This is a genomic window from Komagataeibacter saccharivorans (assembly GCF_003207825.1).
GTDB lineage: Bacteria > Pseudomonadota > Alphaproteobacteria > Acetobacterales > Acetobacteraceae > Komagataeibacter > Komagataeibacter saccharivorans.
Window position 1 is genome coordinate 228,848 of the sequence record NZ_NKTY01000001.1, and the last position, 57,671, is coordinate 286,518.

Genomic DNA, 57,671 nt, shown 5'->3' on the forward strand with positions numbered 1-57,671 from the left:
TCCACCACCTTATTGTAGCGTTCGCCTGCAGTGATCAGACCATCCTGATACTGCTGTTCGAACTCCTTCACCTCGGCGGCGGTGCGGTCGACCAGGCCCTTCTTTTCGGCGGGAACGATCATGTCGTCCTTACCGAAGGAAATGCCCGAACGCGCGGCATGACGGAAACCAAGGCCCATCAGGCGGTCACAGAAGATCACGCATTCCTTCTGGCCGCAGTGACGGTAGACCGCATCGATGACGTCCGACACGATCTTCTTGGTCAACTGACGGTTGATCAGCGAGAACGGCAGCGCGGCGTTACGCGGCAGGATCTGGCCCACCAGCATACGACCCGGTGTCGTCACCACGGTCTCACGCGACAGCCTGCCTTCCGCATCGACATTCTCGATCCGCGCACGGATCTTGTCATGCAGCTTCACGGCGCCGGTGCTGAGTGCATATTCGACTTCACCAACGCTGGAGAAGGACGGCGCACCCGTGACCGTGACCTGACCCTTGTCGTCATAGCTGTTCTGGTCGGGCGTCGCACGGAACTCGGGCGTTTCCAGGCTGAGATAGTACAGCCCCAGCACGATATCCTGCGACGGCACGATGATGGGCTTGCCGTTGGCCGGGCTGAGGATGTTGTTTGTCGACATCATCAGCACGCGGGCCTCAAGCTGCGCCTCAAGGCTCAGCGGCACGTGCACGGCCATCTGGTCACCGTCGAAATCTGCGTTGAAGGCGGTGCAGACCAGCGGATGAAGCTGGATCGCCTTGCCTTCAATCAGGACCGGCTCGAACGCCTGAATGCCCAGACGGTGCAGCGTGGGCGCGCGGTTGAGCATGACGGGATGCTCACGGATCACCTCTTCAAGGATATCCCAGACTTCGGGACGTTCCTTTTCCACCATCCGCTTGGCAGCCTTGATGGTGGTGGCGTGACCGTATTTTTCCAGCTTGGAATAGATGAACGGCTTGAACAGTTCCAGCGCCATCTTCTTGGGCAGGCCGCACTGGTGCAGCTTCAGTTCGGGGCCGACCACGATGACCGAACGGCCAGAGTAATCGACGCGCTTGCCCAGCAGGTTCTGACGGAAACGACCCTGCTTGCCCTTGAGCATATCGGACAGGGACTTCAGCGGGCGCTTGTTCGCACCGGTGATCGCACGGCCACGACGACCGTTATCAAACAGCGCATCGACCGATTCCTGCAGCATGCGCTTTTCGTTACGGACAATAATGTCCGGCGCGCGCAGTTCGATCAGCCGCTTGAGACGGTTGTTACGGTTAATGACACGACGGTACAGGTCGTTCAGGTCGGATGTGGCGAAACGGCCACCATCGAGCGGCACCAGCGGGCGCAGTTCGGGCGGGATCACCGGCACCAGATCCAGAATCATCCATTCCGGGCGTGATTCGCTGTCGGCAAAGGCTTCGACCAGCTTCAGGCGCTTGACCAGCTTCTTGCGCTTGGCCTCGGACGTGGAATCCTTCAGTTCCTGCCGCAGTTCTTCCTTTTCCTGCTTGCAGTCGATGCGTTCGAGGATCTTCTTGATCGCCTCGGCACCGATCCCGACCTCAATCCCCTCGTCGCCATGCTCGTCCATGACATCAAGGTACTGGTCTTCCGTCAGCAGGCTGTACTGCTTGAGCGGCGACGTGCCGGGTTCCAGAACCACATAGCTTTCGAAATACAGGATCTTTTCCAGATCCTTCAGCGTCATGTCGACCATCAGGCCGATACGGCTGGGCAGCGACTTGAGGAACCAGATATGGGCTACCGGGCTGGCAAGTTCGATATGGCCCATCCGCTCGCGACGGACCTTGGCCAGCGTGACTTCAACGCCGCACTTTTCACAGATGATACCGCGGAATTTCATCCGCTTGTATTTGCCGCACAGGCATTCGTAATCCTTGATCGGACCGAATATCCGCGCGCAGAACAGGCCATCACGTTCCGGCTTGAATGTCCGGTAGTTGATGGTCTCGGGCTTCTTGATCTCGCCGTACGACCACGAACGGATCTGCTCGGCCGAGGCCAGCTGGATCTTGATCTGGTCGAAGGTCATGGCCTGGCCGCCCTGACCAAGGATCTTCATGAGTTCATTCATGCGCCGCAAACCCCCTGAGGGAATGAAGCGGAAGCAGGCGCGTTACCTGCCTCCACTCCTGAAATAAAAACGTATGGACTGACGTGGACCGTAAAGGCCGGATCAGGAGCCGCTCTGTTCAAGGTCAACATTCAGGCCAAGGGACTTCAGTTCCTTGATCAGGACGTTAAAGCTTTCCGGGATGCCGGCTTCGAAGTCGTCCTGCTCACGCACGATCGCCTCATACACCTTGGTGCGACCCGACACGTCATCCGATTTGACCGTCAGCATTTCCTGCAGTGTGTAGGCGGCGCCGTAAGCTTCCAGCGCCCACACTTCCATTTCACCGAAGCGCTGCCCACCGAACTGTGCCTTACCACCCAACGGCTGCTGGGTGACCAGCGAATACGGACCGATGGAGCGTGCATGGATCTTGTCATCAACAAGGTGATGCAGCTTCAGCATGTAGATGTAACCGACCGTGGTCTTGCGCTCGAACGGTTCACCCGTACGACCGTCGATCAACTGCGACTGGCCGGACTTGTCCACACCCGCCTTGGTCAGCATCGCTTCGATATCCGGAATGGACGCGCCATCGAATACCGGGGTTGCGATCGGCACACCCTTGCGCAGGTTACCGCACAGTTCCAGCAACTGGGCATCCGTCATGTCGCCGATCTGGTCATCATAGACCTTGTCGCCATAGACAGACTTCAGTTCTTCCAGCAGTTCCTGCCGCTTTTCACCCTTGCGCTGGTAATCATCGGCAAGCTGGCCGATCTGACGACCGATATTGGCGCAGGCCCAGCCCAGATGCGTTTCCAGAATCTGCCCGACATTCATACGCGAAGGCACGCCCAGCGGGTTCAGCACCAGATCAACCGAAGTGCCATCTTCAAGGAACGGCATGTCCTCGACCGGGACCACACGGGAGACAACACCCTTGTTGCCGTGACGACCGGCCATCTTGTCACCCGGCTGAAGCTTGCGCTTCACCGCAACGAAGACCTTGACCATCTTCATCACGCCCGGCGGCAGTTCATCACCGCGCTGGAGCTTTTCGACCTTGTTGTCAAAACGCGCCTGGATCTTGGCCACTGCCGCGTCAAATTCACGCCGCAGGGTTTCCAGCTCCGCCATGACCTCGTCGGACATGACGGTCACGTTGCGCCATGCGCCACGCGGATGCTCGGACAGGACTTCATCCGTGATGACCGTGCCCGAACGGATACCCTTGAAACCGGTGCCCGCCGTCTGGCCGATCAGGTGCTCGCGCAGACGATTGTAGAAGGAACGTTCCTGAATCGCGCGTTCGTCGTCACGGTCCTTGGCAAGGCGTTCGATCTCGGCGCGCTCGATGGCCATCGCGCGCTCGTCCTTGTCCACGCCACGACGCGAGAACACGCGCACATCGACAATGGTGCCCGACGTGCCCGGCGGCAGCTTGAGCGAGGTATCACGAACGTCGGACGCCTTTTCACCGAAGATGGCGCGCAGGAGTTTTTCTTCCGGCGTCATCGGGCTTTCGCCCTTCGGCGTGACCTTGCCGATCAGGATATCGCCCGGATTCACTTCCGCGCCCACATAGACGATACCGGCTTCGTCGAGGTTGCGCAGCGCTTCCTCACCGACATTCGGAATGTCGCGGGTGATTTCTTCCTGACCCAGCTTCGTGTCACGGGCCATGACTTCGAATTCCTCGATATGGATCGAGGTAAACACGTCATCACGCGCGATCCGTTCGGAAATCAGGATCGAATCTTCAAAGTTGTAACCGTTCCAAGGCATGAACGCGACAAGCACGTTACGGCCCAGCGCCAGTTCACCCAGTTCCGTGGACGGACCGTCGGCGATAATCTCGCCCGCACGCACCTGATCGCCAACCCGGACCAGCGGACGCTGGTTGATGCAGGTCGACTGGTTGGAGCGCATGTATTTGCGCAGGCGATAGATGTCGACGCCCTGCGTGGCACCAGCATCGTCAGTGGCGCGTACAACGATACGCGCACCGTCGATCTGATCCACCACACCATGACGGCGCGCCACGATCGCGGCACCCGAGTCATGGGCCACGGCTGCTTCCATGCCCGTGCCGACCAGCGGCGCGTCCGAACGCACCAGCGGCACGGCCTGACGCTGCATGTTCGAGCCCATCAGTGCGCGGTTGGCGTCATCGTTCTCAAGGAACGGAATGAGCGCGGCAGCGACCGAGACGAGCTGGCGGGGGGACACGTCACAGGCGGTGACATCGGTCGGCGGCACCTGGCGGAAGTCACCGCCACGACGCACCGAAACCAGATCGTCCGTCAGGTTGCCCTGCGCGTCCTGCTTCGCATCGGCCTGAGCCACGACAAGCTTTTCTTCTTCCATGGCGGAAAGATATTTCCAGCCATCCTGAAGAACGCCGTTTTCGACCATGCGGTACGGGGTTTCGATGAACCCGTACTTGTTAACCTTCGCGTATGTGGCCAGCGAGTTGATCAGACCGATGTTCGGGCCTTCCGGCGTCTCGATCGGGCAGATACGGCCGTAATGGGTCGGATGCACGTCACGGACTTCGAACCCTGCACGTTCACGTGTCAGACCGCCCGGGCCAAGTGCCGAAAGACGGCGCTTATGGGTCACTTCCGACAGCGGGTTGGTCTGGTCCATGAACTGGCTGAGCTGCGAGGAACCGAAGAATTCACGCACCGCAGCAGCAGCCGGCTTGGCGTTGATCAGGTCATGCGGCATGACCGTATCGATATCGACCGAACCCATACGTTCGCGGATGGCGCGCTCCATGCGCAGCAGGCCAACGCGGTACTGATTTTCCATCAGTTCGCCGACGGAGCGGACACGACGGTTACCGAGATTGTCGATATCGTCGATCGCGCCGCGACCATCTTTCAGTTCGCACATGATCTTGACGGTGCGCAGGATGTCTTCCTTACGCAGCACGCGCACCGTATCGGGCACGTCAACGCCAAGGCGCATGTTCATCTTCACGCGACCGACGGCGGACAGGTCATAACGGTCAGGATCGAAGAACAGGCCGGAGAACATGGCTTCCGCCGTTTCGGGCGTGGGCGGCTCACCGGGGCGCATGACGCGATAGATGTCGGTCAGCGCTTCCTCACGCGAGGCGTTCTTGTCCACGGCCAGCGTGTTACGGATCCACGGACCATTCGTGGCGTCGATCGCCAGCGTGGTCAGGGTGGTCAGGCCCTCGGCATCGAGTTCCTCAAGCTTCTGCTCGGTCAGTTCCTCGCCGGCTTCGGCATAGATCTCGCCCGTGTTCTCGTTGACCATGTCGGACGCGATGAAGCGACCGATCAGGCCAGCGGGACCAACCAGCACTTCCTTGGTGGTTTCCGCGATCTTGCGCACCATGCGGGCCGTCAGCTTCGCATCGGCGGGGGCAACTTCCTCACCCGTCTGGGCGTCGATCAGCGGCTCAAGCAGCTTCTGCCCACGGAAGGCTTCCGCGTCAAAACGACGGGCCCAGCCCTTCGGGGTCTTGTTGAACTCGACCTTGCCGTAGAAGTAGCCAAGGATTTCGTCAGGGTCCATGCCCTGGATTTCCATAGCTTCCACGTCACCGCCCTCGGCGGCCTTAGCGGCACGTGCGGCAGCGGACGTGGCCCCTTCCAGCGCGTACAGCAGCGTGGTGACCGGCAGCTTGCGCTTGCGGTCGATGCGGACGTAGATCAGGTCCTTGCTGTCGAATTCGAAGTCAAGCCACGATCCGCGATAGGGGATGACACGGGCCGCGAACAGGAACTTGCCCGACGAATGGGTCTTGCCCTTGTCGTGATCGAAGAACACGCCGGGGCTGCGGTGCATCTGGCTGACGATGACGCGCTCGGTCCCGTTGATGACGAAGGTGCCGTTGTCGGTCATGAGCGGCATGTCGCCCATATAGACCGGCTGCTCCTTGATATCGCGGATCGAACGCGACCCGGTATCCTCATCCACGTCCCATACGATCAGGCGCAGGATAACCTTCAGCGGTGCGGCGAAGGTCAGGCCACGCTGGATGCATTCCTCAACGTCGTATTTCGGCTCTTCCAGTTCGTAGCTGACAAATTCCAGCCGCCCGCGCCCAGCGAAATCATTGATCGGAAAGACGGAACGGAACACTTCCTGCAGGCCCGTCGATGTCCGGCTGTCGGGCGCCACGTTCATCTGGAGGAACGTCTCGTAGCTAGCCCGCTGCACGTCGATCAGATTGGGCATCGGAGCCACCTCGGGTATATGCCCGAAGCTCTTGCGGATGCGTTTGCGTCCCGTGAACGATTTTGTAATCGCGTTCATCGCCTATCCAGCCCCCATCCACACAGGTCCGCACGGTGGTGACACGAATGTCACGCGGACTGCGCGGCCCTTGAAAATCTTTGGCGGATCAGCCGGACCTGCGCCCGGACCAACCCTATCTACCACCAAAGGCGCCCGAAGCCTTGCGGCCAGGGCGCCTGTAACGGCCAAGGGGGCGGAAACCAGCCGGTTTCCACCCTCACCTGAATAACTCAGCCCGGTTGCGCCGCGAACGACGCGTCCAGATAGGCCAACTTATTTAATTTCGACGGAAGCGCCGTTGTCTTCAAGGGTCTTCTTGATCTTTTCGGCTTCATCCTTGCTGGCGCCTTCCTTGATGGTCTTGGGCGCGCCCTCGACCAGATCCTTGGCTTCCTTCAGGCCCAGACCCGTGATCGCACGGATTTCCTTGATCACGTTGATCTTCTTGTCGCCGGCCTTGGTCAGGACAACGTCAAATTCCGTCTTTTCTTCTGCCGGAGCAGCAGCAGCCGCACCCGGAGCAGCAGCAACGGCTACCGGAGCGGCAGCGGAAACGCCCCACTTCTCTTCCAGCAGCTTGGACAGCTCAGCCGCTTCCAGAACGGTCAGAGCGGACAGGTCTTCAACAATCTTGTTCAGATCGGCCATAATTCGGTCTTCCTAATTTATACACTGGTTGACACAGCACAATCCCGTTTTTTCGGAAAAATGCCGTTTTGTTGATAACCCGGCGGGCCGGGCCATTGGGTCTCAGGCTGCTTCGCCCGTCTTGGCATAGGCACCAAAAACCCGTGCAAGCTGTCCGGCCGGCGCCTGGAGCACGCCTGCGATGCGGGTTGCCGGCGTGGAGATAAGCCCCACCAGCTGCGCACGCAGAACATCCAGGGACGGCAGTTCCGCCAGGGCCTTGATACTCGCGACATCGAGCGTCTGGGCACCAAGCGATCCGCCGAGCAGAACAAGCTTGTCATTGGTTTTGGCGAACTCGACCAGCACCTTCGCCATTGATACGGGTTCATCCGCCCACGACAACGCGGTCGGCCCCTTCAGCAGCGGCTTGATGCCTTCGAACTGGGTCCCTGCCAGGGCGAGAGAGGTCAGCCGGTTCTTCGCGACCTTGTGTGTAGCTCCAGCCGCACGCACGCGACGCCGAAGTTCCGTCACATCAGCCACAGTCAGCCCGTCATTACGGGTGACGATGACCATGGACGTCTTCGCGAACACGGCTGCGAGGGAGGCAACAAACTCCCGCTTCTCCGTACGGTCCAAATCCCGTCTCCATCATCATCCGCCGGCAAAACCGGCAGATAGGGTTTACCCTTGGGATGTTGCGGCAGGCCGCTTGCATCCCGGTTCGCCTGTCCTTTTTTAACGGAACAACCAGTGCGGGCTTTCGCCCCGATCCGGCATCCCCGTCTCCCGGTTGCAGCCCCTGCGGGCAATCAAGGCTTTCGCCACATCCGGTCATGGACAGGTTCGGAAAATGGCGGCGGACCGCCATCTCCTGTCCCCTACCCCTTGCAGGGCAGGGTCATTCGGAAGCTGGTGTCAGCCCGCCGTGAAGGCGGAGACATCAACCGTAACACCCGGCCCCATGGTGGAGGACAGGGCGATCTTCTTGACATACGTGCCCTTCGCACCCGTCGGACGGGCCTTCTGGACGGCGTCCACGAACGCACGGATGTTTTCAGCCAGCTTGGAGCCGTCGAACGATGCCTTGCCAACACCGGCATGCACGATACCGGCCTTTTCCGCGCGGTATTCGACCTGACCGGACTTGGCTGCGGAAACCGCACCCTTAACGTCCATGGTCACGGTGCCCAGCTTGGGGTTGGGCATCAGGCCACGCGGGCCAAGGATCTTACCCAGACGGCCAACGAGGGCCATCATGTCGGGGGTCGCGATGCAGCGGTCGAAAGCGATTTCGCCAGCCTGCACCTTTTCGGCCAGATCTTCGGCACCAACCACGTCGGCACCGGCGGCCTTCGCTTCCTCGGCCTTCGGGCCGCGGGCGAACACGCCAACGCGCAGGGTCTTGCCCGTGCCGTTGGGCAGGGACAGCAGGCCACGGACCATCTGGTCGGCATGACGCGGGTCGATGCCCAGGTTCATGGAGATTTCGACCGTTTCGTCAAACTTCGCCTTGGCGTTGTTCTTGACCAGGGCGATCGCCTCATCAAGACCATACTGCTTGGCATTATCGACTGCGGCGCGGGCTGCGGTCAGACGCTTGTTCTTTGCCATTCTATCAGCCCTCCACCACGTCGATGCCCATGGAGCGGGCGGAACCCGCCAGCATGCGCACGGCGCCGTCGATATCGTTGGCGTTCATGTCTTTCTGCTTCGTCTCGGCAATCTCGCGCAACTGCGCGATCGTCACCTTACCAACGGTGGCAGCCTTGCCCACGGTGGAGCTGCCCTTGGAAATCTTGGCAGCCTTCATGAGGAAGTAGGTGTTCGGCGGCGTCTTGGTGATGAAGCTGAACGTACGGTCGGCATACGCGGTGATGACGACGGGAATCGGCATACCGGGTTCGAGACCCTGTGTCTTCGCGTTGAACTCCTTGCAGAACTGCATGATGTTCAGGCCGCGCTGACCCAGTGCCGGACCAACCGGCGGGGACGGATTCGCCTTGCCGGCGGGGATTTGCAGCTTGATGTAGCCAACGATTTTTTTGGCCATATCCGGGGCTCCTGACTGTTTCACCCGGACCGCGGTTCTGGTGGCCACCCCCTACCCTGAAGGTATGATGGGGGTGACCTCCCGCGTTCCGATAAGAGGCGCGCACCTACCGCTGTTTAGGTGTGCCTGTCAAGTCCCCGTCCTGAAATCCCTTGCCTGAGAGGTCGTAGGATTCAGGCCCGTTATCGACATTGACGCCCTTGACGGCCTTGGGCGTGCGCAGATGCGTATACTGTAGCGGAGAGAACGGGCGGATCTGCCGGTTATCGGGCAGTTCCGCGGTGGTCCACCCACCGCCAAGCGCGCGGATAAGCTCCACCTGCGCCTGCATGTAGCGGGTTTCCACCTGCACTTCGGCAATGCGGGCCTGGAGGGCCGCGACCTGCGCCACCACCACGTCCAGATAATTGGTCAGGCCGCCCGTATAAAGCTGCATGGTCATGTTCTGCGTGCGCATGGCGGCCTGCACCGCCTCAGCCTGCTGCGTGGCCTCCGTATCAAGGCCATGGGTCAGGCTCAGCCCGTCCTCCACGTCCTTGAAGGCTGCCAGCACAGTGGCGCGGTACTGGTCTTCCGCCTGCCGGTACTGCGACCAGTTGCGTTGCAGTTCCGCGCGCCGCAGTCCGCCCTGGAACAGGGGCAGGACAGCCTGCGCGGCATAGTTGTACATGCCGTTGGCGAATTTATCGAGCGTGAAGCCGTTATCCATGAAACCGGCAGTCGCACTGAAGGTTACATGCGGATAGAACGCCGCGCGCGAGACACCGATGGCGCGGTTGGCCGCCGCCATATGCCGCTCGGCGCTGGCGATGTCGGGCCTGCGCTCCAGCAGGGTGGCGGGAATGCCCACCGGGGCCGGCACCTTGGGGAAGCTGATCTGGGAACGGGGCGTGATATGGAAATCGGACGGCGCCACATTGGCCAGAATGGCAATCGCATGTTCCATCACCGCCCGGCGGGCCTGAAGGTCCGTATCCGCCGCCTGCGTGGACGAAAGCTGGGTCTGCGCGCGCGAGACATCGATTCCCGCGGCGATAGCCCCCGCCTGCCGCATTTTCGTGATCTGCACCGCGGTCTGGTAATAACGGATCGAGTCGAGATAGACCGCATGCTGCGCGTCCATGCCGCGCAACTGCATATAGTCATTGGCCAGTTCGGACTGGATGCTCAGACGCGCCACGGCGAAGTCAGCCGCCGCCGCCTGCGCCAGACGCTGCTGCACACGCCTGCGGTTGCGGATGCCGGACCAGAAATCCGGCTCCCATCGCGCGGAAGCGCTATACTGCTCCGACGACATGTAGATCGGCCCCTGCGAACCCGCACCACGCCACAGCCTGTGGCTGGACGCCTGGTTCTGTGAGGCTGAAGCCGCCCCGCTGATCTGGGGGTACAGATTGGACTGCGCTTCCGCCACGATGTCGCGTGCCTGCGTGAAGGCTTCCGCATCGGCCTGCAGGTCCGGGTTCAGGCGGCTTGCACGTTCTTCCAGTTCATCAAGGGTGGGGTCGTGAAAGACCTGCCACCAGTCCCCGCGCGATACGCCATCCTGCGGGTTGCCGTACTGCACAACCCCGTCGCCCTTCCAGTTATCGGGCAGCATGTAATGCTGCTGGCGATATTTGGGGGCAAGGTCCACACAGCCGCCCAGACCGCCCGCCAGGGCGGCGCAACCGGCAAGTGAGAGCATATGGCGCGAAAGGACGTGGCGGAACCGGCTGGGCGGCGCTCCCATCATTGCCGCACCCCGGTATCGCTTGCGTTACTGTCACCCGCTGGCATGGCCCGCACGTCATCTCCCTTGTCAACTCCGGGGGATGCCGTGGCCCCGGCGTCATTGTACCCCGTCGTCGCGCCGACCAGATAGACCTTCTGGCCTTCCAGCAAGCCTGCGGACGGGTTGTTCACAATCCGGTCCTTCGGGCCGATACCCGCCAGAACCTGCACCTTCGTACCCAGGTTGGTGCCAACCGTTACATTGCGCAGGCGTATGCGGTTATCGTCATCCACAATCGCCACCTGCATACCCTGCGCACGGAATACAAGCGCGCCTTCGGGGATTATCAGAATATCGGGGTCACCGGGTGCGACAAAATGTACATTGGCATAGGAATCGGGCCACAGTTCCCGCTTGTCGTTATCGACAACCAGTTCCGTGGTCACGGTGCGGGTGCCGGAGTTGAACGCACGGGCGGTTGCAAGGAACTTGGCCCGGAACACCTTGCCCGGATACTGCGGCACCGACACGTCGCCCGTCAGCTTGGGGCTGATGATGTCCGCATAGTCCTGCGGGATGGAAACGAAAATACGCATCCGGTGCACGTCGGCCACGCTGAACAGTTCGGTCGCCGTCCCGCGTGAGGAGACATCGCCCCCGCCCGCGTTCACGTAATCGCCCACGTCAGCCAGACGGGACGTAACCACCCCGTCGAACGGCGCCACAAGCTGCTTGAACCCGATCAGGGCGGCATAGCGCGAGACCTCATGCCGGGCGGCTTCCACCTCCGCCTGATTGACTTCGGCATTGGCGGCCTGCACGTCCACTTCCTGCTGCGACACGGCCTGCGTGCCCTGCAGCGCCCGCCAGCGCCGGGCCGTGATCTGCGCCAGCCTGTAGCGCGCCATGGCCACGTCAAAATTCGCCTTGGACGCCGCATACTGCGCATCCAGTCCCGGCGTGTCGATGGTGGCCAGAATCTCGCCCGCCTTCACCTTGGCGCCAATATCCTTGTACCACATCTGCACGTAGCCCGAGACCTGCGCATAGATCGGCGCCTGGTACCATGCGGAAATATTGCCCGGCAGGTCCAGCGTGCGGGTCTTGGGGCCTTTCTGCGGCAGGATGATCTGCACGCGGGGAATGGCCGCGTCCTGTGTCGCGGCCTTCAGGTGGGAGACATGGATGCGGCGTTCCACAATGCCGCCGATAACAACCGCGGCCAGCACGATCCCGCCCACAGTGGCGTACAGCCGCCCACGCCCGGACCTGTGCGGCGTGTGGTTTTCCCCTGTGGCGGTCATGCGTGCTCTCCTTCGCCGACGGCGGCCTTCTTGGACTTTCTGGAATGGATCAGGGCGAACACGCAGGGCACGAACAGCAGCGTGGCGCAGGTTGCGACAAGCAGCCCCCCCATCACCGCACGACCCAGCGGCGCGTTCTGCGAATTGCTCAGCGACATGGGCAGCATGCCGATAATCATGGCCGACGCCGTCATCAGGACGGGACGGATACGTTCATAACCGGCTTCGATCGCGGCACGGACGGCATCGCCATGCACATCCATCCGTTCCCGCGCAAAGGAGACGACAAGGATGGAGTTGGCCGTGGCCGTGCCCATGCACATGATCGCCCCCGTCAGCGCCGGAACCGACAGGGTCGTGTGCGTCAGGAACAGGCTCCATGCGATACCCGCCAGCGCACCGGGCAGGGCCGTAATGATGATGAACGGGTCCATCCACGACTGGAAGTTCACCACGATGATCAGGTACACCAGCAGGATCGACATCGCGAGACCGCCGATAAGCTGGACATACGCCCCGTTCATGGTGGAAGCCTGACCACGCACGCTCAGGCTGGAGCCTGCGGGCAGGTCCTTGCTGGCCTCTGCCACCACGCGGTTGACCTCACGGGAGACCGCACCAAGGTCCAGTCCCTCGTTCGAGGCATAGATGTTGAACACCGGCATGATGTTGTAGTGCGAAACTTCGCCCGGCGTGCCCGTCTGCACGATCTGGCTCAGGCCACCGAGTATCTGCGGCGCCTTGTCGGACGGGTTGCCATCCCCCTTGTCGATGGGGATGGTTTCAAGATCGTTCAGGGTCTGCAGGAACTGCAGCGGCGTCTGGATATCGACCAGATGCGAAACCCCCGTCTTGGGGTCCAGCCAGTAGGTCGGCGCCACCTGTCCGCTGCCCGACAGCACGGCCAGCGCGTTGTTCGCCACGTCCGCTTCGGTCAGGCCGGTGCCCAGCGCGTAGGTCCGGCGGGCATTGACGCGCAGGGTCGGCGTATTCAGCGGTTCCTGCACCGACACATCGGCAATGCCGGTGACGTGCCGCAGCTTTTCGGCCAGTTTTTCGGCAAAATCGAAATTGCCATACAGGTTGCGCCCCGATACCTGCACATCAAGCGGCGCGGGCAGCCCGAAGTTCAGGATCTTGGCGGTCAGATCGGCTGGCATGAAGGTGATTTCGGTGCCGGGGAATTTCTCAGCCAGCCCCTTGCGCAGGATGCCACGGAATTCCGCCACCGGCGCTTCGTCATTCTTCAGCGTAACCGTCAGATCGCAGTCCTGCGCGCCAACGGTGGGCGTGGGAATGAACGCCTGATTGAGCGGACTGAACGGCAGGCCGCAGTTATTGACGATGCCTTCGACCTGATTGGGCAGCAGGCGTTCGATCTCGTCATTCACCAGCATCGCGATCTTGCCCGCTTCGGCAATCTTGGTGCCCATGGGCGCGCGCATATGGATCGCCAGCGCGTTGGAGTTGATTTCGGGGAAGAAATCCTGTCCCGCGAAAACCAGCAGACCCAGCGAACAGAAGGCGGACAGGGCAAATATCGGGACGAAACGCCCGCGAATGGTCACCAGATGTTCAAGCAGCCCACGGTAGCTGTTACGGAAGGTGACGAAGCGGCGCTCGAACCCCTGCTGGAAGCGGCCAAAGACATTGCGCGGTTCCTGATGGCCACCCTCCGCCTTTGCTCTGGCATGGGCCGCGACCTGCGCCGCCAGCATGTATTTGGCCATGGTCGGCACCAGCGTACGCGACAGGATGAAGGATGCGATCATGGCGAAGATGATGGCTTCCGCCATGGGCATGAACAGCCAGCCCGCCACACCGGTAAGCTGGAACAGCGGCATCCACACGATACAGATACATAATGTCGAGACGAAGGTGGGAATGACGATCTGGTTGGCCGCATCGATAATGGCGGTTTCCAGATCCTTTTCCATTTCCAGATGCGCGTCGATGTTCTCGATCATGACGGTGGCGTCATCGACCAGGATGCCCACCGCCAGCGCCAGACCGCCCAGCGTCATGACGTTGATCGTCTGCCCCGCCGCCCCCAGCCCGATGACCGAGCAGAGCATGGCCAGCGGGATGGACGTTGCAATGATGACGGTCGATCGCCACGAACCGAGGAACAACAGCACCACAAGACTGGTCAGCATGGCGGCGGTGCCCATTTCCTGCACCACGTCGCGCACCGCCTCCTTCACGAAGGTGGAGGCATCGCCCAGCACGGTGATGTCGACCCCCGGCGGCAGCGTCCTGACGATGGAGGGCAGAAGCTGCTTGATCCCGCTGACAACGGACAGGGTGGACGCATCACCACTTTTCATGATGACGATCAGCACCGCCTGATGCCCCTTGACCAGCACCATGTTGGTCTGTGGCGGTCCCCCCGCATGCACCCATGCCACGTCGCGCAGGTAGACGACGGAATTGCCCTCCTGCTTGATGGGCATGTTGTTGAAGGTGTCTATCTCCTCGGGCGAGGCATTGGTCTGGACCATCCAGTCGAACGCGCCGATCTGCTGGTCACCGGCGGGCAGCACGATGTTCTGCTTGCCCAGCGCGTTACCGATATCCGTGGCGGACAGCTTGTGGGCCAGCAGCTTGCTCTGGTCCAGATCGACCATGATGTTGCCCGGCTGGCCGCCATAGGGATTGGGAATGGCCGCCCCCGCAACCGATACCAGCGCCGGGCGGATCAGGTTGGAGGACATGTCGTAAATTTCCGACGCCGTCATGGAATCGGATGAAACCTGCAGCGTCAGCACCGGCACGGAAGACGCGTTGTACGTGAGTACAAGGGGTGGCGTCATGCCTGCGGGCATCTGCTTGATGACAGTCTGGGAAACGGCGGTGATCTGCGTCTGCGCCACGGCGGTATCGGTGCCGGGCTGGAAGAACACCTTCACGATGCCACGTCCGTAATAGGACTGGCTTTCGATATGTTCGATGTTGTTCACCGTGGCGGTCAGTGCGCGCTCGTAATAGTACACCACGCGCCCGGACATATCTTCCGGCATGAGGCCGGTATAGGTCCAGCAGATCGCGACCACGGGGATATTGATGCTGGGGAACACGTCCGTTGGCGTGCGCAGGAGGCCCCGCACACCGAACACGACAATCAGGATGGAGAGAACTACGAAAGTATATGGCCGCTTGAGCGCGGTAACGACAATACCGTTCATGCGCGGCCAGTTACCCTCCACTGTGGCGGTCTACGCCACGTAGCAAGGCGCATGTCGCATGCCGCCTTCGCACGGGACAGGTGGTGTTCATGCATGTCTCGTCTCCCCGTCTGTCCTTCCGGTGTTAATGAGGGAGCGTCAGGTGGCAAATGAAATTTCAATTTAGTTTCCGGGCTGCACAACCCCGGATGGCGGAAAAACGATGTTCATGGTTGCCCCGGGCAGACTGTCATGCACCCGCGACTGCAGGATATCGAGCCGCGCGTGATGCAGCGCCAGAATCGCGGATACAAGGCTCAGCCCCAGCCCGCTGCCGGGAATGTGACGGCTTTTATCGGACCGGTAGAAGCGCCCCGTGACCGCCCTGCGTTCGCCGGCGGGAATGCCGATGCCCGTATCGGCGATCTGGAGCATGGCGCAGCCATCATTCATGCGGGTGCGGATTTCCACCCGCCCCCCTTCGGGCGTGAATTTGATGGCGTTGTCCACAAGGTTGGCCAGAACCTCGATCAGCAGGTCCCGATCACCCAGTACATGAATGGGGGGATCATCACCCGTAACATGGGACAGGGCGATACCCTTGGTCTCGGCAATCGGTTCGTACAGATCGATGATATCCGCCACCAGCGATTCAAGGTCCACCGTGCCGAAACCCGCCCGGCGGCGGCCGTTCTCGATCTCGCCTATGCGCAGCAGGGCGGTGATGATGGCGAATGACTGGTCCAGATCATCGATGGTATGGGAAATGACATTGCGCAGCGCTTCCGCCGAATGGTCGGCGTTCAGCGCACGGTCAAGGCGCGCCCGCACACGCGCCAGCGGCGTGCGCAGGTCGTGGGCGATGTCGTTACCCACGTCGCGTATTTCATCAAGGAGCTGTTCGAGCCGGTCGAGCATGCGGTTGACGCTGCCCGCAAGACGCTGGAGATCGTCATTCTGCTTACCCGCGGGCAGGCGTTCATGCAGGTCGCCTTCCATGATGCGGTCAATCGCCTCATGCATGTCCTTGACGCGGGACAGGGCGCGATGGCTCAGCACGATGCCGGTCATGAGTGCGAACAGCACGGTCGGCACGATCGACACCAGCATGGAATGCCGCATCATGAGGCGCAGTTCGGTACGCATGTGCCGGCTGCGCCCCAGAACCAGATACCGCTCCCCCGGCACCTTCACCGCAACCATCCGCAATACGGTGGATGAGCCGCCGCCCGTTGCTTCGGGGGTGATGACATGGACATGCCCGTCCGCCACCAGATCGGCGGGCCAGTTATGCAGGTCGCCCACGATATAATGCTGCTGGCTGTCGAACAGCGTGGTGACATTGAGCAGGATGCGCAGGTCATCGGTCGCACGGTCGCGTACCTGCTGTTCGAGCTCCTGCGGGGTTTCGCGTTGCAGGATGCTGGCTTCACGCAGCAGGAGCATGTCGGAACGCCGGGCCTCGAACACGCTGGCCTGGCTGTAGCCGAAAAAGAACTGCAACGCCGCCGATCCGATCATGGCCGCGACTACCGCCAGCGTCAGGCGGAAAGTGGCGGTCCGGAACAGTTCGTTACGGAACACGCAGCATGAACCCCGCGCCACGGATGCTCTGGATCAGGGCGGGCTTGCCGCTTTCGTCAATCTTGCGGCGCAGCTTGCCGATATGGACATCCACAAGGTTGGTCTGCGGGATGAAGCGGTAATTCCACACATCTTCCAGCAGCATGTTGCGCGTCAGCACCTGATTGGGACGCCGCATGAGATATTCCAGCAGACGGAATTCACGCGGCAGCAGGTCGATCGGCACCCCCGCGCGCGTGACCGTGCGTTCGATCAGGTCCATCTCCAGCGGTCCCGCGCGCAGCATGGTCTGGCGGGAATTGTCCGGGCGGCGCAGCAGGGCTTCCAGCCGCGCGGCCAGTTCCTCCATCGCGAAGGGCTTGGTCAGGTAGTCATCGCCACCCGCCTTCAGCCCGCTTACCCGGTCGTCCACCGCCGAAAGGGCGGACAGCACCAGAACCGGCACATGCACCTTGCGCTCCCGCAGGGTCTCGATCAGCGTCAGGCCATCAAGTTCGGGCAGCATGCGGTCCACGACCATCACGTCGAAATGGGCGTTCAGCCCCATGGACAGGCCAGCGGCCCCCGATTCCTCATGCTGGACATGGAAGCCACGGCTTTCCAGTTCCTCCACCACTTCCTGCGCGATCTTGCTGTCATCCTCGATCAGCAGGATACGCGTCGCGGCCACGGGCTGCGGGGCCAGGGGCGCGGGCTGGGAAGGATTGATTTCGGACGGCATGGTCATGATCCCTTCCTTTATGCAGTGCTGCGCGGAAACGGGCCAATTAAAATCGTTTTCAGCCATGCCCGTCGGGGTGCGGGCCATCATCGGCCCATGTGGGCATCATGTCGGCCTGCCGCGCCCCATTCGCCATGCCGGGATGTGCCGCCGGGGCTGTCCCGTCATCCCCGGCGGGCACGGGATGTTGCGGGTCCATGTCCAGATCACGCAGCTTGCGGCTGACAAGGCTGGTGCGGCGGCGGGCCTCATCAATCGACGATGACATGGCGGAAGCATTGCGGGCCAGCTTTTCCAGCACCCCGTCCATACGCAGCATTTCCTGCCGCGTGGCCCCCAGCAGGCGGGCAATGTCATCCGTGCGCTTTTCCAGCGCCAACGTCACATATCCCAGATGGATGGTACGCAGCATGGCGGGCATCAGCCCCGGCCCCATCACGATGACGCGATAGGCACGCCCGATTTCGTCCAGCAGGCCGGGAATTCGCGCGACTTCGGCATACAGCCCATCGGTCGGCAGGTAGAGAACGGCGAATTCCACCGTTACCGGCGGCACGATATATTTGGTCGCGATCTTGCGCGCCTCGATCCGCAGGGTAGTTTCCAGCGCACGGCGGGCAGCACGCTCGGCATCGGGATTGCAGTCCTCCACCGCCTGCAGGAGGCGTTCATAGGCTTCGGTCGGGAATTTCGAATCAATGGCCAGCACCGGCGGGACCGTCGCGCGCACCGGCATGCGGACCGCGAATTCCACCACCTCCCTGCTATCGTCGCGCAGGCGGCGGTTGGTGTCGTACGCGCCTTCGGGCAGCACGTCGTCGAGTATGGTGCGCAGTTGCGCCTCCCCCCATCCGCCACGGGTCTTGACGTTGGAAAACAGACGTTTGAGGTCCCCGACCTGCGCGGTCATGGCCGAGACCTCCCCCATCGCCTTCTGCATGGCGCCGATCTGTTCAAGCACACGCTGGAAGGAAGTCTGCATCTGCTTTTCCACCGCCTGATGCAGGCGTTCATTCACGGCGGCACGCAGTTCATCGCTCTGCCGTCTGCCCTCCTCCGCCATTTCGCGCAGGGATTCGGCCTGGGTCACACGCATTTCCGACAGGTCGCGGCCCATCATGCGGGCAATGCGGTTGAAGGTTTCCGTCATTTCCTGATGCCGCTGGTCAAGGCGGGTGGACAGCGCGCGTTCGATTTCGGCCATCCGTGCACGCTGGACCTCGTTTTCCGCCACGCGGGCCGCGGTCTCGCGCTCCATCATGATGCACAGCCGCGCCAGTACGTCGCCTTCCGCCTGCGGGTCGGGCTGCTGTGACATGCGGCGCAGGATGATGAAGGACATCACGCACGACGCAACGGCACAGAACATTCCGATCCAGACAGCAGCAGATGCGGGCATATCGGACATGGCTGGAGGTTTCCCATCAGATCAGAAAGAACAAATCAGGTCCGTGCCCTGTAATACGGGTGCTGTAAAGCCATCATGTTTTTTTGGAATATCTGGCAACCATGATATGCACCAACCGAAACGATCGCATATCACCTGTTTTTCAGGTTCCTGCGGTGCCACAAACCACTAGCGTGCGTCCTGCATGCCCCTACCGCCGCGTGTGACCAGCACGGGCGCCCGAACCGTTCGTGAGGACCCATCCACCATGCCCGAGGAAACGCAGACCTGCCCGCAGGCCCGGCCCGCGCGGCGCAGATCCCTGTTTCGCAGCCTGTATGTGCAAGTTGTCCTTGCGGTGGTGGCGGGTATCGCACTGGGGCATTTCTGCCCGCATACGGCCGTAGCCCTCAAGCCGCTGGGCGATGCGTTCATCCGGCTGGTCAAGATGGTGATCCCGCCGGTCATATTCCTGACCGTGGTGACGGGTGTTGCCAGCCTGACGGATCTGGGCCAGGCGGGCAGGCTCGCGGCCAAGGCCATGGTCTATTTCCTCACCTTCTCCTCGCTGGCGCTGGTGGTGGGGATGGTCATGGCCAACATCGTCCGGCCCGGCGCGCATATCCATGCCGACCCCGCAACGCTGGATACCCATGCGGTCGCGGCCTATGCAGCACGGGCGCAGGCGCATTCCTTCAGTGATTTCCTGCTCAACATCATTCCCGATACGGTCGTCAGCGCCTTTGTCACGGGCGACATCCTGCAGGTCCTGCTGATCGCCATCCTGTTCAGCATCAGCCTTTCGCACATGGGGGCGCGGGGTCAGGCGATCCTGACGCTGCTGCGGCAACTGACGCAACTGGTGTTCGGCGTGGTACGGCTGGTCATGTATGCCGCCCCCATCGGCGCGCTGGGGGCCATGGCGTTTACCATCGGGCGTTTCGGCATTGGCGCGGTGCTGCATCTGGCCTTTCTGGTGGTGACGTTCTATGCGACATCGGCGCTGTTCGTGCTGGTGATCCTCGGGGCCGTCGCACGGTGGAACGGTTTTCGCATCCTTCCGCTTCTGGCCTACCTGCGTGAGGAACTGCTGATCGTTCTGGGCACCAGTTCATCCGAATCAGCCCTGCCCAGCCTCATGACCCGTATGGAAAACGCAGGCTGCGCGCCTTCCGTCGTCGGTCTGGTGGTGCCTATGGGATATTCCTTCAATCTTGATGGCACCAATATCTATATGTCGCTTTCGGCGCTGTTCATCGCGCAGGCGACTGATGTGCATCTGGGCCTGGGCCAGCAGATCAGCCTGCTGCTGGTCGCCATGATCAGTTCCAAGGGGGCCGCGGGCGTGACCGGCGCGGGCTTCGTAACGCTGGCGGCCACGCTGGCGGTCGTGCCGGATGTGCCGGTGGCGGGCATGGGGCTGATTCTGGGCATTGACCGCTTCATGTCCGAATGCCGGTCGCTGACCAACATCATCGGCAACGCGGTGGCCACCATCGTGCTGGCCCGGTGGGAAGGCGCGCTGGATACGGAACGCCTTGCAGCCGCCCTGTCCGGCCGCCTGAGCGACGAGCAGGCTGAAACGCCGGTCATCCCCGGTGTCGAGACCGCCCCCGTCAGCCGGTCATCCGCCGGTTAGGCTTCCCTACCCCTTTTTCCGCCCTGTCCCCTGCCCTTCATAGGTTCTTCCATATGCCTGTTTTCCAGACCCAGACCGGCGCGCTGACCACCGCACAGCGGATACGAAGCATTATTGCGGGTTCATCGGGAAATCTGATCGAATATTACGACTGGTACGTATACGCCGCATTTTCCATGTATTTCGCGCATGCGTTCTTTCCGCCGGGCAACGCAACCACGGAACTGCTGCAGAGTGCGGCGGTCTTCGCCATCGGCTTTCTCATGCGGCCGGTGGGCGGGTGGCTTATGGGACTTATGGCCGACCGTTACGGGCGACGGGCGGCGCTGAGCCTGTCCATCATCGCCATGTGCGCGGGATCGCTGGCCATTGCGGTCTGCCCGACCTATGCGCGCATTGGCGTGGCCGCCCCCAGCATCCTGCTGCTCGCCCGCCTGCTGCAGGGGCTGAGCCTTGGGGGCGAATACGGGGCAAGTGCTACCTATCTGTCTGAAATAGCGCCAGCCGCGCAGCGCGGTTTCTATGCCAGTTTCCAGTACGTGACACTGGTGATGGGACAGTTGCTGGCCCTTGTCGTGCTGCTGGTGCTGCAGTTCGCGCTGCTCAGCCCGGCGCAACTCGGCGCATGGGGATGGCGTGTTCCCTTCGGCATCGGTGCGCTGCTGGCGCTGTCGATCCTGTGGTTCCGCCGGGGCATGGCGGAAAGTGAACAGTTCAACGCCGCCACGCGCGACAGTGCGGCCCATGGTGGCCTGCGTGTCCTGCTGCGCCACCCGCGCGAGGTGCTGGGCGTATGCGGGCTGACACTGGGCGGTACGGTTTCGTTCTACACGTTCACGATCTACATGCAGAAATATCTGGTCAATACCGTGGGCCTGACCAAGGAGCAGTCAACGCTGGTCTCCACCGCGTCATTGGTGGTCTTCGCCCTGATCCAGCCCGCCTTTGGCGCGCTGTCGGACCGGGTGGGACGCAGGCGGCTGCTGCTGTCATTCGGTATTGTGGGCTGCCTGTTCACCGTGCCGCTCATGCGGACCATATCAACCGTGCAGTCCCCCCTTGCCGCGTTCGGGCTGGTTACGGCGGCCCTTATCGGCATTTCGGGCTACACGTCCATCAATGCGGTGGTGAAGGCCGAACTGTTTCCCACGCGTGTCCGCGCACTGGGGGTCGCACTGCCCTATGCGCTGACGGTATCGGTCTTTGGCGGCACGGCTGAATACATCGCGTTATGGTTCAAGCAGATCGGGCATGAAGACCTGTTCTACTGGTACGTAACCGGCTGCATCGCGTGTTCGCTGCTGACGGTTATATTCCTTCTGCCCGCGCATGACCGGATCACGCAGGAAAGCTGAAGGGTGACCTGACCACCTGCCTCTCCCTCCGTCGAGAGGCAGGCGGTCAGTGAACGTGCATGAGATTACGCAGGAACCCCGGCAGCAGCATGGCATAGGGGTTCACATGCACAGCCGGGTTCGCCATCGGCCCTGTGACCTGATAGGTGGCCGAAACCACGCCGCTGTTTTTCTCGGGGCTGAACAGCCATCCCAGCAGCCCCGGCAGATGACCGGGGGCCGCATTGACGGCAAAGGCGGGGATGATGGTCCCATCAAGGGCCAGCGACTTCTTTTCAAGGTTCACATCTCCCGTCACCGTCGCGCCGAGAGAGGCATTGCTGACCAGCCCGTCGGCAATATGGATGTTGCCCTCGTTCATCGTGACCGGGATATTGAGCTGGTCAATCTCAAGACCCGGCGCATGCGGCGCGCGCATCCAGCCGTAAATCGAGGCATTATTGGCCAGCCGCACCACGGCGGGCACGTCGCGCAGCGTGAATGAGCCCATCCGCACCGTGCCGGAGAAGGGAGCGGTGGCGACACTGTCATCAAAACTGCCGTTAATGTCGGTCACGCCGCCCTGCATCTGATCCGTCACCTTCATGGCCTGAAGCAGGCTGCCCAGACTGGCCAGATGCACATCCAGCAGGCGGCTGTTGCCCTGCGGGGTCACATGGGCCGTGGCCGCGACCGGTCCGCCCACCGTCAGCACGCCACGCATCAGCCGCGATCCGTTGGTTTCCAGATGGCTGTGCACGTTTGTCAGCGTGTCAGTAGGGCCATAATACAGCGTGCGGGCATCGACATTGAGGTTCCAACTCCGCCCAGGCGGCCCGTTGACGCGGCCCGTCGCCATTTCGGGCATGTGGTATCCGCCACTTCCCTGCGATGTCTGGGCCTTCGCCGCCGCCGAACTGCTGGACGCGGTCTGGTAGGAAACCAGCGGGGACAGGTCCAGCACCCGTGCGGCAACAGTGACACCAATGGGATCACTGTCACGCATGGGCAGCGTGACAGCCGCATTCCCCACCGAGCGCCCGACCCGGAAGCCACGCAGGATCAGCCTGCGGGCGATACCCGCCGTTGTTTCGGCATGGCCATCGATCAGCAGGTCCGGGCCGACGGCGCGTATGTTCTCGATGCCCGAGATTTTTCCGTGGTCAAGATCAAGCTCGACCGAGGCATTGGCTTCCTGCCCCGGTTTCTTGGACCAAATGGGAATGGCCAGCGCCGCACGGTCCAGATCAAGGTCGATATCGACCTGCGCCTTGCCGCCCACGTAACGGTCATAATCGACATCCAGCAGGGCGCTGCCGGAAAAGTGCTCGCCCATCTCGAATCCCGCGCGCCTTACCCCTTCCGGCGTGACGTGACCCTGCAGGCTTGCGCTTTCCACCGCGCGCACCATCGGCCCGCTGCGGAAATCCATGGTGTAGATGACGCTGGACGGTATGCCCGCCAGAACCCCGGTGCCCTGCAGCAGCAGTCCGTTCATGGTCGCGTCGATGCCAAGGCTGCCCCGGTCAAGCGGCCTGCCCACCACCACATTGCCCAGATGCACATCCCCCAGATCGGCATGACTGCGCAGGTCGATCTGGTTCAGCCTGACATGGGCATCCAGCGGCAGGGCAATATGCAGCGATACATTCGCCCGCCCGGCCGGATGGGTGAACGACATGGGATGGCGCGACAGGACATTCAGCCGGGGTTCGGCCAGAAGGGCCAGCACGTCGCGCACATTGCCCAGCAGGGTGACGTTGATGTCGCCCTGCTGCACCTTTTCGCTAAGCCCCGTAATCCGCATGGAGCCGGGTCCCACCTCGATCCGGCCCGTCCCCTTCGCGTCGACATGCCGGTCCGCCAGATCCACAAGCTGATAGGCATGGCCGAAACGGATCATCATCTGGTCCGGTCCGTCAAAGGTCAGGTGCGCATCCATGTCATGCATGGGCGGGATCGGACGCAGCCAGTGCAGTTCCATCCGGTGCGCATCGATCGTCCCCCCCAGCGAGGCGACATTCAGTCCCTTCCACCCCTTATTGCTGGCCATACCCATATTGACCTGCAACAGGTCCACATGGCCCTGCGGGATGTTCTGCGTCACCCAGCGCCGCGCGCCCTTCATGGCGCGGGGGGGCCAGAAATCACCCAATGTCGCAAAGTCCAGCGACTGCGCCCGCGCGCCCACATTCAGCCAGATCGAGGCGGGATGGAGCAGGGAGGCGGATTTCAGGTCCGCCGTCGCATGCAGCGTCGGCCCGCTGCCGTCATCGCTGGCGTGACCCGGCGCACGCAGATGCAGGACCAGATTGCGCAGCGCCACATGCAGCGGCCCGTCAAAGGGCACTGCTCCCGCCCCGGTCCCCAGCGTGCCAGCCAGATCGGCCTCGCCTTCGCCCACCAGATACTGCCCCGCCTTGCGGGTCGTGACCTGACCATTGCCCGCGCGCAGCTTGAGGTCGAATTCACGCGGCATGAGGAAAGGCCAGTCAGCGCGCCCGGCGCGGAACGCCACATCCAGCCTGCCGCCTACCGGCAGGTCGAGGGGCGCGACCTCCTTCTGTCCCGGCGCGAAGGCGGCGGGGCTGATCGGGTCCAGCAGCAGCGTCCAGTTCACCTGCTGCGGGCCGACATGCTCACCCGATCCATGCAGGACAAGGCGTTCCCCATTGCCCTCAAGGCCGAGGCGTATATCCCCCGTCACCCCTTTCTGGCCGGAATCCGTTATGATGTTCAGATGCGCGTCCGCCTCCCCCAGTCGCCACACACGGCCTGTGGCGCGGTCGGTCAGGGTGACATGCGTATCGGATATGACGGCCTGACGGATATCCGTCAGGTCAACAGGGGATGGTTCCTGCGGCTTGAGCGAAGGGTATGGTGTGTTGGGCCCCAGATCGAGGCCAAATTTGCCATCCGCATTACGGGCAAGGCGCAGCCGCCCCTGCGAGACGGACAGTTCAAGGATACGCACGCTGCCATGGAACAGCGCCGGACTGTCCAGCGTAATACGCCCCCGGCGCAGCGTATCGGCCAGCGAGCCATCGTGGCGCTGGATGCGCACATCCTCCACCCAGATCACGAACGGGGCGCGTATCCCGCCATGCAGGGCATTCCAGCCCACGCGCACATGCCCTGCTGAAAGGCCGCCGATAATATCCTCATGCCGCAGACCATGGGCGACCGGGATGGGCATGAACAGCCTGATCGCGGGCGTTACATCCAGCGGACCTGCCGAAAGGCGCACCGTCAGCACAAGCAGGAACACGGCAGGCAGCGTTATGCACAGCAGCACCAGCCAGATCACCACGCGCCCCGCCGCCATGACCGCCCGGCGCACGCGCCCTGCGCCGGGGGCGCCGACGGGGGTGGGTTGACCTGTTTCCGTCATACCGTCCACGCTACGCCAGCGCATGAAAATGCGTGACTTCCCAGTCTCCTGCCGGACCCTGCCCCATGGATATGCCCGCTACACCCGACCTTACGCTGCACCCGTCCTGGCGCGGATGCACATGGCCCCACCCGGCGGATGACCGGGCGGCCACCATCATGCACGAAAACCTGACGCAGGCGTGCACCCGCGCGGGACTGCCGGATATCGCCAGCATAGCAGGCGTGCGGGTCATGACCGATGCACTGGGGGGAAACAGTCCCTACCTGTCGGACCTGGCGCTGCGCGATACGGAAGCCTTCCTGCGCCTTCTGCTCGACGGGCCGGATGCGCATGTGCGCGAAATCCTCAGGGGGCTTGAAGCCCTGCCGCCCGAAACCCCGCGCATTGAGGTGATGGCCGCCCTGCGTATCGCCAAGCGGCAGGCCGCGCTGGCCATTGCACTGGCCGATATCGGGGGCGCATGGACGCTGGAGCAGGTGACGCTGGCGCTGAGCGGACTGGCCGAGAACGCATTGGGGGCCGCGGTCAGGCATCTGCTGCTGCATGCCTGCCAGACCGGACGACTGCGCCTGCGTGACCCGGAAAACCCGTGCCGGGGCAGCGGCTTCGTGGTTCTGGCAATGGGTAAGCTGGGCGCGCGGGAACTGAACTACTCCTCGGATATCGACCTGATCATCCTGTATGACCCGGACCGCCACCCCGGAAACGGGGAACTGCGACATACCTTTGTGCGCATGACTAGCGATCTTGTCACCCTGATGGAAGCGCGTGATGCAAATGGTTACGTTTTCCGTATGGACCTGCGGCTGAGGCCCGACCCCGCCGCAACGCCCGCCGCCGTGTCCTTTCCCGCCGCCATCCAGTATTACGAAAGCATGGGCCGCACATGGGAACGCGCGGCCATGACGAAAGCCCGTCCGGTTGCGGGGGATATTGTGGCGGGCCGCCGTTTCCTCAAACACATTCATCCGTTCATCTGGCGCCGCCATCTTGATTTTGCGGTGATCGACGATCTGCACGACATGAAAGCACGAATCGACCGCCACCGGAATGCGGGCCACGCTGATCTGGAAAGCCTGCCCGCCGCGTCTATCCGCGATCCCGAGACCGCGACCGGCTGGCTGCTGGGGCAGAACGTGAAGCTGGGACAGGGCGGCATACGGGAAGTGGAGTTCATCGTGCAGGCGCTTCAGCTTGTATGGGGCGGCAGGCGGCCCGAACTGCGTGATCCCACCACGCTGGGCGGCCTGCGCAGGCTGCGCCGCGCGGGACTGCTGGAACGTGCCCAGTGCGCAATACTGGTCCGCAACTACCGCATGCTGCGTCAGGCCGAACACCGGTTGCAGATGCGCATGGATCACCAGACCCACACCCTGCCGGACACACGTGACGGATTCGCACGCTTCGCCACTTTCATGCTGGCTGCAACGCCGGGTGAACTGGCCTGCAGCATGCTGTCGGTCATGCAGCATTCGCGCCGCAACTTCGACCTGCAGTTTGCCGAAAGCGACCGGCAGGACATCACCATCGCGCCGGAGGATGTCGATGCCGCCGACCGGCTGCGTGACTACGGCTTCGCGCCCCATGACATCGGCGACGCGCTGCAGATTCTCAACCGGTGGGATGGCAACCGGCTGCGCGCGCTGCGCTCCGACCGGGCGCGCAAGCTGCTGCGCCGGCTGCTGCCTGCCATCATGACCGAAATCGGGGGCCGCCAGCAGCCGCTGACCGTGCTGCGCCGTTTCGATGCGCTGCTGGAGCGGCAATGGGCGGGCGTGCAGTTCCTGTCGCTGCTGGAACGCAATACCGCACTGATCCACCGCATCGTGACCGTTCTGGACTGCGCGCCGTTCCTGGCCGACCATCTGGCCGAAACTCCCTCCGCCCTTGACGGGCTGCTGGACATGGATGGCGGTCCCGGCGCGCTGGGTACGGCCACGGCGCTGGTCAGGCGGCATGTCACATCGGCACAATCGGCCGAGCAGGTACTGCCGGTGATGCGCGGACTGGTGTGTGGGGAGGAGTTCCGCCTGTCGGTTGCCCGCCTTGAACACCGCATGGGCGAGGACAGCGCCGCCCGCGCGCGCACGGCCATGGCCGAAACGGTCATGCGCGGGCTGCTGCGCGTGGTCACCGGTGAACACAGACGCCGCCACGGCACCGTGCCCGGTGGTGCGATGGCGGTTGTGGCGCTGGGCAAGGCGGGATCGCATGAAATGATGCCTGGGTCCGACCTCGACCTCATGCTCGTGTTCGACCATCCGCCCGATGCGGGGGAAAGCGTTGTTAATGGCACAGTCGGCACGGATGGCATGCGCGGACGCCCGCTTGCGGCGGGTACGTATTTCGTCCGGCTGGCGCATGCCTTCGTCGCGGCCCTGACCGCGCCGGGACGGGAGGGACCGCTGTATGAGGTGGATATGCGCCTGCGTCCTTCGGGATCGAAGGGGCCGGTCGCCGTCTCCCTGTCCGCCTTCCGTCGCTACCATGAAGAATCCGCATGGACATGGGAACGCATGGCCCTGACCCGCGCGCGCGTGGTGGCGGGACCGCCCCGCCTTGCCGCCCGCCTGCGCCACGCCATCGCCACGGCGCTGGACCATGCCCCGCTGACGGATGAGGAAAGCCGCCGGATCCTGCATGACGTGCGTCACATGCGCGAACGGCTGGCGCGCGAACATCCCGCCGCCAGCCCGTGGGACATCAAACGCCGCCGGGGCGGGCTGATGGATGTGGAGTTCATCGCACAGGGGCTGCAACTGCTGACGCCGGATGCACAGGCCCGTAATCCCTCCACCCGGCTGGCGCTGCTGCGGCTGGCGCAGGCGGGGACGCTGGATATGGCCGATGCCCGCCTGCTGCGGCGTGCGGACCTGTTCTGGCGGTCGATGCAGGGGCTCGTCCGCATCATATGCGGCAGCGTCGTGCCCGATGCGATCCCGCAGGCCAGCCTTGAAATCCTGATGGGGGAAGTCAGGGCGCGCAATGCGACGGTCCTGCTGGACCGGATGGATGATATGGCCGCCCGCGTAACCGCGATATTCGACCGTCTGATTCCCCCCATTGCGGACACACCGGCGCGATAGCCACGCCGGGAGTGTTTCCCCGCCCGCCAAAGCGTTGCATGATCGCAGCCCAACCCATATCCCCGCATGCCGGTCGCGCCGATACCGGACGCGCCACGCCATGCAGGCGGACAGATCAGCAAGGCAGGTCATGAGCAAGGTTCTTCCCCCTTTCCCCGAACCCGGCAGCGCCGTTCCCGATTTTGACATGCCCGCAAGTCATGGGCGCACGGTCAGCCTGACCGCCCTGCGCGGCCATCCTTTCGTGCTGTATTTCTATCCCAAGGCCAATACATCGGGCTGCACCAGGGAAGCCTGCGAATTCGAAGCCGCCCTGAATGACATGCAGAAGGATGGCGTAAGCGTCATCGGCGTCTCCCGCGATGGCATGCCTGCAATCGAGAAATTCGCGACCGATCACGCCCTCACCTTCCCCCTTGCATCGGATGGCGATGGCAGCGTTACGGAAGCCTATGGCGTATGGGTCGAAAAATCGATGTACGGTCGCAAATACATGGGTATCGAACGCGCGACTTTCCTGATCGATGCCAATGGCCATCTGGTGGAAGCATGGCGCAAGGTGAAGGTCCCGAACCACGTCGCCGCCGTGCGCAAGGCCATTGCGACCCTGACGCTACAGGCGGGAACAGCGGGCTAGCACGTCAGTAGGGACGTCCCGGTCCGCCATAGGGACCATAGACCACGACCGGCGGCGGAGGTGGTGGGGCATAATAGGCCACCGCCGGCGGCGGGGGACGGTAATAGACCGGAGGCGGAGGCGGCGGTGGCCCGTAGCTGTCCACCATGGCCCCGCCGATGACGCCACCCACGATGCCACCCACCAGTCCCCCAACCAGCGCATCGCCCCCGCCGCCACGCCCATGGGCCTGCGCGCCCGGTGCGGCTGCCGCCAGCCCGGTCAGGACAAGCAGCCCGGTGGCTGCAATACGCCCGATGTTTTTCATCAAACTCTTCCTGCTCCTGTCTCGATCAGGCGGGGAACGCATCCCCGCCTGACAGGGATGAGACAGGAGGGTCATGGCGATTTACGGGCAGGAATCGCCCTTTTCATGCCATAAACCGGCCTCGGCCGTTACGGATGGGCCGCGCGCAGTTCCTTCAGGCCCGAAGGGATGGCGAACACGCCGTCCGCCTGTGGCGCACGGGTAACGGCGGTGGCTTCCACCATCACCTTGCCATCACGGATGACTTCCAGCATCACGCCATCATCGGTGTAACAGATTTCGCTGGAACGCTGGTCGGTGTCCTGCGTCTGCCATAACGTGCACGGGATGTTGGCAACGGTGGCCGTGCCGGTGCGCAGCCAGTTGCCCTGCGCACGCTGCCCCATCTGCACATTACCGGCACCCGGCGCGGGAATGACCGTCCTGATCTTCTGCTCGGGGTTTACCACCGTCAGCGTACCCGCGTGATAGTCGGTAACCATGTAGGTGGTGGCATTGCCCGGATCGACGCGCTGCATCATCCGCCCGCTGGACCAGCGCATGCGCTGGGTCATGACCTCCTTCGTGTCATGGGGGGGGTAGATGGTGTAGGTCACGTCCACATCGTTCTGGGGGGTGACGAAGGGGGTCTCATCGGTGGCGGCGGACGCATGGCCTGCACCAGCCAGCAGCAGGCCAGCCACCAGCAGGGCCTGACCACTGCGATACGGAAAACGGGTCACGGTATGTAATCCTTCAAAACGGGGACGGGGCAGGCGTGTCAGCCGCCCTTCTGATCCGGGTTCGTGCGGGCGGCTGACGTGCCGGGCGGCGGGGGCGGTTCGATCTTGCGATAGCCCTCGGGCGGCTGGAACATGCTGTCGGGAATGGGTCCGTAAACCACTTTCGTCGCTTCCAGCTTACCGCGCAGCCCGTCCCCATCCACGCCGTCTTCCTGCAGGATCACGCCATCTTCCGTAACGCAGGTGGTGGCGTTGCCCTGATCGGTCGTCACGTCCCACTGCGTGCATGTGACCCCGGCCACGGTGGCGGTGCCCTTGCGCACGAAGGACATGGACAGGTCCAGCAGGAAGGGATTGCGGATGCCGTAGCGGGCATCAAGCTGGCTGTACACCTTCTGCGGATTGATGATGATCATGACCTGACGGGTCATGCGGTTGAGCACCATCTCGCCCATGGCCAGCGGGCTGTCGATTCGCATAAGACCGCCATTATAGGCGAACCATGTGCGCACGGCCTTGGGCTCGGGCATGCCATCGGGCTGCACGTTATAGTCCACCTGCACATCCCGCGTGGGGGTAAGCGGGGGGTGAACGGTGGCGGCTTCCTGCGCCATGGCGGGTGCGCCACCCGCTGCAATGGCCGCCACGAACATCATCATGCCCAACGGCCCCCTGCCCTTACCCTTTACCGGGCAGGCCGCTCCCTGTTTCATCACGTTTCTTCCCCTTCTTCTGCCAAGACGGAACCCTGCACGCGCAGGACTGTCAACCATCCGCGTCCATCGCGCCCGCGGGCCGCAGGGCACGGATGGCGGGCAGCAGTTCCGCCGCGCTGTCATTTCCGATCCATTGCGCCCGTTGCGCCACCGCGCGGACAAGCTGGCGCATGTAATCATCCGCCGGAATCTCGTATCCGCCGAAACTGGCCAGATGATCCGTGCCGAACTGTGTATCGAGCAGGGTAAAGCCACCCAGACGCAGGCGGGCTACCAGATGGACCAGCGCCACCTTGGATGCGTCGCGCATGCGGCTGAACATGCTTTCCCCGAAAAAGGCCTGACCGATGGCCACGCCATACAGGCCGCCGACCAGCCTGCCCTCATGATAGGTTTCGATGCTGTGGGCATGGCCCATGGCGTGAAGCTGACAGAACAGGGTGCGGATGCGCGGGTTGATCCATGTATCCTCGCGCCCCGGCATGGGTGCTGCACAGCCATCCATGACCCCTGCGAAATCCTGATCTGTCATTACTGCAAAGCGATCCGACAGCACCGTACGCATGAGCCTGCGCGGCACATGAAACCCCTCCAGCGGCAGGATGCCGCGCATCTGCGGGAAGAACCATTCCAGTTCGTCGGACCGCGCATCGGGCGCCATGGGAAACAGGCCGGCCCGGTAGGCGCGCAGCATAAGTTCCGGCGTAAGCGGAACCGTCTCTTGACCCGTCATGTTCTTAGGATAACCCTTTCGCATGCTTCTGCAGGCACGATCGCCTGTGTCATGCCCCCGTTAGGCCGGAGAAACCACCCTCTATGTCCGCTACCCGCCCCCGCGTACTGCTGACCCAGCGCCAGACCGATCCCGTCATGCAGCGTATCGAGCAGAACTTTACCATAGCCCCCGTCCCGGACCACCGGATGACAACCCGCGAACTGCTGGACGCCGCGCGCGCTTTCCAGCCGCAGGCCATCATGACATCGACGGGCCTGCCGCTGCGTGGCGATGACGTGGCGCAACTGCCTGACTGCGTGAAGGTTGTCGCAACCGTCAGCGTCGGCACGGACCATCTGGACATTCCAGCCCTTCATGCCCGTGGCATCATCGTCACCAACACGCCCGACGTACTGACCGACTGCAATGCCGACATGGCCATCCTGCTAATGCTGGCTGCCGCCCGGCGCGCGGGGGAATACACCACGCTCATGCGCGAAGGCTGGGGCCGTCCGCTTGCGATGGATGAAATGCTGGGCACCCGCATAAGCGGCAAGCGGCTGGGTATCGTGGGCATGGGCCGCATCGGCCAGGCCGTGGCCCGGCGAGCGCGTGGCTTCGACATGACGGTCATGTATTCCAACCGCCGCCGCCTGCCCGCCGCGCAGGAAGCGGGCGCCACCTATTTCAGCACCCTGACCGACATGCTGCCGCACTGCGATATCCTGAGCCTGCATCTGCCCGCCACGCCCGAAACCGAGGGCATGATCGATGCCGACCTGCTGGGCCGCCTGCCGCGCGGGGCCATTTTCATCAATGCCGCCCGTGGCGCGCTGGTGGATGAAGACGCCCTGATCGCGGCCCTGCGCAGCGGCCAGCTTGCCGCCGCCGGGCTGGATGTCTACCGCAATGAACCCAATCCCGACCCGCGCTTTCTGGAACTGCCCAACGTGTTCCTGACCCCGCATGTCGGCAGCGCCACCATCGAAACCCGTACCGACATGGGCATGCTGGCGATTGAAAACGTGGAAGCCGTGCTGAACGGTCGCGCAGCCCCCACCCCCGTCCACGCCTGATCCGGCCGTAAGGGAAGCACGCTTATGGGACTGCCCGGCGTTTTCATCGTTTTCACGCTGATCACACTGCTGCTGGAACTGTTCATGCCGCGCATGAATGGCCTGTTGCAGACATTGACCGGATTTTACGTGGTCTTCACGCTGATCGCCGCGACCATCGAAATCGTAAGGAAGCCGCAGCCCGTGCGGCATACATCCGGCAAAGCATGACAGACAGCCGCTCCGGGCCATGCCCGGAGCGGTCGGGAACTGAAGTTTTTCACAGAAATAAAGTCGTAGCAGACGCCCTCACCAATGGAGAGGAAGCGCGTCTGCCAGCATTATTACCGCTTCAGCCTTCGTTGACCTGACTTGCGGCGTGGGCCTTGAGGTCAGCGGCGGTGCGGCGGACTTCCGGTCCATATTCACGCTCAAGCCGCCGGATGGTGAAATGCGCCTGCGCCACCGCGCGGTAATGCGACAGGAACGCCGCGTTGAGCGACGCCCCGCACAGCGCGCCAGCCACCGGCATCATCTGCAGTGCGAACTTGCGCGACAGGCCCAGCCCGTAATGGGTCGCCACTTCACTGACCAGCATGACAACCGGGCGACCGCGCAGCATGGCGCGGGCAGAAAAATAGCCCAGTTCGCTATCTTCCCCCGGCGCGGCCTTCCGGTTTGCGCCAAAGGGGAAGGCGCGGAGGGCGAATACTTCCAGACACGCCGCCCGCGCATCTTCCTGCGACAGGTCTTCTCCCTGTTCGCGGGCGATACGCGCGATCTCGCGCATGATGGTCAGCGTCGTGAAGCCGACATCGGCCACCAGTCCCGGCAGGCCGGTAAAACCGCCTATGGCCCCCGACATGGTTACGGCGGCCTTCACCGCCGGGTCGCGCCATGCGGCACCGCCGCCCGGTTGGGCGGACACGTCATGCGGGCGGTCCATGCCGATCACCGCGATGTCGAATGCACGCCGGATGGCCGTTTCGGCAGCGGATTGCAGGCTGGCCTGCAACGTGGGCGCAAGGCCCAGCGTGCGCATGCCCAGCATCGCCGCCTGCCCCACGGCACCGCCCATCAGGTCGGCCAGACGCACCAGCACGCCGCGCCCCGTCTCGACCCGTTCCAGCGCCTGCTGGAGTTCGGTAATACACGCGCTGTCCAGCGTCAGCGGTGCCAGTTCGTTGGAGGAACCTGCACTCATTACAATGCCCTTCGCCTGATCTTCCGTAACAGTACGGACCGGCCCCATGTCCCTGCACTACCGGCGGGATGGATGACGCCGCCCGCAACGCCCATGCGGCAGTTCCCACTGTTTCAGCACCATGATGGCGTTCTTGCAATGCGCATCACCATACCTTCTGGCATGAAACGCGCCTCAACCGTGGCTGTTCCAGCCGCCCATCGCGCACAGGTGTCCCCAGTGCGCATCCGAAACCGGCACGACCGACAGCCGCGACTGCCGCACAAGGGCCAGATCCTCCAGCACCGGATCGGCCTTGATCTGCGCCAGCGTGACCGGGCGGGGCATCGGCCCCACGGCGCGCACGTCCACGCATACCCATCTGCCATCCTCCGCCGTCGGGTCGGGATAGCCAGCACGCACGACTTCCACCACGCCCACGATCTCGCGCCCTACGTTGGAGTGGTAGAAGAACGCCCGGTCCCCCACTTCCATGGCCGCGAGGTTCTTCTTCGCCTGGTGGTTACGCACGCCGGTCCACGGTTCCACGCCGTTTTCCACCTGCTCGGACCATGAAAACGCGTCCGGCTCGGACTTGATCAGCCAGTAAGCCATACCCGGTTCTTCACTCCACCCGCATGCAATCACGAAAAACTGAACGGAACGGACGGATGACCACGCTCTCGAACAGATCGACATGGGCATAGGGGTCTTCCGCCGCGAAGCCTTCGGCCGCCGCGCGGTCGGCCACATCCACCACCAGCAGGCTGCCGCAGGGGCGGTTTTCCGCGTCCAGCAGCGGACCGCCATGCACGATGTGCTGCTTCCACTGTTCCAGATAGGCAAGGTGACGCTCACGGGTGGCCTTGCGGGTTTCAAGACCGCCGGGCCTGTCGGTACAAATGATCGCAAACAGCATGTTTTCTCCTCCTGTGGCGGGACAGTACCATGAAGGGACAGGACTGGCCGTGTCTTTTTTAACGCGATAGTGTAGAGCAGCAAAACGCCAGCCCCCGGCCAACCGCGGGCGATGGCGAAAATTTTTCTTGACCCTTTTCATTGCAGGGACAGGTGCCCCCGGCACGGATGGATCAACCTTGAACGCAACGCAGAGCCTTACCGCAAGAACCGGTAACCTTTTTCACCGCTACGCCAACCCGGGGCGTTTCCTGCGCATGGGTGCGAAGCTGCAGCCGTGGCTGACCTGGCCCGCACTGGCGCTGTCCGCGGCCGGAATCGTATGCGGGCTGTTCTTCTCCCCCGCCGACTGGCAGCAGGGCGACAGCGTGCGCATCATGTACGTGCATGTGCCCACAGCATGGCTGGCATCGTCGGGGTATATGGCGCTGGCGGTGTGCTCCCTTCTTTCGCTTGTATGGCGGCATCCGCTGGCCGACCTTGCGGCGGTGGAGATCGGGCCGGTCGGGGCCGCCATCACCGCTGTCTGCCTTGCCACCGGCTCCCTGTGGGGCAAGCCTATGTGGGGCACGTGGTGGGTGTGGGATGCGCGGCTGACATCCGTTCTGGTGCTGTTTTTCCTGTATCTGGGCCATATCGCGCTGATCCGCGCATTTGACGAACCGCAGCGTGGCTACCGCGCCGCCGCCATACTGGGGCTGGCGGGCGCGATCGACCTGCCGATCATCAAGTTCAGCGTACAGTGGTGGAACACGCTGCACCAGCCCGACAGCATCACGGTTACGGGGGCGCCGACCATGTCCACCTCCATGCTGTGGCCGCTGGGCCTGACCACGCTGGGCTTCACGCTGGGATTTGGCGCGATCGTGCTGGCCCGCCTGCGCGCTTCCGTAATGGAAAGCCGCATCCGCACCATCCTTGCCGCCAGCCGTGGCCGCCAGTCCGCACAGACCAATCCCCAGACAGACAGTGCCGCCGTATGACCCACCTGCCCTATATCGTGGCCGCCTATGGCCTGACCCTTGGCGTCGCGGCGATCCTGTCGGTCAACGCCACCATCCGGCTACGACAGGCGCGCAAACGGCTTGCCGCCATTGAACAGCCCGGCCGGACACGCAGGCCGTCATGACCCGCAAGAGCCGACGCCTGTGGCTGGTGGTTGCGTGCATGATCGGGCTTGGTTCCGCCGCTGCCCTGACTCTCAACGCCTTTTCATCCAATATCGTCTTCTTCATGGCGCCATCGCAGGTCCATAAGAAGCCGCCGCCAGCCGACCGCACGATCCGTCTGGGCGGCATGGTCGTGGCGGGCAGCGTACACCGCGAAAAGGTGAAGGACACCCCGGTCGCCATATTCGACGTGACCGACGGGCAGGACGCCGTGACCGTTCGTTATGAGGGAATACTGCCCGACCTGTTCCGCGAGGGGCAGAGCGTCGTGGCCGTGGGCACCGTCAATCCCGATGGCACGTTCCGCGCCAGCGAAGTTCTGGCCAAGCATGATGAAACCTACATGCCCAAGGAAGTGGCCGAGGAACTGCGCCGCAGCGGCAAATGGGACCCACGTTTCGGCAAGGCCCCCGACGCGACAAGCTGGAACACCATGACGGCGACCGATACGGCGAAAAAACCGGCCACCCAGACACCTGACGGAAACTGACATCCGCGATGAACCCGGAACTTGGAAATTTTGCACTGGCGCTGGCATGCTGCATGGCCGCCGGACAGGCCATCCTGCCGCTGATCGGCGCGAACCGGCGTGACGCGCGCCTGATGGCGCTGGCCCCCGCGCTGGCCGTGGGGCAGATGCTGGCCCTTGCGACTTCTTTCGCATGCCTGATCCATGCGGCCATCACCAACGACTTTTCCGTGCAGAACGTGGCGGCCAACAGCGCGGTCAGCAAGCCGCTGCTGTACAAAATCACCGGCGTATGGGGCAATCATGAAGGCTCGGTGCTGTTATGGGCGCTGATCCTGTCCATCTGCGGTGGCGCGGTGGCCCTGTTCGGGCGCAACCTGCCTTCCGCCCTGCAGGCGCGCGTGATTGCGGTGCTGGGCGGGGTTGCAGCAGGCTTCGAACTGTTCTGCCTGACCACGTCCAACCCGTTCGCCCGTGTCTGGCCCGCGCCGCTGGACGGGCAGGGCATGAACCCGCTGCTGCAGGACCCCGGCCTCGCGTTCCATCCGCCCATTCTCTACACCGGCTATGTCGGCTTCGCCGTGCCGTTCGCCTTCGCCATCGCCGCCCTGATCGAAGGGCGTGTGGATGCTGCATGGGGCCGCTGGGTGCGCCCGTGGGCAGTGGCGGCATGGTGCTTCCTGACCTGTGGCATCGCCATGGGATCGTGGTGGTCCTATTACGTGCTGGGCTGGGGTGGCTACTGGTTCTGGGATCCGGTGGAAAACGCATCGCTGATCCCATGGCTGACGGGCACGGCGCTGGTGCATTCCGCCATTGTGGTGGAAAAGCGCGAGGCGCTGAAAATCTGGACCGTCCTGCTGGCCATCGGCACGTTTTCCTTCTCGCTTTCCGGCACGTTCCTTGTGCGTTCGGGCATCCTCAATTCCGTGCATGCCTTCGCCAACGATCCGGCGCGTGGCGTGTTCATCCTCGGGCTGCTTGCAGTGGTCATTGGCGGTTCGCTGCTGCTGTTCGCCATCCGCGCGCCGCAGCTCACCACGGGTGGCCTGTTCGCCCCCATGTCGCGTGAAGGGCTGCTGGTTCTCAACAACATCCTGCTGTGTTCCATCTGCGCGGTGGTGCTGACGGGCACGATGTATCCGCCATTCATGTCGCTACTGTTCGGCAAGACCATTTCGGTGGGCAAGCCGTTCTTTGATGCGACCACCATTCCTCTTGCCATTCCGCTCATGGTGTTCATGGGTTTTGGCCCGATGGTGCCGTGGAAGCGTGCGCAGATGTGGCCGGTCCTGCGCCGCTTGTGGTGGGCGGCCTGCGTGTCGCTGCTGGCGCTGGTTGTCGCCACCTTCCGCATGCGTGACATCCTGCCAGTGCTGGCAACCGCTACCGCCGTATGGGTGATCTGCAGCAGTGTCGCCGATATCGTGGAGCGGCTGCGCCTGTTCCGCCAGTCACCTGCGCAGAGCTGGCAGCGTGCCCGTGGCCTGCCGCGTGCGGTATTCGGCGCGGCGCTGGCCCATGCGGGTGTCGGCATTACGGTGCTGGGCATTGCGGGCATGTCGCAGGCGGCGCACCGCATTGTCGAAGTCCATGTCGGCCAGAGCGAGATGCTGGCGGGCGATAGCTGGACCCTGACCGAAGTCCATCCCGCGCAGGGACCCAATTACACCGCGCTGGTCGCCACCATCGAGGTCCGCCACGATGGCAGGCTGATCACCACGCTGCATCCGTCCAAGCGGACATTTGCAAGCCAGCACCAGACCACCACGGAAGTAGCGATCCACACCAACCTCATGGCCGACATCTATGGCGTTCTTGGGGACAGGCACGGCAGCGATGCCGACCCCACCTATGTCCTGCGGCTGCATTACAACCCGCTGGCCCCGTGGATGTGGCTGGGCGGCCTGATCATGGCCTTTGGCGGCGCGCTGTCGCTGTCTGACCGTCGTGTGCGCGTGGGCGCGCCGCGCCGGGCGAAGGCGGCTGACATGGTGGCGGCACGATGAACGATACGTCCCTTCCCCCTTCCCCCACGCGCCGCCGCCTGCTCATGGCGGCCCCGCTGGTTGTCGCAGGTGGCGCGGGTGTCGCGTTCTGGCGCATGCTGTCGGGCATGTCGCGTGGATCATTCGACCCCCATGACATCCATGCCCCGGCGCTCAACCGCCCCGTTCCGGACTTCGCCCTGCCCGATCAGGCGCCGGGAACCGGCTTTTCCGCACAGGACCTGCGCGCGCTGAAAACGCCGGTTCTGGTGAACTACTTCGCTTCGTGGTGCATTCCCTGCGTGGCGGAAATGCCGGTGCTGAACGTGCTGAAAGATCGCCTGCCAATCTGGGGCATCGCTTACAAGGACAAGCCCGAGCATGCACTGGGCTTTGTCCAGCGTGCCGGAAACCCCTATGCCCGCATTGCCGCCGACCGCGACGGGCTGACGGCAATCGACTGGGGCGTGTCCGGCGTGCCGGAAACTTTCCTGATCGGACCGGGCGGAGTCATCCGCTGGCATACGGCCTCCCCCATTACCGAAAGCATGATTGCCAATACGATCATGCCGCTGGCGGACAGCCTGAAATCATGACGACCTCCTTCCTGCGCCGGGGCTGGGTGATGGCCCTTCTGGCCTGCCTGCTGCTGGCCCCCGTGGTGGCGATCGCGGTTGATGACCCATCGGAAATGCTGCCGGACCCGGCACAGGAACAGCGGGCCGAAGCGATTGGCGCGCAACTGCGCTGCCTTGTCTGCCAGAATGAATCGATTGAGGACAGTAGCGCCGACCTTGCCCGCGACCTGCGCCACGTGGTGCGCGAACATGTGGCCAAGGGTGAAAGCAACCGCCAGATCATGGACTGGATGGTCAACCGCTACGGCAACTTCATCCGCCTCAAGCCGCCGCTGACCATCGGCACGCTGCTGCTGTGGGTCATGCCGCTACTGGCGCTTGGCATCGGTATCGGGGTTGCGTGGTGGACGTTCCGCAGGCCGCGCGCGTCCACACCACCGCCCCTGACGGATGAAGAACGCCGCCGTCTGTCCGACCTGACCCGAACACGCTGAGATTGAGATGATCTGGATTGGTATCTGCCTGCTTGGCGTGATCGCGCTGCTGCCTGCCCTGCTGTCGTTCCGTCGCGCCACCCTGCTGCGCGATGAACGCGAAACCGCCCTTGCGCTGCATCAGGCCCAGCTTGCGGAACTGGAACGTGACCTGGTGGAAGGGATGATCGCCCCATCCGAACATGACAGCGCGCGGCTGGAAATCCAGCGCCGCCTGCTGGGTACGGACACCCTGCCCGCCTTTGTCGCGCGCAAAGGGGCATCCACTGGCGCCATTGCCGCGGCCCTGATCGGGCTGCCGGTTGCGGCGATCGCGCTCTACCTGACGGTCGGGCACCCGTCCCTGCCCGCGCAGCCCCTTGCCCCGCGTCTTGCCGCCATCCAGAAGGAAGATCATCGCAACGACGCGATCATCGACCGCCTGCGCGAGCAGTTGAAACAGATCCCGCCGGGCGATCCCAGCCTGTTTCAGGGTTATGTGCTGCTGGGTCAGGCCGAAGCGGGCCGCGACCACTACGCCGCCGCCGCCCAGGCCTGGCGCAGCGCCATAGAACAGCGCTTCGACCCCGAAGTGGCAGCCCGTGCCGCCGAAGCCCAGATGATGGCGGATGGTGGCCATATTTCGGCTGAAACGGCGGATCTCTACCGCCGCGCGCTTGACGCTGCCCCGGCGGATGCGCCGTGGCGGATGACGGTGCAGCAGCGTATCGCGCAGTCCGAACATCAATAACGCGCTACCCGCATGGCATGGCAGGCTTTTCAGCTTGCCAGCCATCCGCGTCCGGGCGGAAAATGCCGGGCATGAGCAAGGACAAGATCCCCACCCCCGCACCCACCGCTGAATCCGATGAGGCCGCAAAGGAAGCCGCCCTGCTGAAACAGCCGGCGGAACCCGATGAAATCGGCGGCCCCAAGGGACCGGAGCCAACCCGCTACGGCGACTGGACGGTCAAGGGAAGATGCGTGGACTTCTGATCCACGGCTGCTGCCTGTCAGCCGATTTCGTTCGGTAGCGGTCCGCGCCCGAAGGTCTGGCGCGCCCGGTGTCCCGGCGGCGGCATGTTGCACGAAATCAGATAGATTCCCGCCACGAATACAAGCTGGGACAGGGAATTGAACCACAGGGCGAGTTCGTAAACCCGTTCCGCCGTCAGGGCCTGATAGAAGGCATAGACCGCAAAGGGAATGGAAATGGGCCGCATCCCCGCCAGCATGACCCGCAACGGGTTCTGGTAACCGGGGCGGACCATGCCGCGCAGGCGGTGAATGCCGATATAGAATATGACCTCGAAAAACCAGCCGAGCAGGTTGGTTATCACGTTATCCAGCGTCATGCCTTCCAGTACCAGCAGGGCGGATATGGACGCGGCCGACAGCACGATGGACCCCACCTGAAAGCTCATGCCCACTTCCATCGCAGGCAGGCGTTCAGGCAGCGCATCGGCAAAAGGCTGAAAAATCCGGTCCAGAAGCCAGGCATCGAACTGGTTGACGCGTTCACCAAATGACATGACAGTTCCCAGTATCTTCGTATCCGTGCCGCATGGGGCCATGCCTTACCCGGCACAGACGGCGGCGACAACCGCATCGGGATAAGTTCCGGCCATACCGGCCAGCGCCGTATTGCTCAGCATCACAATACTCAGGCCACGCGAACGGTCCACCACCCATTGATGGCCGTATACGCCGCCCCATGTGAAGCTGCCCGCGCCTAGCGGCGTACGCGCGGCATCAGGGTCGGTTATGACTGCGCCGCCATAGCCAAAACGACGCCCCCGTGTCTGCGGTCCCATATCCAGATCGCCTATGGCGTTGTGCCCGAACAGCATGGCGGAGGCAGGCGAAAGGATACCATCCCCGCCGCTGCGCACGGTATCGATGAAGGCAAGGAATTCGTGGGCCGTACCCACCATGCCCGCGCCACCGGATGGGTAGGAGTGCGGGTTGAGAATACGGTCGGGCGCGAAACGGATTTCGCCCACCCCGCCATCGGGCAGTATGCGGGACAGGACATATTCAGCACCCATGCGGATGGGAACAGGTCGCGCATCAGCATAGCACGCGGCAAGGGTTTCAGGTGTCCGGACCGTAAAGCCACTCTCCCGCCATGACAGCACGCGCCCCACATGATGCTGGACCGCAGCAGGCAGGGACTGCCCGGATACCTGTTCAATCACCGCGCCAATGACATCCAGCCCCAGCGAATAGCACCAGCCCTGACCGGGCGGAAACAGAAGCGGGACCGAGGCCAGACGGGCCATATTATCCGCCAGCGACAGCCCCGGTTCCGCGATTCCATCCGATACACCCGCACGGGTATAGGGATTGTCGTCGCGCGGCAGGGAAAACCCGTAGCCCAGTCCACTGGTATGGGTCAGTAACTGATGCAGCGTAATATCGCAGGGGCCACCATCGGGCAGGCAGGGCCGGAATTGTGGCAGGTAGCGCCTGACCGGGGCGTGCAGGTCCACCAGCCCTTCTTCCGCCAGCGCAAGGCAGACAGCCGTAACAACCGGCTTGGTCAGGGACGCAAGGCGGAACAGCGTATCCACCTGCATCGGGCGGCCTGCTTCACGGTCCGCAAGGCCGGCGGCTTCCGCCACCACAACCTCGCCCTCTACCGCAACCAGCACCACCGCGCCGACCAGTCGGGCCTTATCAATTGCCGTATCCATGACATGGCGGACACGGGCACGCATGCCACTGGTTTCGAGGGGGCCAGATGTCATGTTTCCATCCTTTGCGACACAGGGGCGAGCGCGTGAACTGGTCGGCACGCTCAAAGCAGCGTAATCTTGTGATATGATAGCACGTCAGTTTTTCAAGGTCGTAAGCCTCTCCCTTCTGTTATGTGGCACAGGTCTGGGAGGCGCCATGGCCCCCATGGCACATGCAACCCGGCCCGCCCCCGTTCCCGCCCTGATCCAGCCGGAAATGCCATTACAGGCCACGCTGCCCAACGGACTACGCGTGGTGATCGTGCCGGACCGGCTGGCCCCGGTGGTCAGCACCCAGATCAATTACCTTGCCGGTTCCGCAGCCGCTCCGGCGGGCTTTCCCGGCACGGCGCATGCGCTGGAACATATGATGTTCCGTGGCAGCCACGGGCTGGACCGTGACCAGCTTGCCGCCATCGGCGCGCGGCTTGGCGGCAGTTATAATGCCGATACCACGGAAAACGTGACGCAGTTTTTCTATACCGCCCCGGCGGAAAACCTTGACGTGCTGCTGCATATCGAAGCCCTGCGCATGAATGGCCTGACACTGGCCGCAGAAGACTGGACACATGAACGCGGCGCGATCGAGCAGGAAGTCTCGCGCGATATGTCCAGCCCCGGTTATGTCTATCTGGCCCGGTTGCAGTCCATCCTGTTCGCAGGCACCCCGTATGAACATGATGCGCTGGGCAGCCGTGCATCCTTCGACAGGACCGATACCGCCATGCTGCGCCGGTTCTACCGGAACTGGTACGCGCCCAATAATGCGATTCTGGTCATAACCGGCGCGGTAGACCCCACATCCACGCTGGAACTGGTCCGCACGACATTCGCGGGGATTCCGGCACGCAAACTGCCGCCCCGCCCCGAAATCCATCCCGGCCCCGTCCATGCGCAGACGCTGCATTTCCCCACCGATTACCCCATCGGGCTGGTCGCCATCGCCAGCCGCATGCCGGGACAGAACAGCCATGATTACGCAGCCGCCCGGATTCTGTCCGATGTGCTGTCCAGCCAGCGCGGCGCGCTATACGACCTTGTGCCCCAGGGCCATGCGTTGCTGGCCAGCTTCGATTTCATAACCAAGGCGGATGCGGGAATCGGTATCGCCATCGCGGCCTTCCCAAAGGATGGCGCGCCTGCCCCGCTACAGGCCCGCATGCAGAATATCCTGCATACGCTGCGTGAAAATGGCGTGCCAGCCGATCTGGTGGACGCAGCCAAACGCAAGGAACTGGCGCAGTTGGGTTTCGCCGCCAACAGCATTTCCGGTCTGGCTGAAAGCTGGTCGGAAGCGCAGGCGGTCATGGGATTACAGTCCCCCGATGATGAAGCCAGCGCCTTCGCCGCCGTAACACCGGAGGACGTGAACCGACTGGCCCGTCAGGTACTTGACCCGCAGCAATCCATTACCGCCATCCTGACCCCGCGCGACGGGGGCCATCCGACCACTGACAAGGGGTTTGGTGGATCGGAATCCTTCGCCAGCATGCCGGATCATGCCGTTTCCCTGCCGCAATGGGCCAGTGACAGCCTGCTTGCGCTACGCCCGCCCGAACCATCGCCGCAGCCAGCTTCCTTCACCCTGCCGAACGGATTGCGGCTGATCGTGCGTCCTGCATCCGTCAGCCACACCATCAGCCTGTATGGCACCATTCGCCAGAATGAGGACATGCAGGAACCGCCCGGCAAGGAAGGCATCGCCGATATTACCGATGAACTGTTCCATTACGGCAGCACAAGCCATGACCGGATCGGACTGCAGAAGGCGTTTGATGATATTGCCGCAACCGAAAGTGCCGGGGCGGATTTCAGCCTGAGCGTCCTGACACCCGATTTCGCGCGGGGTCTGGACCTGCTGGCTGAAAACGAACTGCATCCGGCCCTGCCCGAACCGGCATTCAAGGTCGTGCGGGCCAACACGGCGGCCTCCCTGTCCGGCCTGCTGCATTCACCGGGCTACCTGTTCAGCCATGCGATGCAGGCCGCCATCTCCCCATCGGGGGACCCGTCGCTGCGCCAGCCCGACCCGAAACGGGTCATGAAGCTGACACTGGCGGACTGCCGCGCCTTCTGGGCGTCCGCCTATCGGCCTGACCTGACAACAATCGTCATTACCGGCGACATCACACCCGATGCCGCATACAGGGCGATCAGCCGCACCTTTGGCGCATGGCACGCGACGGGACCGACCCCGGTTGTCGATCTGCCATCCCGTCCCGACAGCCATATGAGCGAGACACACGTCCCCGACCCGTCCAGCACGCAGGCTTCCGTTTCCCTGCCGGAAAGCCTTGGGCTGACGGTCGCCAATCCGGAGCATTTCGCGCTCAGCCTGGGCAACGAGATTCTGGGTTCCGGCTTCTCATCCCGCCTGTACCGCGACCTGCGGGTCCGCACGGGTTATGTCTATACCGTGCGTAGCAATCTGACATGGCGGCGCAACCGCAGCGCCTACAGCATTTCCTTCGGGGCCGACCCGGACAGGATTGCCGCAGCCCGTGAAGCCGCCCTGCGCGATATCAGGGCAATGCAGACCCAGCCTGTGAACGAGGACGAACTGACCATGGCCCGTGCGGGCATGTTGCGTGGACTGGCCCTGCAATCGGCCAGCCTTGACACCATTGCCGCATCTTACCTGCATTTCAGCGATCTGGGCCTGCCCCTGAACCAGAATGATATTGCAGCGCAGGCGTATTACACGCTGGATGCCAATGCGATACGCGATGCCTTCCGTAAATGGATACGGCCCGCCGATCTGGCGGAAATCGTGAAGGGACCGGAAACCACACCGTAACGCGCCGGAAAACGGTCCCTGTTCCGGCTTTCCGGGGCGGGGCTTCTTTTTTTCGCGCGACGACAGGTTCGCAATACCCCGCAGCAGACGCTGCCAGCAGGACGCCTGCACACGGTATGGGTGCCTGCTGCGCGGCGTTATGCGACGGCATGAATTTGGGATGTCGCCTTTAAAAAAGGCAACGTCTTCCAAAGCTTTCTGAAAAAAGCTTTACCAGAAACTCCCTTATGTTCTCTGGATGTTTCAGGACAGATGCCTGACTGTACGGTCAGCAATATCGCATGCGTGTATCGTCTGACAGAACATGTTCCCTGTAATCAGAAAAGCTGAAACCGGCACATGGGTCAGGCCCCTGCATCGCGTGGATGAGCGCAGGCTGTCGTGCCATGGGTCTGTTACCCATAAGGTGGCAGGGGCAACAGACTGGAAAATATACGTATAAAAAAGGGGGCAATGCATTTCTGCATTGCCCCCTTTCCGTGCGCATACCCCAACCCGCGCAGGCGGGCCGGGGCGTGCGGCAGGATCAGCCCTCGGCGTTACGGCGACGGATCGCGGCACCCAGGATGTCACCCAGCGATGCACCGCTATCGGACGAACCGTAGTCAGAGATCGCCTGCTTGTCTTCCTCGACCTCACGGCCGCGGATGGTCAGGGCCAGCTTGCGCGCGGCGCGGTCAACCGAGACGATCTTCGCATCGACGCGTTCACCAACGGCGAAACGCTCCGGACGCTGGTCAGCCTTGTCACGGGCCAGTTCCGCACGGCGGATGAAGCCGGTCAGAACGTCGTCAACCTTCACCTCGATGCCGTTCGCCTGAACAGCAGTCACGATGCAGGTCACGATCGCACCCTTCTGCACCTTGCTCAGGGTGTCAGCAGCGGGATCTTCCTGAAGCTGCTTGATACCGAGCGAGATACGCTCCTTCTCCACGTCCACATCCAGAACCTTGGCCTTTACGACCTGGCCCTTCTCGTAGTGGCTCATGGCGACTTCGCCCGCCTCGTCCCAGGACAGGTCGGACATGTGAACCATGCCGTCGATGTCCGCGGACAGGCCGATGAACAGGCCGAATTCGGTGATGTTGCGGATCTCGCCTTCCACCACGGAACCAACCTTGTGCTCCTCGGCGAACTGCTCCCACGGGTTGCGCTGCACCTGCTTCAGGCCCAGCGAGATGCGGCGCTTCGCGCTGTCCACATCCAGAACCATCACATCGACTTCCTGCGAAGTGGCGACGATCTTGCCCGGATGGACGTTCTTCTTCGTCCAGGACATTTCGGAAACGTGCACCAGACCTTCGACGCCCGGCTCCAGTTCCACGAATGCACCGTAATCGGTGATGTTCGTGACGCGACCGGAGTAGCGCGCACCCGGCGGGTACTTGATCGCCACGTTTTCCCACGGGTCAGCTTCAAGCTGCTTCATGCCCAGCGAGATACGCTGCGTGTCGGGGTTGAAGCGGATGACCTGCACGCGGACGGGCTGGCCAATCTGCAGTGCTTCGGACGGGTGGTTGATGCGCTTCCATGCAATGTCGGTCACATGCAGCAGGCCATCGACGCCGCCGAGGTCCACGAACGCACCGTAATCGGTGATGTTCTTGACCACGCCGTCGAGGATCATGCCTTCCTTCAGGCCCTGGATCAGCTCGCTGCGCTGTTCCGCACGGGTCTCTTCCAGAACCGCACGACGCGAGACGACGATGTTGCCACGCGCACGATCCATCTTCAGGATCTGGAACGGCTGCGGCACGCCCATCAGCGGGGTCACATCGCGCACGGGGCGGATATCGACCTGGCTACCGGGCAGGAACGCCATCGCACCGCCCAGATCGACGGTGAAGCCACCCTTGACGCGGCCATAGATGGTGCCGTTGACGCGCTGGTTGCCTTCGAACGCCTTTTCAAGGTTCGACCAGGCTTCCTCGCGGCGGGCCTTTTCACGCGACAGGACGATGGACCCGTCACGATCTTCGTACCGCTCGACGAACAGTTCGATAACGTCACCCGGCTTGACGTCGGGGGATACGCCCGGCGGACCGAATTCCTTCAGGGCGACGCGCCCTTCGCTTTTCAGGCCGACATCGACGATCGCGTATTCATCCGTCAGGCGGACGACGCGACCCGTGACAACGGAACCGTCAAATGCGGAATCCCGACCGAGAGTTTCCTCAAGAAGGGAGGCAAAGTCCTCGCCACCCTTATAATCGGCGACGGGCTGTGTTGTGGCTGAAGCCATGGGCTACTCGTAAATCCTGTAACCACATTCACCCCGATGGGGCATGTGGACAATCCTGCGCCCCCGACCGCCCCGCATGCGCGGGATATATTGGGAACGGCTTGCCCGGCGCATGTGCCGCGACACGGTCGCGGCCCGCCTGATGGCCAGTGAATGAACGTCATGCCCCGGCACGCGTACGCGCGGGGCATATACCGGTGTGCACAGACACCCTATGGATGGCGCATGTCAATAAAAACCATGAGCAGGACAGATAGTTCCCGCACAAAAGCGCCCTAGCGCGTCATGCGCGCCACGATCCGCAGGGCCTCGGCCAGTACTTCATCGGCGTCAAGCGTGTCGGTTTCGATACGCACTGCATCATCGGCCATGCGCAGGGGGGCGGTGCTACGGCTGGAGTCCGCCGCGTCGCGTGCCACGATTTCCTGTTCCACGCGGGCGATCTGCTCCGCCCGGTCCGGCGCATGGGGATCGCTGGCAAGCTGTTCCCACCGCCGTTCGGCGCGCGTGCGGGCCGAAGCGGTAATGAACAGCTTCACCGTGGCATCGGGGAAAATGACGGTGCCGATGTCACGCCCGTCCAGCACGGCCCCGTGTTCACCGGCAAAGCGGCGCTGCACGTCAACCAGCACACGGCGCACGGCGGGCTGGGCGGCGACAAGGCTGGCTGCACGGTCCACTTCCGGCACGCGCAGGTCGGTGCGGCTGAGGTCCTCCAGACCGACGCTGGCGGCAAATGTCTCCGCCGGGGCGTGCTGCGGGTCGAGACCGGCGTCGATCATCCGCCGTCCGGTCGCGCGGTAAAGCAGCCCGGTATCAAGGTAAGGCAGGTCCAGCGCCTGCGCCAGCCGCCGCGCAAGGGTGCCCTTTCCTGCCGCGGCAGGACCGTCAACCGCTATGACAAGGCGGCGCGTCATGCCGCAAGCCCGGCGCCGATGCTGTTCATCAGTGCCACGAAACCGGGGAAGCTGGTATCAATAAACGCCGTATCATCCACGCTTACCGGGCTGCTGGCGGCAAGCCCCATGACAATCGCGCTCATGGCAAGGCGATGGTCCATGCGGGTCCGTACCAGACCGCCACCGGGGATGGCCCCGCCCGTGCCATGCACGATCATGTCATCACCCACCACATCCACCTTCACGCCGTTGGCTTCCAGCAGGGCGACGGTCGCGGCAAGACGGTCGCTTTCCTTCACGCGCAGTTCCTCCAGCCCGCGAAAGCGCGACTGCCCCGTTGCATGGGCCGCCGCAACCGCCAGAACCGGATATTCGTCAATCATGGACGGCGCGCGCGTGGCAGGCACGTCCACGCCATGAAGCGTGCCCGCCGTGACGGTGATGTCCCCCACAGGCTCGCCACCTTCCACGCGTTCATTGCTGATCGCCAGATCGGCACCCATTTCCCGCAGTGACGTGAACAGGCCCGTGCGCAGCGGGTTGAGGCCGACGCCCTGCACGACCACCTTCGATCCCGGCACCAGCAGGCCCGCGACCAGCACGAACGCCGCCGAGGACGGATCGCCCGGCACCACGATATCCTGCGCCACCAGTTCCGGCCGCCCCTGAAGGGTGATGACCCGACCGCCCGCGCCCATTGGCTCCACCCGCACGGTGGCCCCGAAATGACGCAGCATGTTTTCGGTATGGTCACGAGTCGCGACGGGTTCTTCCACCCGCGTCTCACCCACGGCGTTCAGTCCGGCCAGCAGCACGGCAGATTTCACCTGAGCGGACGCCACCGGCAGACGGTAGGACAGCGGGGCGGGATCACCATTGCCCTGAATGGCCAGCGGCAGGCGACCGCCCTGACGTGACAGGAAAACGGCGCCCGTTGCGGCCAGCGGGTCCATGACCCGCTTCATGGGGCGACCACGCAGGCTGGCGTCCCCCGTCATGACGGATGTGAAGCCATGGCTGGCCAGAATACCCGACAGCAGGCGCGCGGCGGTGCCGGAATTGCCCATGTCCAGCACATCATCGGGTTCGCGCAGACCATCCAGCCCGCAGCCCTTTACCGTCCACTCGCCCACGCCGTCGCGGATGATGTCGGCGCCAAGCGCGCGCATGGCGTCAGCGGTGCGCAGCACGTCCTCGCCTTCCAGAAGGCCGGTGATATGGGTCGTACCACGTGCGAGGGCCGCAAACATCAGGGCGCGGTGGCTGATCGATTTGTCACCGGGCACATGGATCGAACCTGACAGGGGCGCGCGCGGGGCATGAACCGTCAGCGCGCGGACGGAAGATGGGGCATGATCGGTTTTCATAACGCATCCCATTCCGTATTCCGGGTGGCAAAGTCAATCGCAGATCGGCATGATTGTGGGGTGGCGTCCGCCCGGCGTTTGACATTATACGCACAAACTGGCATGGGGCTGCGCCTTTCGCCACGTCCCGCTATTGTGGCTTCCTTCATCATTACAACAGGATCGACAGGTTCAAGATGGCCCAGCCCAACCTCGGCACCAAACGTGTCTGTGTCTCCTGCAGCGCCCGTTTCTACGATCTGAACAAGAATCCGGCCGTCTGCCCGAAATGTGGTGCGGAACAGCCCGTGGAAGCGCCCCGCGTGCGCCGCCCGGCTGAAATCATTCCCGAATCCAAGGCCAAGGCCGGGGATGACGCCCTCGACAACGACGTGGACGTCGATCTGGACACCGACGCGGATGAAGACGCGGATGCGGTCCTGCCCGACGATGCGGGGCTTGATGATGACGACGATGACGACATCAGCAGCGCCGATATCGACGTGAAGACCGACAAGGAAGACCACGACAACTGACCGATCCGGCCCGGGCATGTCCCGGGCCGTTTTGCATCAGGCGGCGGGGTTACGGCGCTCGATCTCGACGCCGACCGATTCGGCATCGTCAAAAATATCCAGTTTCTCGACCCGCACGCGGGTTATGCGCACGCGCCTGTCCGCCAGCACGCCCTGCGCGATTCGCTCGGCCAGTGTTTCCACCAGCGCAACATGGCCCTGCGCCACCAGTTCACGGATCAGCAGCACCACACGTTCATATGATACGGTGCGCTCCAGATCGTCCGCGCCCACCGCCTGCGTCACATCATCGGCAACACCGAAAGCCACGTTGACGCGGATGCGCTGGGTCACGCCCTGTTCATGCTCGAACACGCCGATATGGGCATCCAGCACCATGTTGCGCACGAACAGGCAGCGCAGCGGTTCGGGTTCATTCCATGGAGGCAGCACGAACATGGCGGTTTCCGTTGGTTTGGGTGGTCAGGTCCGGGGTGGCGCCGGCGACCATTGCATGTGCTGGCCGCCATCAAGGGCGAGCATCTGCCCCGTGACGGAAGGCAGGCAGAGCAGCGACAGCGCCGCGCGCGCGATCTCGTCCGGGGTGGCGACATACCCTAGCGGCACGGAAGCACACTGCCGGGCGAACTGGTCCGCACTCTGCCGTGGCGTGGGCAGGACGGGACCGGGACCAATGGCGTTCACGCGAATATGATGGGGCGCCAGCGCCAGCGCCATGGTCTGCGTCAGCGTCCATAACGCGGCTTTCGAGACCGTATAGCTGACAAAATGCGGGGTCAGTGACCAGACCCGCTCATCCAGCATGTTCAGCACCATTCCCGCCGCCGGTGGGGCAGGCTGGCGGGCAAAAGCCTGCATCAGCACGAAGGGCGCACGGGTATTGGGTTCGATATGGGCATCCCACCCTTCACGGGTGGCGCTGTCCCATTCATCGCGCTGGAACAGGCTGGCATTGTTCACCAGCACGCCCACGGTGCCCATGCTGCGCGTCACTTCGGGCATGAGCGCGCATACCGACGGTTCGGACGCCAGATCGGCCTGAAACAGGCCTGCATTCTGTCCCAGGGCACGAATTTCGGCCGCGGTTTCAACAGCAGCCTGCGCCGATTCGTTGTAATGGAGGGCGATGTCAAAGCCCGCGCGGGCCAGTTCCAGCGCGATGGCGCGACCCAGACGCGCCGCCCCGCCCGTAACCAGCGCCACGCGGGGAATGTCAGCCGGAACGGGCCAGACCATGCGATCGGTCATGCTGGCCTGCGCGCCATGATCGCGGCGGCAAGGGTGCCGTCATCCAGCACATCCAGCGCGCCCCCGACCGGTACGCCCTGCCCCACCCGGCTGATCCTTACGTCAAAACGGGCCAGCCGTTCATGCAGCCAGTGCATGGTCGTCGCCCCTTCCACCGTCGCACCCAACGCCAGAATGACCTCACGCACGCCACCTGCGGCAATACGGTCAAGCAGGGGCTGAACATTCAGGTCATCCGGCCCGGTGCCGGACAGCGCCGACAGCGTGCCCCCCAGAACCTGATAGACGCCGCGATGCACCCCGGCGCGTTCCAGCGCCCACAGGTCGCCCACATTTTCCACCACGCAGACCAGCCCCTCGTCACGTGACGGATCGACGCAGATGGCGCAGGGGTCGGACGTATCCAGATTACCGCAATGTGAGCAGGTGCGTACCGCATGCGCGGCCTGCGCCAGCGCATCGGCCAGTGGCAGCATGCGCGCCTGTGGCTGGCGCAGGAGCGCCAGCGCCGCACGGCGGGCCGAACGTGGCCCCAGCCCCGGCAGGCGACCGAGCAGGGTCACAAGCCGGTCGATTTCGCCCCTGCCGCTCATGCCCTACCGTCCATTCCTGTGCTGCATGCAAAAGATCAGAACGGGAATTTCATCCCGCCGGGCAGGTTCAGACCGCCGGTGACCTTCTTCATTTCCTCACTGGCGGTGGTATCGAGCTTCTTGCGGGCGTCGGCGCTGGCAGCAAGGATCAGGTCCTGCAGCATTTCCATTTCCGTCGGGTCAGCCAGCTTGGGGTCGATATGAATGGACTTCATGTCGCCCTTACCGTTCATGGTGATGGTGACCATGCCCGCGCCCGCACTGCCTTCGATCGTCATGCCTTCAAGCTTGGCCTGCATTTCTTCCATGCGGGCCTGCATCTGGGAGGCCTGCTTCATCAGACCGGCAAGATTTTTCATGTTCTGTTTCTCTCCTCAGGCAAAATCATCTGTGTCCAGATCGTCCTCTTCTACCAGATCGGCATCGAGAGGGGCGAATTCGAGATCGGGCGCCAGTGTCTGGGACACCATTTCTTCGGGTGGCAGACCGTAATCATCAAGGGCATGGTCCGTGACCTCCCCCAGTCGCGCAGTGGGGAAGACCTGCATCGCGGCCTGCACCAGCGGATGGGCCTGCGCCGCCGCACGGTGAAGCTGGATGATCTCCGCCCCCTGTTCGGCCAGTGTGGCCTCGCCTTCCTCCTCGGACTGGCGGACCTGCCATGCCGGATCGCCGGTTCCTTCGCGCAGCACGGTTTCCAGACGCCGGGCAAGGCCGGGCAGGCTGTTGCGTTCGACCCGGATCGTAACCAGCGGTGGCGCGAAGGAGACCAGATGCGTGGCGTGACGCAGATGTCCATGCAGCATGGCGTCACGACCGGACACAAAGGCCACGGCCTCGCGCCATGTACGCGGCGCGGTTACCTGTTCGGGTTCGGGCTGCACGATTTCCGCACGTCCCACTTCCGGTACCGGATGCGGCGTGCCTTCAACGCGCATGCCACCATTGGCGACCATGCGGATTTCGCGGTCTCCATCACGGCCACCCGATATGGCCCCGCTACCCTGCGCGCCCTGTCCGTTCACGGAAGCATTCGGGAGGGCCGCGGAAACCTGCACGGGGGCCGCTGCCGCGTCCTGCCCCATGATCCGGCGCACCAGATCGCCCGGTGACGGCAGGTCGGCCACGTAACACAGTCGGATCAGGATCATTTCAGCCGCCTGCCTGCGGTCGGGCGCCTGTTCGACTTCCGCAAGGCCCTTCAGCAGCATCTGCCATGTCCGGCCCAGAACCGGAACAGGCACACGTTCGGCCAGTGCGGCGCCGCGCTGACGTTCTGCTTCCGGCAGGTCGGGATTATCCCGCAGGGCCGGAATCGCCTTGATGCGCGAAATCGTATGCACCAGTTCCAGTACATCACCCAGCATTACGCCCAGATCGCCGCCGCGTTCATATACATCGGTGGTGATTTCCAGCGCGCGCTCGGGCTTTCCTTCCAGCACGGCATCAAGCAGGTCGAATATCAGCCCGCGATCAGCCAGTCCGAGCATGTCGGCCACAAGATCCATGCCGATGGGGGCTGCATCCGTGCCGCCTTCCCCATCCAGCGTGCCCTGGGCTATGGCCTGATCCAGCAGCGACAGGCCATCACGCACCGATCCGTCCGCCGCGCGCGCGATCAGCGACAGGGCATCGGGCGTGAAACGGACGTTCTCGGCCTGCGCTATGCGGTCGAAATGTGCGGCAAGCGCCACCTGCGGCACGCGGCGCAGGGCAAAGGTCTGGCAACGCGACAGGACCGTGACCGGCACCTTGCGCAGTTCGGTGGTCGCAAAAATGAAAGTGACCTGCGCGGGCGGTTCTTCCAGCGTCTTGAGCAGCGCGTTGAACGCGTTGCGCGAGAGCATGTGGACCTCATCGATGATGAAGACCTTCATCCGCCCCTGCATGGGACGGAATCGGGTTGCCTCGATGATTTCACGCACATCGTCCACGCCCGTACGCGATGCGGCGTCCATTTCCAGCACATCGGGGTGACGATCCGCCAGAATGGCCACGCAGTTGGGGCAGACGCCACATGGGTCGGCCGTCGGGCCACCCTGCCCGTCCGGCCCGGTGCAGTTGAGCGCACGCGCGATGATCCGGGCCGTTGTGGTCTTGCCCACGCCGCGCACGCCCGTCAGCATGAAGGCATGCGCCACACGGCCCAGCGCAAAGGCGTTACGCAGGATGCGGACGGTGGTTTCCTGTCCGATCAGGTCATCAAATGTCGTGGGGCGATATTTGCGGGCCAGCACACGGTAGGGCGTGGCGGCAGCGGCTGCCGGTGGCGGCGATGGTGCGTCGCCAAACAGGCCGGGGCCATCTGCGGGCGGCGCAGGCAACCCGGCCTCCTCGGAACGATCCTGATCCGACGGGACGGTCATTGATGCATCCGGACTGGAGAAGGGACAGTCACGCGGGGCGCGCGACGGCGACACGAAAACTGTCGGGTGGAAGACCGGCCATAACCCGGACGAAACTCACTATGGCTGCTTCCTTCCGGACCTGACCAGGTTAGCAAGGTATCCGTCTACAACCGATCTCCCGAGCGGGTTCTAACACATACACCCGCCCCATGCACAAGGGGGTGATGAAAAAATACCCCCGCCCCTTATTCCCCTACGGCCGCGCCGGACTGATGGCGCATGTCCGCGCCGCCATAATAGCGCATGCCGCCCGCCTTACCGATGCGCGGCCCACCGGCGAGGATGGTTTCAGCCAGTCCCCACGGGGCATGCTCCTCGATCGTGTAGCCTTCATGCGTCAACTGGCGCGTAACGGCGGGCGACAGCGCCCCATGTTCCACCTGCACCACATCTGGCTGCCACTGTTCATGGATGCGCGGCAGGTCAACGGCCTGCTGCACGTCCAGCCCGTAATCGACCACGCCCAGCAGGACGGACAGGACGATGGTGGGAATACGCGACCCACCGGGGCTGCCCATGACCAGAACCGGCTTGCCATCACGCGAAACAATGGTTGGCGCCATGGAGGAAAGTGGTGTCTTGCCCGGTGCGATGGCGTTGGCGGCACTGCCGACAATGCCGAACATGTTCGGCTGGCCCGGACGGCTGGAAAAATCGTCCATTTCATCATTCATGATGATACCGGTCCGTCCCGCCACGACGCCGGAACCAAACCAGCCATTGAGGGTATAGGTCACGGCGACAGCCATGCCATCCCTGTCAGCGATGGAATAATGGGTCGTTTCTTCCTTCTCGCCTTGCGCACTACCGGGATGCAGGCTGGCGGAAGGAACCGCGCGGTTGAGCGGAATATATTTGCGGACTTCCCCGGCATAGGCCGGGTCGGTCAGGTGCTGGATCGGATTGTTGACAAAGGCGGGATCGCCCAGTTCCTGCCGGTCGGCATAGGTGTGGCGCATGGCCTCCACCTCACGCTGCACGCTGGCTGCGGTATGCAGGCCGAGCGCATGCATGTCATAGCCGGACAGGATGTTCAGCATTTCGCACAGCGCCACACCACCGCCGCTGGGCGGGGGAGCCGTATCGATATGATAGCCCCGGTATTCGCAGGTCAGCGGCGCCATGAAGCGCGTGCGATAACTGGCGAAATCCTTTCGTGCCAGAATGCCGCCGCCCTTCTTGCTGCTGTTGACGATTTCACGGGCGATGGGTCCATTATAGAACGCCCGCGCGCCATCCCGCGCGATCCGTTCCAGCGTATGGGCCAGATCGGCCTGCACCAACCGCTCCCCCGCCACGAGGGGCGTGCCATCGGCATGCAGGAAAATCCTGCGCGCATAGGGATCGCGGGCAAAGGATGCAGTCGCGAGGTTCAGCAGATCGACGTCGCTCTGTTTGAGGATGAAGCCGTCACGCGCCAGCGCAATGGCGGGGGCCATGACATCCGCACGCGAAAGCCTGCCCCAGCGGTCATGCACCTGTTCGATTCCCGCCACGGTGCCGGGAATCGCCACGGCCCGCCATCCGGCGGTGGATGCGCCGGGCATGACCTGTCCCGATGCGTCCTGATACATCGTGGGCGTGGCACGCCCCGGTGCGTGCTCACGAAAATCAATGAAAGTGACATGCCCGTCGGGTGTGCGCAGCGTCATGAAGCCGCCGCCGCCGATGTTCCCGGCAGCGGGATAGACCACCGCCAGCGCATAGGCGACGGCCGCAGCCGAATCCACCGCGTTGCCGCCGCGCGCCAGAATGTCCGCCCCCACCCGGGATGCGATATCCTGCGCACTGACCACCATGCCATTCTTGCCCGGCGTCGGCGCAAGTCCGACAGCCTGCCCCGTGCGCGTGGTTTCAAATGCCAGCGGGTCCGTCGCCGCCTGCCCCACGGCAGGCAAGGTCAGGGCGAGGCACGAGAAAAGGACGGCACGGTACCGCAGGCCACGGGAAAAAGGCATGGAAGCTCCCTTCGTGTTTTTACGCTCCTGCAGACAGGGGAAGACCCTTACGCCGCTGCGGGATAGGGCGGGCAGGTAAACCCGGCAGGAGAAAGGGTAAAGACCTCGCACCCGTCTTCCGTCACGCCCAGCATGTGTTCGAACTGGGCTGACAGGGAGCGGTCGCGGGTGACGGCTGTCCACCCATCGTCAAGGATCTTTACATCCGGACGCCCGATATTGAGCATCGGTTCGATGGTGAAGAACATGCCCGGACGCAGCACCAGCCCTTCGCCGGGGCGGCCATAATGCAGCACGTTCGGGGCGGCGTGGAAGGTCCGCCCGATTCCATGACCGCAGAAATCCCGCACCACGGAAAAACGCCGCGCCTGCGCATAGGTCTGAATGACATGACCGATATCGCCCAGCGTCGCGCCGGGCCGGACCGCATCGATGGACAGCATCAGTGACTGATATGTCGCCTCGATCAGTTTCTGGGCTTTCAGGGAGACATTGCCAACCGTGTACATCCGGCTGGTATCGCCGTACCAGCCATCAAGGATGACGGTCACGTCGATGTTCAGGATGTCCCCGTCCTTCAGCGCCCGGTCGCCGGGAATGCCATGGCACACCACATGATTGATCGAGATGCAGCTTGACGCCGGATAGCCGCGATAGCCCAGCGTTGCCGGAACCGAGCCATTGGCGATCATGAAATCATGGATCAACCGGTCCAGTTCGCCCGTGGTCACACCCTCACGCACATGCGGGGTGATCATGTCCAGCGTACGGGCCGCAAGCTGGCCCGCCGCGCGCATACCGGCAAAATCCTCCGGCGCGTGGATCTTTACCCCGCCGCCCTGCATATCGCCTTCCATGCCGTCATCCTTTCCTGTACTCGACACATGACCACCCGCCAGCGGTCATGAATGCACGACAGGAACCTGCCTGAACCGCAAACCAGCCGCGCCGGATAGATAATGGGGTTCCTATACAGCGCCCGGTAGCCGATGTCAGCTTCGCGCCTTCGCATGGACATGCGTGGTATGGGCTACATGCCCCATCCCCACCAGATGCACGCGCGCATGCGCCGTCGCCGTGGTGGTGGCATGCCCGCGCCGGAAGCGCGTGAAGGATGCGGGAATGGCCGGCGCTTCCGCCACCTGATCCGCACCGCCGCCATGCAGACGGGCGGAAGCCAGCCTCAGGCCCTGAATACCATGGTGCGTCGCCACCGCATGGCTGCTGGCGCGCGCCAGCAGAAGCGGACGGGTGACAGGCCGGGCAACGGGGGCCACGCCTTCCGCCTGGAAGCTCTGGTCCAGCAGGTCGGCCATCATCTTGTTACGGCGATTATTGGACGGCGCGCCCATGACCACCCCGATCAGGCGGACATTGTCCCGCACGGCGGAGGTGACAAGGTTATGCCCCGCTTCGTCCGTATAGCCCGTCTTGAGGCCGTCGGCCCCGGGATAGGCACCCAGCATGGGGTCGTGATTGGGCACGGTCCGCCCATGAAAGTAGAAGCCGGGCACCGCAAAGTAATGATAATATTCGCCGTAATCGACGATCAGGTGCCGCGCCAGAACCGCAAGATCCCGCGCCGATGTCATCTGTTCCGGATTCGGCAGGCC

At 63.3% G+C, this 57,671-nt stretch carries 49 protein-coding genes and 1 other RNA gene (2 of these 50 running past the window's edge); 16 read left to right on the forward strand and 34 right to left on the reverse strand.

The window, feature by feature from the left end; genetic code table 11:
• From rpoC to CFR79_RS01180, 12 genes are all read right to left on the reverse strand, one after another.
• Positions 1-2,096, reverse strand: partial view of a DNA-directed RNA polymerase subunit beta' gene (rpoC, locus tag CFR79_RS01125; RefSeq protein WP_102323161.1) — the 5' end (the start) only. Its footprint begins 2,101 nt before the window's first position; only the first 2,096 of its 4,197 coding nucleotides appear in the window; the start codon lies at positions 2,094-2,096; the stop codon falls past the left edge of the window.
• 102 nt (positions 2,097-2,198) lie between these two features.
• Positions 2,199-6,371 (reverse strand): DNA-directed RNA polymerase subunit beta, encoded by a 4,173-nt coding sequence (gene rpoB, locus CFR79_RS01130; protein WP_102323160.1) that lies wholly within the window; start codon positions 6,369-6,371, stop codon positions 2,199-2,201.
• Positions 6,372-6,626: 255 nt separating this feature from the next.
• On the reverse strand, positions 6,627-7,001 hold the full coding sequence (gene rplL / locus CFR79_RS01135) for a 50S ribosomal protein L7/L12 (protein WP_102323159.1): 375 nt from the start codon (positions 6,999-7,001) through the stop codon (positions 6,627-6,629).
• Between the two features lie 102 nt (positions 7,002-7,103).
• Complete coding sequence (rplJ, locus tag CFR79_RS01140) at positions 7,104-7,622, reverse strand: 50S ribosomal protein L10 (protein WP_102323158.1); 519 nt, start codon at positions 7,620-7,622, stop codon at positions 7,104-7,106.
• Between the two features lie 279 nt (positions 7,623-7,901).
• Complete coding sequence (gene rplA / locus CFR79_RS01145; RefSeq protein WP_110546571.1) at positions 7,902-8,597, reverse strand: 50S ribosomal protein L1; 696 nt, start codon at positions 8,595-8,597, stop codon at positions 7,902-7,904.
• Positions 8,598-8,601: 4 nt separating this feature from the next.
• A complete protein-coding gene (gene rplK / locus CFR79_RS01150) occupies positions 8,602-9,036 on the reverse strand; it encodes a 50S ribosomal protein L11 (protein ID WP_102323156.1) in 435 nt (144 codons plus the stop codon).
• Between the two features lie 106 nt (positions 9,037-9,142).
• Positions 9,143-10,771 carry an efflux transporter outer membrane subunit gene (locus CFR79_RS01155; RefSeq protein WP_110546573.1) on the reverse strand — a complete coding sequence of 543 codons (1,629 nt, stop codon included), beginning with the start codon at positions 10,769-10,771 and terminating at the stop codon, positions 9,143-9,145.
• The gene (locus tag CFR79_RS01160; protein WP_102323154.1) at positions 10,768-12,054 is read right to left on the reverse strand and encodes an efflux RND transporter periplasmic adaptor subunit; all 1,287 of its coding nucleotides are present in this window, start codon (positions 12,052-12,054) and stop codon (positions 10,768-10,770) included. Before CFR79_RS01160 ends, CFR79_RS01155 begins: the two co-directional genes overlap by 4 nt.
• Positions 12,051-15,239, reverse strand: a complete 3,189-nt coding sequence (locus CFR79_RS01165) for an efflux RND transporter permease subunit (RefSeq protein WP_110546576.1) — start codon at positions 15,237-15,239, stop codon at positions 12,051-12,053. Before CFR79_RS01165 ends, CFR79_RS01160 begins: the two co-directional genes overlap by 4 nt.
• Before the next feature lie 162 nt (positions 15,240-15,401).
• Positions 15,402-16,802, reverse strand: coding sequence for a sensor histidine kinase (locus tag CFR79_RS01170; protein ID WP_102323152.1), 1,401 nt, complete (start codon positions 16,800-16,802; stop codon positions 15,402-15,404).
• Positions 16,792-17,529, reverse strand: coding sequence for a response regulator transcription factor (locus tag CFR79_RS01175; RefSeq protein ID WP_102324141.1), 738 nt, complete (start codon positions 17,527-17,529; stop codon positions 16,792-16,794). The genes CFR79_RS01170 and CFR79_RS01175 overlap by 11 nt, the downstream gene beginning before the upstream one ends.
• 52 nt (positions 17,530-17,581) lie before the next feature.
• Entirely contained in the window at positions 17,582-18,931 is a 1,350-nt protein-coding gene (locus CFR79_RS01180) for a DNA recombination protein RmuC (protein ID WP_110546579.1), read from the reverse strand.
• Between the two features lie 247 nt (positions 18,932-19,178).
• Between CFR79_RS01180 and dctA the strand changes: the two genes are divergently transcribed.
• Complete coding sequence (gene dctA, locus CFR79_RS01185; RefSeq protein ID WP_102323150.1) at positions 19,179-20,549, forward strand: C4-dicarboxylate transporter DctA; 1,371 nt, start codon at positions 19,179-19,181, stop codon at positions 20,547-20,549.
• A 53-nt stretch (positions 20,550-20,602) separates the two neighbouring features.
• Complete coding sequence (locus tag CFR79_RS01190; RefSeq protein WP_110546581.1) at positions 20,603-21,904, forward strand: MFS transporter; 1,302 nt, start codon at positions 20,603-20,605, stop codon at positions 21,902-21,904.
• A 46-nt stretch (positions 21,905-21,950) separates the two neighbouring features.
• Here CFR79_RS01190 and CFR79_RS01195 read toward each other — a convergent pair whose 3' ends face one another.
• Complete coding sequence (locus tag CFR79_RS01195; RefSeq protein WP_110546750.1) at positions 21,951-25,274, reverse strand: AsmA-like C-terminal region-containing protein; 3,324 nt, start codon at positions 25,272-25,274, stop codon at positions 21,951-21,953.
• A gap of 65 nt (positions 25,275-25,339) precedes the next feature.
• Between CFR79_RS01195 and CFR79_RS01200 the strand changes: the two genes are divergently transcribed.
• The gene (locus CFR79_RS01200) at positions 25,340-28,363 is read left to right on the forward strand and encodes a bifunctional [glutamine synthetase] adenylyltransferase/[glutamine synthetase]-adenylyl-L-tyrosine phosphorylase (protein WP_181417326.1); all 3,024 of its coding nucleotides are present in this window, start codon (positions 25,340-25,342) and stop codon (positions 28,361-28,363) included.
• 130 nt (positions 28,364-28,493) lie between these two features.
• Positions 28,494-29,000, forward strand: coding sequence for a peroxiredoxin (locus tag CFR79_RS01205; protein ID WP_110546751.1), 507 nt, complete (start codon positions 28,494-28,496; stop codon positions 28,998-29,000).
• Positions 29,001-29,004: 4 nt separating this feature from the next.
• Here CFR79_RS01205 and CFR79_RS01210 read toward each other — a convergent pair whose 3' ends face one another.
• The 4 genes from CFR79_RS01210 to aat form a co-directional block, all read right to left on the reverse strand.
• Positions 29,005-29,307 carry a hypothetical protein gene (locus CFR79_RS01210; RefSeq protein WP_102323147.1) on the reverse strand — a complete coding sequence of 101 codons (303 nt, stop codon included), beginning with the start codon at positions 29,305-29,307 and terminating at the stop codon, positions 29,005-29,007.
• Positions 29,308-29,435: 128 nt separating this feature from the next.
• Positions 29,436-30,029 carry a hypothetical protein gene (locus CFR79_RS01215; protein WP_110546586.1) on the reverse strand — a complete coding sequence of 198 codons (594 nt, stop codon included), beginning with the start codon at positions 30,027-30,029 and terminating at the stop codon, positions 29,436-29,438.
• Between the two features lie 38 nt (positions 30,030-30,067).
• Entirely contained in the window at positions 30,068-30,742 is a 675-nt protein-coding gene (locus tag CFR79_RS01220; protein ID WP_258373339.1) for a DUF4412 domain-containing protein, read from the reverse strand.
• A 52-nt stretch (positions 30,743-30,794) separates the two neighbouring features.
• Positions 30,795-31,478, reverse strand: a complete 684-nt coding sequence (gene aat, locus CFR79_RS01225; RefSeq protein WP_181417327.1) for a leucyl/phenylalanyl-tRNA--protein transferase — start codon at positions 31,476-31,478, stop codon at positions 30,795-30,797.
• Positions 31,479-31,561: 83 nt separating this feature from the next.
• Here aat and CFR79_RS01230 point away from each other — a divergent pair, with 83 nt between their 5' ends.
• Together CFR79_RS01230 and CFR79_RS01235 are read left to right on the forward strand one after the other, a co-directional pair.
• Positions 31,562-32,536: a 2-hydroxyacid dehydrogenase gene (locus CFR79_RS01230; RefSeq protein WP_102323144.1), complete on the forward strand. Its 975-nt coding sequence runs from the start codon at positions 31,562-31,564 to the stop codon at positions 32,534-32,536.
• A gap of 24 nt (positions 32,537-32,560) precedes the next feature.
• Entirely contained in the window at positions 32,561-32,746 is a 186-nt protein-coding gene (locus CFR79_RS01235) for a hypothetical protein (protein ID WP_110546590.1), read from the forward strand.
• 121 nt (positions 32,747-32,867) lie between these two features.
• Here CFR79_RS01235 and CFR79_RS01240 read toward each other — a convergent pair whose 3' ends face one another.
• The 3 genes from CFR79_RS01240 to CFR79_RS01250 form a co-directional block, all read right to left on the reverse strand.
• Complete coding sequence (locus tag CFR79_RS01240; RefSeq protein WP_110546752.1) at positions 32,868-33,719, reverse strand: EcsC family protein; 852 nt, start codon at positions 33,717-33,719, stop codon at positions 32,868-32,870.
• 174 nt (positions 33,720-33,893) lie between these two features.
• On the reverse strand, positions 33,894-34,313 hold the full coding sequence (locus tag CFR79_RS01245) for an EVE domain-containing protein (RefSeq protein ID WP_110546593.1): 420 nt from the start codon (positions 34,311-34,313) through the stop codon (positions 33,894-33,896).
• A gap of 10 nt (positions 34,314-34,323) precedes the next feature.
• Positions 34,324-34,617, reverse strand: a complete 294-nt coding sequence (locus CFR79_RS01250) for a YciI family protein (protein ID WP_110546596.1) — start codon at positions 34,615-34,617, stop codon at positions 34,324-34,326.
• A 178-nt stretch (positions 34,618-34,795) separates the two neighbouring features.
• Between CFR79_RS01250 and CFR79_RS01255 the strand changes: the two genes are divergently transcribed.
• From CFR79_RS01255 to CFR79_RS01290, 8 genes are all read left to right on the forward strand, one after another.
• Complete coding sequence (locus CFR79_RS01255; RefSeq protein WP_102323140.1) at positions 34,796-35,599, forward strand: heme ABC transporter permease; 804 nt, start codon at positions 34,796-34,798, stop codon at positions 35,597-35,599.
• A complete protein-coding gene (locus tag CFR79_RS01260; protein WP_102323139.1) occupies positions 35,596-35,745 on the forward strand; it encodes a heme exporter protein CcmD in 150 nt (49 codons plus the stop codon). Before CFR79_RS01255 ends, CFR79_RS01260 begins: the two co-directional genes overlap by 4 nt.
• Positions 35,742-36,275 (forward strand): cytochrome c maturation protein CcmE, encoded by a 534-nt coding sequence (ccmE, locus tag CFR79_RS01265; RefSeq protein WP_102323138.1) that lies wholly within the window; start codon positions 35,742-35,744, stop codon positions 36,273-36,275. Before CFR79_RS01260 ends, ccmE begins: the two co-directional genes overlap by 4 nt.
• An 8-nt stretch (positions 36,276-36,283) precedes the next feature.
• Positions 36,284-38,263: a heme lyase CcmF/NrfE family subunit gene (locus tag CFR79_RS01270; protein WP_110546598.1), complete on the forward strand. Its 1,980-nt coding sequence runs from the start codon at positions 36,284-36,286 to the stop codon at positions 38,261-38,263.
• A complete protein-coding gene (locus tag CFR79_RS01275; protein ID WP_102323136.1) occupies positions 38,260-38,838 on the forward strand; it encodes a DsbE family thiol:disulfide interchange protein in 579 nt (192 codons plus the stop codon). The genes CFR79_RS01270 and CFR79_RS01275 overlap by 4 nt, the downstream gene beginning before the upstream one ends.
• A complete protein-coding gene (locus CFR79_RS01280) occupies positions 38,835-39,314 on the forward strand; it encodes a cytochrome c-type biogenesis protein (protein ID WP_102323135.1) in 480 nt (159 codons plus the stop codon). The genes CFR79_RS01275 and CFR79_RS01280 overlap by 4 nt, the downstream gene beginning before the upstream one ends.
• A gap of 7 nt (positions 39,315-39,321) precedes the next feature.
• A complete protein-coding gene (ccmI, locus tag CFR79_RS01285; protein ID WP_102323134.1) occupies positions 39,322-40,044 on the forward strand; it encodes a c-type cytochrome biogenesis protein CcmI in 723 nt (240 codons plus the stop codon).
• 71 nt (positions 40,045-40,115) lie between these two features.
• A complete protein-coding gene (locus CFR79_RS01290) occupies positions 40,116-40,289 on the forward strand; it encodes a DUF1674 domain-containing protein (RefSeq protein ID WP_110546601.1) in 174 nt (57 codons plus the stop codon).
• Between the two features lie 17 nt (positions 40,290-40,306).
• On the opposite strand, the gene CFR79_RS01295 is transcribed toward CFR79_RS01290, so the two are convergent.
• A complete protein-coding gene (locus CFR79_RS01295) occupies positions 40,307-40,825 on the reverse strand; it encodes a hypothetical protein (RefSeq protein ID WP_102324136.1) in 519 nt (172 codons plus the stop codon).
• Positions 40,826-40,870: 45 nt separating this feature from the next.
• Positions 40,871-42,043, reverse strand: a complete 1,173-nt coding sequence (locus CFR79_RS01300; RefSeq protein WP_110546604.1) for a serine hydrolase domain-containing protein — start codon at positions 42,041-42,043, stop codon at positions 40,871-40,873.
• Between the two features lie 73 nt (positions 42,044-42,116).
• On the opposite strand from CFR79_RS01300, the gene CFR79_RS01305 reads away from it, so the two are divergent.
• Entirely contained in the window at positions 42,117-44,828 is a 2,712-nt protein-coding gene (locus CFR79_RS01305) for a M16 family metallopeptidase (protein ID WP_110546606.1), read from the forward strand.
• A gap of 526 nt (positions 44,829-45,354) precedes the next feature.
• Here CFR79_RS01305 and rpsA read toward each other — a convergent pair.
• The 3 genes from rpsA to aroA form a co-directional block, all read right to left on the reverse strand.
• Positions 45,355-47,070 (reverse strand): 30S ribosomal protein S1, encoded by a 1,716-nt coding sequence (rpsA, locus tag CFR79_RS01310; RefSeq protein WP_102323131.1) that lies wholly within the window; start codon positions 47,068-47,070, stop codon positions 45,355-45,357.
• Between the two features lie 275 nt (positions 47,071-47,345).
• Positions 47,346-47,987, reverse strand: coding sequence for a (d)CMP kinase (gene cmk / locus CFR79_RS01315; protein WP_102323130.1), 642 nt, complete (start codon positions 47,985-47,987; stop codon positions 47,346-47,348).
• Positions 47,984-49,336 (reverse strand): 3-phosphoshikimate 1-carboxyvinyltransferase, encoded by a 1,353-nt coding sequence (gene aroA, locus CFR79_RS01320; RefSeq protein ID WP_110546608.1) that lies wholly within the window; start codon positions 49,334-49,336, stop codon positions 47,984-47,986. The genes cmk and aroA overlap by 4 nt, the downstream gene beginning before the upstream one ends.
• 176 nt (positions 49,337-49,512) lie before the next feature.
• Between aroA and CFR79_RS01325 the strand changes: the two genes are divergently transcribed.
• Positions 49,513-49,851, forward strand: coding sequence for a TIGR02300 family protein (locus CFR79_RS01325; protein WP_162900446.1), 339 nt, complete (start codon positions 49,513-49,515; stop codon positions 49,849-49,851).
• Positions 49,852-49,887: 36 nt separating this feature from the next.
• Here the strand turns inward: CFR79_RS01325 and folB are convergent, their stop codons facing one another.
• The 9 genes from folB to CFR79_RS01370 form a co-directional block, all read right to left on the reverse strand.
• Positions 49,888-50,289 carry a dihydroneopterin aldolase gene (gene folB / locus CFR79_RS01330; RefSeq protein WP_110546611.1) on the reverse strand — a complete coding sequence of 134 codons (402 nt, stop codon included), beginning with the start codon at positions 50,287-50,289 and terminating at the stop codon, positions 49,888-49,890.
• A 24-nt stretch (positions 50,290-50,313) separates the two neighbouring features.
• Positions 50,314-51,099, reverse strand: a complete 786-nt coding sequence (locus CFR79_RS01335; RefSeq protein ID WP_110546614.1) for an SDR family oxidoreductase — start codon at positions 51,097-51,099, stop codon at positions 50,314-50,316.
• Positions 51,096-51,692 carry a recombination mediator RecR gene (recR, locus tag CFR79_RS01340; protein ID WP_110546616.1) on the reverse strand — a complete coding sequence of 199 codons (597 nt, stop codon included), beginning with the start codon at positions 51,690-51,692 and terminating at the stop codon, positions 51,096-51,098. The genes CFR79_RS01335 and recR overlap by 4 nt, the downstream gene beginning before the upstream one ends.
• Before the next feature lie 35 nt (positions 51,693-51,727).
• Positions 51,728-52,051: a YbaB/EbfC family nucleoid-associated protein gene (locus CFR79_RS01345; RefSeq protein WP_102323124.1), complete on the reverse strand. Its 324-nt coding sequence runs from the start codon at positions 52,049-52,051 to the stop codon at positions 51,728-51,730.
• 15 nt (positions 52,052-52,066) lie between these two features.
• Positions 52,067-54,058, reverse strand: coding sequence for a DNA polymerase III subunit gamma/tau (locus tag CFR79_RS01350; protein ID WP_110546619.1), 1,992 nt, complete (start codon positions 54,056-54,058; stop codon positions 52,067-52,069).
• Between the two features lie 66 nt (positions 54,059-54,124).
• Positions 54,125-54,219: signal recognition particle sRNA small type (gene ffs, locus CFR79_RS01355), an RNA gene on the reverse strand.
• 66 nt (positions 54,220-54,285) lie between these two features.
• On the reverse strand, positions 54,286-56,058 hold the full coding sequence (gene ggt, locus CFR79_RS01360) for a gamma-glutamyltransferase (protein WP_110546622.1): 1,773 nt from the start codon (positions 56,056-56,058) through the stop codon (positions 54,286-54,288).
• Between the two features lie 47 nt (positions 56,059-56,105).
• Entirely contained in the window at positions 56,106-56,915 is an 810-nt protein-coding gene (map, locus tag CFR79_RS01365) for a type I methionyl aminopeptidase (RefSeq protein ID WP_110546624.1), read from the reverse strand.
• A gap of 135 nt (positions 56,916-57,050) precedes the next feature.
• A protein-coding gene (locus tag CFR79_RS01370; RefSeq protein ID WP_102323120.1) for a D-alanyl-D-alanine carboxypeptidase family protein crosses the window boundary here: on the reverse strand, positions 57,051-57,671 show its 3' portion. Its footprint extends 498 nt past the window's final position; 621 of the gene's 1,119 nt are visible here — the last part of the coding sequence; its start codon lies beyond the right edge, outside the window — the gene reads right to left on this strand; its stop codon occupies positions 57,051-57,053.

Excerpts from the sequence above, each read along its gene's own strand:
- CFR79_RS01210 (WP_102323147.1), bottom strand. The coding sequence starts at position 29,307 with ATGAAAAACATCGGGCGTATTGCAGCCACCGGGCTGCTTGTCCTGACC.
- CFR79_RS01305 (WP_110546606.1), top strand. The coding sequence starts at position 42,117 with ATGATAGCACGTCAGTTTTTCAAGGTCGTAAGCCTCTCCCTTCTGTTA.
- CFR79_RS01345 (WP_102323124.1), bottom strand. The coding sequence starts at position 52,051 with ATGAAAAATCTTGCCGGTCTGATGAAGCAGGCCTCCCAGATGCAGGCC.
- CFR79_RS01325 (WP_162900446.1), top strand. The coding sequence starts at position 49,513 with ATGGCCCAGCCCAACCTCGGCACCAAACGTGTCTGTGTCTCCTGCAGC.
- CFR79_RS01350 (WP_110546619.1), bottom strand. The coding sequence starts at position 54,058 with ATGACCGTCCCGTCGGATCAGGATCGTTCCGAGGAGGCCGGGTTGCCT.
- aat (WP_181417327.1), bottom strand. The coding sequence starts at position 31,478 with ATGACGGGTCAAGAGACGGTTCCGCTTACGCCGGAACTTATGCTGCGC.
- CFR79_RS01270 (WP_110546598.1), top strand. The coding sequence starts at position 36,284 with ATGAACCCGGAACTTGGAAATTTTGCACTGGCGCTGGCATGCTGCATG.
- rplK (WP_102323156.1), bottom strand. The coding sequence starts at position 9,036 with ATGGCCAAAAAAATCGTTGGCTACATCAAGCTGCAAATCCCCGCCGGC.
- rpoB (WP_102323160.1), bottom strand. The coding sequence starts at position 6,371 with ATGAACGCGATTACAAAATCGTTCACGGGACGCAAACGCATCCGCAAG.
- rplL (WP_102323159.1), bottom strand. The coding sequence starts at position 7,001 with ATGGCCGATCTGAACAAGATTGTTGAAGACCTGTCCGCTCTGACCGTT.
- cmk (WP_102323130.1), bottom strand. The coding sequence starts at position 47,987 with ATGACGCGCCGCCTTGTCATAGCGGTTGACGGTCCTGCCGCGGCAGGA.
- ccmE (WP_102323138.1), top strand. The coding sequence starts at position 35,742 with ATGACCCGCAAGAGCCGACGCCTGTGGCTGGTGGTTGCGTGCATGATC.
- CFR79_RS01220 (WP_258373339.1), bottom strand. The coding sequence starts at position 30,742 with ATGAAACAGGGAGCGGCCTGCCCGGTAAAGGGTAAGGGCAGGGGGCCG.
- map (WP_110546624.1), bottom strand. The coding sequence starts at position 56,915 with ATGGAAGGCGATATGCAGGGCGGCGGGGTAAAGATCCACGCGCCGGAG.
- CFR79_RS01335 (WP_110546614.1), bottom strand. The coding sequence starts at position 51,099 with ATGACCGATCGCATGGTCTGGCCCGTTCCGGCTGACATTCCCCGCGTG.
- CFR79_RS01290 (WP_110546601.1), top strand. The coding sequence starts at position 40,116 with ATGAGCAAGGACAAGATCCCCACCCCCGCACCCACCGCTGAATCCGAT.
- CFR79_RS01175 (WP_102324141.1), bottom strand. The coding sequence starts at position 17,529 with ATGACCATGCCGTCCGAAATCAATCCTTCCCAGCCCGCGCCCCTGGCC.
- CFR79_RS01280 (WP_102323135.1), top strand. The coding sequence starts at position 38,835 with ATGACGACCTCCTTCCTGCGCCGGGGCTGGGTGATGGCCCTTCTGGCC.
- CFR79_RS01295 (WP_102324136.1), bottom strand. The coding sequence starts at position 40,825 with ATGTCATTTGGTGAACGCGTCAACCAGTTCGATGCCTGGCTTCTGGAC.
- CFR79_RS01230 (WP_102323144.1), top strand. The coding sequence starts at position 31,562 with ATGTCCGCTACCCGCCCCCGCGTACTGCTGACCCAGCGCCAGACCGAT.
- CFR79_RS01275 (WP_102323136.1), top strand. The coding sequence starts at position 38,260 with ATGAACGATACGTCCCTTCCCCCTTCCCCCACGCGCCGCCGCCTGCTC.
- ccmI (WP_102323134.1), top strand. The coding sequence starts at position 39,322 with ATGATCTGGATTGGTATCTGCCTGCTTGGCGTGATCGCGCTGCTGCCT.
- CFR79_RS01190 (WP_110546581.1), top strand. The coding sequence starts at position 20,603 with ATGCCTGTTTTCCAGACCCAGACCGGCGCGCTGACCACCGCACAGCGG.
- CFR79_RS01260 (WP_102323139.1), top strand. The coding sequence starts at position 35,596 with ATGACCCACCTGCCCTATATCGTGGCCGCCTATGGCCTGACCCTTGGC.
- CFR79_RS01300 (WP_110546604.1), bottom strand. The coding sequence starts at position 42,043 with ATGACATCTGGCCCCCTCGAAACCAGTGGCATGCGTGCCCGTGTCCGC.
- folB (WP_110546611.1), bottom strand. The coding sequence starts at position 50,289 with ATGTTCGTGCTGCCTCCATGGAATGAACCCGAACCGCTGCGCTGCCTG.
- ggt (WP_110546622.1), bottom strand. The coding sequence starts at position 56,058 with ATGCCTTTTTCCCGTGGCCTGCGGTACCGTGCCGTCCTTTTCTCGTGC.
- dctA (WP_102323150.1), top strand. The coding sequence starts at position 19,179 with ATGCCCGAGGAAACGCAGACCTGCCCGCAGGCCCGGCCCGCGCGGCGC.
- CFR79_RS01195 (WP_110546750.1), bottom strand. The coding sequence starts at position 25,274 with ATGACGGAAACAGGTCAACCCACCCCCGTCGGCGCCCCCGGCGCAGGG.
- CFR79_RS01165 (WP_110546576.1), bottom strand. The coding sequence starts at position 15,239 with ATGAACGGTATTGTCGTTACCGCGCTCAAGCGGCCATATACTTTCGTA.
- CFR79_RS01250 (WP_110546596.1), bottom strand. The coding sequence starts at position 34,617 with ATGCTGTTTGCGATCATTTGTACCGACAGGCCCGGCGGTCTTGAAACC.
- CFR79_RS01180 (WP_110546579.1), bottom strand. The coding sequence starts at position 18,931 with ATGTCCGATATGCCCGCATCTGCTGCTGTCTGGATCGGAATGTTCTGT.
- CFR79_RS01205 (WP_110546751.1), top strand. The coding sequence starts at position 28,494 with ATGAGCAAGGTTCTTCCCCCTTTCCCCGAACCCGGCAGCGCCGTTCCC.
- recR (WP_110546616.1), bottom strand. The coding sequence starts at position 51,692 with ATGAGCGGCAGGGGCGAAATCGACCGGCTTGTGACCCTGCTCGGTCGC.
- CFR79_RS01235 (WP_110546590.1), top strand. The coding sequence starts at position 32,561 with ATGGGACTGCCCGGCGTTTTCATCGTTTTCACGCTGATCACACTGCTG.
- CFR79_RS01240 (WP_110546752.1), bottom strand. The coding sequence starts at position 33,719 with ATGAGTGCAGGTTCCTCCAACGAACTGGCACCGCTGACGCTGGACAGC.
- CFR79_RS01200 (WP_181417326.1), top strand. The coding sequence starts at position 25,340 with ATGGATATGCCCGCTACACCCGACCTTACGCTGCACCCGTCCTGGCGC.
- CFR79_RS01155 (WP_110546573.1), bottom strand. The coding sequence starts at position 10,771 with ATGATGGGAGCGCCGCCCAGCCGGTTCCGCCACGTCCTTTCGCGCCAT.
- aroA (WP_110546608.1), bottom strand. The coding sequence starts at position 49,336 with ATGAAAACCGATCATGCCCCATCTTCCGTCCGCGCGCTGACGGTTCAT.
- rplA (WP_110546571.1), bottom strand. The coding sequence starts at position 8,597 with ATGGCAAAGAACAAGCGTCTGACCGCAGCCCGCGCCGCAGTCGATAAT.
- CFR79_RS01245 (WP_110546593.1), bottom strand. The coding sequence starts at position 34,313 with ATGGCTTACTGGCTGATCAAGTCCGAGCCGGACGCGTTTTCATGGTCC.
- rpsA (WP_102323131.1), bottom strand. The coding sequence starts at position 47,070 with ATGGCTTCAGCCACAACACAGCCCGTCGCCGATTATAAGGGTGGCGAG.
- CFR79_RS01160 (WP_102323154.1), bottom strand. The coding sequence starts at position 12,054 with ATGACCGCCACAGGGGAAAACCACACGCCGCACAGGTCCGGGCGTGGG.